At 70.3% G+C, this 50,354-nt stretch carries 44 protein-coding genes and 1 tRNA gene; 14 read left to right on the top strand and 31 right to left on the bottom strand.

Annotation, left to right across the window (positions count from 1 at the left end; genetic code table 11):
- From IEZ08_RS35295 to IEZ08_RS35240, 12 genes are all read right to left on the bottom strand, one after another.
- Window positions 1-198 (bottom strand): hypothetical protein (locus tag IEZ08_RS35295; protein WP_189243900.1); only part of this gene is annotated, 198 nt, incomplete at its 3' end.
- Window positions 199-677: 479 nt separating this feature from the next.
- Complete coding sequence (locus tag IEZ08_RS35290; protein ID WP_068921143.1) at window positions 678-1,193, bottom strand: Rv1363c family protein; 516 nt, start codon at window positions 1,191-1,193, stop codon at window positions 678-680.
- Window positions 1,190-1,672, bottom strand: coding sequence for an Rv1363c family protein (locus IEZ08_RS35285; RefSeq protein WP_229803873.1), 483 nt, complete (start codon window positions 1,670-1,672; stop codon window positions 1,190-1,192). Before IEZ08_RS35285 ends, IEZ08_RS35290 begins: the two co-directional genes overlap by 4 nt.
- A 117-nt stretch (window positions 1,673-1,789) precedes the next feature.
- Complete coding sequence (locus tag IEZ08_RS35280) at window positions 1,790-2,791, bottom strand: ABC transporter ATP-binding protein (protein ID WP_068921142.1); 1,002 nt, start codon at window positions 2,789-2,791, stop codon at window positions 1,790-1,792.
- Window positions 2,792-3,041: 250 nt separating this feature from the next.
- Complete coding sequence (gene rplL / locus IEZ08_RS35275) at window positions 3,042-3,437, bottom strand: 50S ribosomal protein L7/L12 (protein WP_068921141.1); 396 nt, start codon at window positions 3,435-3,437, stop codon at window positions 3,042-3,044.
- An 85-nt stretch (window positions 3,438-3,522) separates the two neighbouring features.
- Window positions 3,523-4,047 (bottom strand): 50S ribosomal protein L10, encoded by a 525-nt coding sequence (gene rplJ / locus IEZ08_RS35270; RefSeq protein WP_068921140.1) that lies wholly within the window; start codon window positions 4,045-4,047, stop codon window positions 3,523-3,525.
- Window positions 4,048-4,485: 438 nt separating this feature from the next.
- A complete protein-coding gene (locus IEZ08_RS35265) occupies window positions 4,486-5,319 on the bottom strand; it encodes an SCO4651 family lipoprotein (RefSeq protein WP_068921139.1) in 834 nt (277 codons plus the stop codon).
- A gap of 145 nt (window positions 5,320-5,464) precedes the next feature.
- Window positions 5,465-6,178 (bottom strand): 50S ribosomal protein L1, encoded by a 714-nt coding sequence (rplA, locus tag IEZ08_RS35260; RefSeq protein WP_068921138.1) that lies wholly within the window; start codon window positions 6,176-6,178, stop codon window positions 5,465-5,467.
- 91 nt (window positions 6,179-6,269) lie between these two features.
- Window positions 6,270-6,701: a 50S ribosomal protein L11 gene (gene rplK / locus IEZ08_RS35255; protein ID WP_068921137.1), complete on the bottom strand. Its 432-nt coding sequence runs from the start codon at window positions 6,699-6,701 to the stop codon at window positions 6,270-6,272.
- Window positions 6,702-6,817: 116 nt separating this feature from the next.
- Window positions 6,818-7,651 carry a transcription termination/antitermination protein NusG gene (gene nusG / locus IEZ08_RS35250; RefSeq protein ID WP_068921136.1) on the bottom strand — a complete coding sequence of 278 codons (834 nt, stop codon included), beginning with the start codon at window positions 7,649-7,651 and terminating at the stop codon, window positions 6,818-6,820.
- A gap of 85 nt (window positions 7,652-7,736) precedes the next feature.
- Window positions 7,737-7,985: a preprotein translocase subunit SecE gene (gene secE / locus IEZ08_RS35245; protein ID WP_068928349.1), complete on the bottom strand. Its 249-nt coding sequence runs from the start codon at window positions 7,983-7,985 to the stop codon at window positions 7,737-7,739.
- 75 nt (window positions 7,986-8,060) lie between these two features.
- Window positions 8,061-8,133: transfer RNA gene (locus tag IEZ08_RS35240), tRNA-Trp, on the bottom strand.
- Between the two features lie 405 nt (window positions 8,134-8,538).
- Here IEZ08_RS35240 and IEZ08_RS35235 point away from each other — a divergent pair.
- Window positions 8,539-9,747 (top strand): pyridoxal phosphate-dependent aminotransferase, encoded by a 1,209-nt coding sequence (locus tag IEZ08_RS35235; RefSeq protein ID WP_068921135.1) that lies wholly within the window; start codon window positions 8,539-8,541, stop codon window positions 9,745-9,747.
- Window positions 9,748-9,790: 43 nt separating this feature from the next.
- Here the strand turns inward: IEZ08_RS35235 and IEZ08_RS35230 are convergent, their stop codons facing one another.
- Window positions 9,791-11,794: an ATP-binding protein gene (locus tag IEZ08_RS35230; protein WP_068921134.1), complete on the bottom strand. Its 2,004-nt coding sequence runs from the start codon at window positions 11,792-11,794 to the stop codon at window positions 9,791-9,793.
- A 273-nt stretch (window positions 11,795-12,067) separates the two neighbouring features.
- Between IEZ08_RS35230 and IEZ08_RS35225 the strand changes: the two genes are divergently transcribed.
- A complete protein-coding gene (locus IEZ08_RS35225) occupies window positions 12,068-13,096 on the top strand; it encodes an adenosine deaminase (RefSeq protein WP_068921133.1) in 1,029 nt (342 codons plus the stop codon).
- 142 nt (window positions 13,097-13,238) lie between these two features.
- Here the strand turns inward: IEZ08_RS35225 and IEZ08_RS35220 are convergent, their stop codons facing one another.
- The 3 genes from IEZ08_RS35220 to IEZ08_RS35210 all read right to left on the bottom strand — a co-directional run bounded on the left by IEZ08_RS35220 (window position 13,239) and on the right by IEZ08_RS35210 (window position 16,985).
- Entirely contained in the window at window positions 13,239-14,168 is a 930-nt protein-coding gene (locus tag IEZ08_RS35220; RefSeq protein WP_189243899.1) for a hypothetical protein, read from the bottom strand.
- A complete protein-coding gene (locus IEZ08_RS35215) occupies window positions 14,155-14,649 on the bottom strand; it encodes an RNA polymerase sigma factor (RefSeq protein WP_268249395.1) in 495 nt (164 codons plus the stop codon). Before IEZ08_RS35215 ends, IEZ08_RS35220 begins: the two co-directional genes overlap by 14 nt.
- Before the next feature lie 242 nt (window positions 14,650-14,891).
- Window positions 14,892-16,985: an ATP-binding protein gene (locus tag IEZ08_RS35210; RefSeq protein WP_068921131.1), complete on the bottom strand. Its 2,094-nt coding sequence runs from the start codon at window positions 16,983-16,985 to the stop codon at window positions 14,892-14,894.
- A 348-nt stretch (window positions 16,986-17,333) separates the two neighbouring features.
- On the opposite strand from IEZ08_RS35210, the gene IEZ08_RS35205 reads away from it, so the two are divergent.
- The 3 genes from IEZ08_RS35205 to IEZ08_RS35195 all read left to right on the top strand — a co-directional run bounded on the left by IEZ08_RS35205 (window position 17,334) and on the right by IEZ08_RS35195 (window position 20,566).
- Complete coding sequence (locus IEZ08_RS35205) at window positions 17,334-18,065, top strand: class I SAM-dependent methyltransferase (RefSeq protein WP_068921130.1); 732 nt, start codon at window positions 17,334-17,336, stop codon at window positions 18,063-18,065.
- Window positions 18,066-18,195: 130 nt separating this feature from the next.
- Window positions 18,196-20,070 (top strand): acyl-CoA dehydrogenase family protein, encoded by a 1,875-nt coding sequence (locus tag IEZ08_RS35200; RefSeq protein WP_068921129.1) that lies wholly within the window; start codon window positions 18,196-18,198, stop codon window positions 20,068-20,070.
- A 325-nt stretch (window positions 20,071-20,395) separates the two neighbouring features.
- Window positions 20,396-20,566 (top strand): hypothetical protein, encoded by a 171-nt coding sequence (locus IEZ08_RS35195; RefSeq protein WP_189243898.1) that lies wholly within the window; start codon window positions 20,396-20,398, stop codon window positions 20,564-20,566.
- A gap of 186 nt (window positions 20,567-20,752) precedes the next feature.
- On the opposite strand, the gene IEZ08_RS35190 is transcribed toward IEZ08_RS35195, so the two are convergent.
- The 5 genes from IEZ08_RS35190 to IEZ08_RS35170 form a co-directional block, all read right to left on the bottom strand.
- Entirely contained in the window at window positions 20,753-21,898 is a 1,146-nt protein-coding gene (locus IEZ08_RS35190; RefSeq protein ID WP_068921128.1) for an acetyl-CoA C-acetyltransferase, read from the bottom strand.
- Window positions 21,899-22,125: 227 nt separating this feature from the next.
- Window positions 22,126-24,534, bottom strand: a complete 2,409-nt coding sequence (locus IEZ08_RS35185) for a rhamnogalacturonan lyase family protein (protein ID WP_189243897.1) — start codon at window positions 24,532-24,534, stop codon at window positions 22,126-22,128.
- 246 nt (window positions 24,535-24,780) lie between these two features.
- Window positions 24,781-26,382 (bottom strand): DUF2079 domain-containing protein, encoded by a 1,602-nt coding sequence (locus tag IEZ08_RS35180; protein ID WP_203863503.1) that lies wholly within the window; start codon window positions 26,380-26,382, stop codon window positions 24,781-24,783.
- Entirely contained in the window at window positions 26,379-27,293 is a 915-nt protein-coding gene (locus tag IEZ08_RS35175) for a class F sortase (protein WP_068921127.1), read from the bottom strand. Before IEZ08_RS35175 ends, IEZ08_RS35180 begins: the two co-directional genes overlap by 4 nt.
- Window positions 27,294-27,305: 12 nt before the next feature.
- Window positions 27,306-28,217 (bottom strand): hypothetical protein, encoded by a 912-nt coding sequence (locus IEZ08_RS35170; protein WP_176728368.1) that lies wholly within the window; start codon window positions 28,215-28,217, stop codon window positions 27,306-27,308.
- Window positions 28,218-28,498: 281 nt separating this feature from the next.
- Here IEZ08_RS35170 and IEZ08_RS35165 point away from each other — a divergent pair, with 281 nt between their 5' ends.
- The 3 genes from IEZ08_RS35165 (at window position 28,499) to IEZ08_RS35155 (ending at window position 31,085) form a co-directional block, all read left to right on the top strand.
- Window positions 28,499-28,918 (top strand): hypothetical protein, encoded by a 420-nt coding sequence (locus IEZ08_RS35165; RefSeq protein ID WP_068921125.1) that lies wholly within the window; start codon window positions 28,499-28,501, stop codon window positions 28,916-28,918.
- Window positions 28,919-29,092: 174 nt separating this feature from the next.
- On the top strand, window positions 29,093-30,619 hold the full coding sequence (locus tag IEZ08_RS35160; RefSeq protein ID WP_084779539.1) for a hypothetical protein: 1,527 nt from the start codon (window positions 29,093-29,095) through the stop codon (window positions 30,617-30,619).
- Between the two features lie 25 nt (window positions 30,620-30,644).
- Window positions 30,645-31,085, top strand: coding sequence for a hypothetical protein (locus IEZ08_RS35155; RefSeq protein ID WP_068921123.1), 441 nt, complete (start codon window positions 30,645-30,647; stop codon window positions 31,083-31,085).
- A 35-nt stretch (window positions 31,086-31,120) separates the two neighbouring features.
- Here the strand turns inward: IEZ08_RS35155 and IEZ08_RS35150 are convergent, their stop codons facing one another.
- From IEZ08_RS35150 to IEZ08_RS35140, 3 genes are all read right to left on the bottom strand, one after another.
- The gene (locus IEZ08_RS35150) at window positions 31,121-32,677 is read right to left on the bottom strand and encodes a phospholipase D-like domain-containing protein (RefSeq protein WP_068921122.1); all 1,557 of its coding nucleotides are present in this window, start codon (window positions 32,675-32,677) and stop codon (window positions 31,121-31,123) included.
- A 150-nt stretch (window positions 32,678-32,827) separates the two neighbouring features.
- On the bottom strand, window positions 32,828-33,754 hold the full coding sequence (locus IEZ08_RS35145) for a class F sortase (protein ID WP_189243896.1): 927 nt from the start codon (window positions 33,752-33,754) through the stop codon (window positions 32,828-32,830).
- 16 nt (window positions 33,755-33,770) lie between these two features.
- On the bottom strand, window positions 33,771-34,979 hold the full coding sequence (locus IEZ08_RS35140) for a hypothetical protein (protein WP_141703548.1): 1,209 nt from the start codon (window positions 34,977-34,979) through the stop codon (window positions 33,771-33,773).
- Between the two features lie 390 nt (window positions 34,980-35,369).
- Here IEZ08_RS35140 and IEZ08_RS35135 point away from each other — a divergent pair, with 390 nt between their 5' ends.
- From IEZ08_RS35135 to IEZ08_RS35125, 3 genes are all read left to right on the top strand, one after another.
- Complete coding sequence (locus tag IEZ08_RS35135; RefSeq protein WP_068921116.1) at window positions 35,370-36,515, top strand: acyl-CoA dehydrogenase family protein; 1,146 nt, start codon at window positions 35,370-35,372, stop codon at window positions 36,513-36,515.
- Window positions 36,516-36,636: 121 nt separating this feature from the next.
- Window positions 36,637-38,685: a methyl-accepting chemotaxis protein gene (locus tag IEZ08_RS35130; RefSeq protein ID WP_176728367.1), complete on the top strand. Its 2,049-nt coding sequence runs from the start codon at window positions 36,637-36,639 to the stop codon at window positions 38,683-38,685.
- Window positions 38,686-38,940: 255 nt separating this feature from the next.
- Window positions 38,941-39,102, top strand: coding sequence for a hypothetical protein (locus tag IEZ08_RS35125; RefSeq protein ID WP_176728366.1), 162 nt, complete (start codon window positions 38,941-38,943; stop codon window positions 39,100-39,102).
- A 77-nt stretch (window positions 39,103-39,179) separates the two neighbouring features.
- Here IEZ08_RS35125 and IEZ08_RS35120 read toward each other — a convergent pair whose 3' ends face one another.
- The 5 genes from IEZ08_RS35120 to pdxH all read right to left on the bottom strand — a co-directional run bounded on the left by IEZ08_RS35120 (window position 39,180) and on the right by pdxH (window position 45,316).
- Window positions 39,180-39,956, bottom strand: coding sequence for an alpha/beta fold hydrolase (locus tag IEZ08_RS35120; protein WP_189243895.1), 777 nt, complete (start codon window positions 39,954-39,956; stop codon window positions 39,180-39,182).
- A gap of 72 nt (window positions 39,957-40,028) precedes the next feature.
- Entirely contained in the window at window positions 40,029-42,263 is a 2,235-nt protein-coding gene (locus IEZ08_RS35115) for an ATP-binding SpoIIE family protein phosphatase (protein WP_068921110.1), read from the bottom strand.
- Window positions 42,264-42,383: 120 nt separating this feature from the next.
- Window positions 42,384-43,088 (bottom strand): iron-dependent transcriptional repressor DtxR, encoded by a 705-nt coding sequence (locus tag IEZ08_RS35110; RefSeq protein WP_068921109.1) that lies wholly within the window; start codon window positions 43,086-43,088, stop codon window positions 42,384-42,386.
- A gap of 234 nt (window positions 43,089-43,322) precedes the next feature.
- Window positions 43,323-44,570 carry an MFS transporter gene (locus tag IEZ08_RS35105; RefSeq protein ID WP_141703547.1) on the bottom strand — a complete coding sequence of 416 codons (1,248 nt, stop codon included), beginning with the start codon at window positions 44,568-44,570 and terminating at the stop codon, window positions 43,323-43,325.
- A gap of 92 nt (window positions 44,571-44,662) precedes the next feature.
- Window positions 44,663-45,316: a pyridoxamine 5'-phosphate oxidase gene (pdxH, locus tag IEZ08_RS35100; RefSeq protein ID WP_084779537.1), complete on the bottom strand. Its 654-nt coding sequence runs from the start codon at window positions 45,314-45,316 to the stop codon at window positions 44,663-44,665.
- Between the two features lie 169 nt (window positions 45,317-45,485).
- Here pdxH and IEZ08_RS35095 point away from each other — a divergent pair, with 169 nt between their 5' ends.
- Window positions 45,486-46,592, top strand: a complete 1,107-nt coding sequence (locus IEZ08_RS35095) for a citrate synthase 2 (RefSeq protein WP_068921106.1) — start codon at window positions 45,486-45,488, stop codon at window positions 46,590-46,592.
- Window positions 46,593-46,845: 253 nt separating this feature from the next.
- Window positions 46,846-47,955, top strand: a complete 1,110-nt coding sequence (serC, locus tag IEZ08_RS35090; protein WP_068921104.1) for a phosphoserine transaminase — start codon at window positions 46,846-46,848, stop codon at window positions 47,953-47,955.
- A 158-nt stretch (window positions 47,956-48,113) separates the two neighbouring features.
- On the opposite strand, the gene IEZ08_RS35085 is transcribed toward serC, so the two are convergent.
- Window positions 48,114-48,773 (bottom strand): anthrone oxygenase family protein, encoded by a 660-nt coding sequence (locus IEZ08_RS35085; RefSeq protein WP_229803869.1) that lies wholly within the window; start codon window positions 48,771-48,773, stop codon window positions 48,114-48,116.
- 102 nt (window positions 48,774-48,875) lie between these two features.
- Here IEZ08_RS35085 and IEZ08_RS35080 point away from each other — a divergent pair, with 102 nt between their 5' ends.
- Entirely contained in the window at window positions 48,876-49,511 is a 636-nt protein-coding gene (locus tag IEZ08_RS35080) for a TetR/AcrR family transcriptional regulator C-terminal domain-containing protein (RefSeq protein WP_068921103.1), read from the top strand.
- Here the strand turns inward: IEZ08_RS35080 and IEZ08_RS35075 are convergent.
- Complete coding sequence (locus IEZ08_RS35075) at window positions 49,505-50,167, bottom strand: rhomboid family intramembrane serine protease (protein ID WP_068921101.1); 663 nt, start codon at window positions 50,165-50,167, stop codon at window positions 49,505-49,507. The two genes, IEZ08_RS35080 and IEZ08_RS35075, sit on opposite strands and share 7 nt — an antisense overlap.
- Window positions 50,168-50,354 lie beyond the last annotated feature (187 nt).

The raw sequence follows: 50,354 nt of genomic DNA, 5'->3' as shown, positions 1-50,354 counted from the left end.
CTGGGCCGGAACGTCCTTGCGCCCGGCCTGGCGAGCCGCCTCGACCCGCCCCTTCCACTTCTCGTTGCCCAGCAGCCAGTCGAACGACTCGGTCTGCAGAGCGAGAAGATCAGGAACTTCGAGCGGCTCCTGAATGCGTGCGAACGACACACGACGGGGACCAGCGGGTACGGCGGAGGCGTTGCGCGAGGCTGCCAACAGATGTCCTTCCGAGGGCTCGCGGCGGACTGACTACACGCACGCCAGACGACCATGCATCGGAGCACCAAAAGAAGCGGGTCGTCAAAGGGCAGCGCAAAGGGGCAGTGTAGCCGAACGGCACACGCCTGTCCACCTCGGTCTCGCTGCATGCTCCACGTTGGTCGCAGCATCGCCCGTCCGCGCCGAAACGTCAAGCCCGGAAGCCGACATTTCCGCTGAAAAACCAGCTTGAAGCTGGGAGTTTTCCCGCCGATTGACCTGCGCACACCGCCGGGTTCAGGACGTTACCCCAACCCGGGGCGGTTGACACCCGTCACCCGACGGTTCGACCGCCGACCGGTAACCGGTCGATGATCGACGCTGCCATGGTCGATCTACCCGCGGTCAAACCTTCTTCAAACACACCCTTTGCTAACAATTATATAACGCGCCGCGCCACGGCCCCTGTCCCGGGGATCACCTTGCGAATCAAGGGGTTACAGAGGAGGGGCGGCACCCAGAAGCGTGGAGAGCTCCGTGACCAGCCAGCGAGAGTCGTCGCGGACCATTACGAAGCGCACCCGCCCCCTGGTGACCTGCCGCCGGGACTGTCCCTCCCCCGCCGGGGTCCTGGTCGTACTCATGTTCACGAACAGCAGCACCTCGGCCCGGTCCGGCCCCGCCGACTCCACCGCCGCCCCGGCGACCGTCGCCGACTGCACCAGCCTCTGCTGCCGGGCCGACGGTCCCACGGTCGTGGCGAGACGCCCGTAGTGCTCGGCGAGGTCTCCGGCGGTGTACGCCCGCGCCCGCGCGAAATCCTGCTCGATCGTGCGGTAGTCGTAGGACAACATGTCGGCGGCGAAGGAGCGGGCGGCCGCGAGCGCCTCCCGCCCCGCGGTCTCCCCCGCGCGCAACCGGCCGAGGTCTGCCAGCATGACCCCGACCGCCGCCCCCAGCACCATCGCCACGATGGCCAGTACCCCGGTGAAGAGCAAGGATGCACGCCTCATGGGACCAGCTCGGCCTTCGACACGAGCCACGTCCCCCCGGCCCTGGTCACTTCCATGCTCCAGCGGTAGAAACGCTCTTGCGGAGAGCCCCCGCGCCCCTCCCACCTGATCACCGCGTCCCCGGCCACCAGCACCCGCGCCGTGTCCTCCCCCATCGAGACCAGCCCGGCGGCGCGCAGCGCACCCGTCTGAACGACCTTCTCCCCGGTCGTGGCCTGTTTCAGGGCGGCGGCGTTCCTGGCGTACTCGGCCCTGGCGGACCCGGTGGAGGAGGCCAGAACGCGCGCGATGTCGGCGTCGACGGTCCGATGGCTCACGGACAGGAGATTGAGCGCGTGCGTGCCCGCCGCCCACAGCACCGCCGCGCGGTCGTCCTCCGCCGCCTGGGCGTCACGCAGGTCTCCGCCCACCCAGAAACCCGCCGCCGTGAGGCAGGCGATCAGCAGGCCCAGCAGCCAGGGCAGGAATCTCCTCAGCACGCTTCGATCTTCCAGCTCGGCTGTCACCGTCACGGTCGATCACCATCAACCATAGCGAACGGGATCGATCAGCACCGATGGAACATCGAACTCATCTCATGGCGGGCGAACCCGCCGTCACGGAACGCCGTTGAGGTGCGCCGCCACCAGACGGGGATACTCCTCCAGCCAGTTGCGGCCCCGGTCGTCCACGAAGGAGTTCACCGGCGGGATGACGCCGTTGGCGGCCAGCCACTCGCCCGGCGGGCGCTGCGTGCGCCGGATCCGGTTCTCACTCGGCATGAGTTGCGGCGGGATGGGCGGCAGGACGCCCGGGTCGTGACCCAGCTGCGCCTCGGCCTCCAGTTCGGAGACGTCCTTCTCCTCCGACATTCCGATCGGACCGTGTCTGCGCGCGTTGAGGAACTGCCGTACCACCGGCTCGTCGCTGGAGAGCAGCATCTCGCGGGGGCCGAACATGATCAGCTCGCGCCGGAACAGCAGCCCGATGTTGTCCGGGACCGTACGGGCGGTGTTGATGTCGTGCGTGACGATGAGGAAGGTCGCCTCGGTCTCCGCGTTGAGATCCACGATGAGCTGGTTCAGATAGGCCGTGCGGACCGGATCCAGGCCGGAGTCCGGCTCGTCGAAAAGGATGATCTCGGGATCGAGGACCAGCGCCCGGGCCAGGCCGGCCCGTTTGCGCATCCCCCCGGAGATCTCCCCGGGCAGTTTGCCCTCCGCGCCGATGAGACCGACGAGCTCCATCTTCTCCATCACGATCTTGCGGATCTCGGTCTCGCCCTTCCTGGTGTGCTCGCGCAACGGGAAGGCGACGTTGTCGAAGAGGTTGAGCGAGCCGAAGAGGGCGCCGTCCTGGAACAGGACGCCGAACAGCCTCCGCAGCTCGTAGAGCTTGTTCTCACCGCAGTTGGCCAGGTCGTGACCGTCGATCCAGATATGGCCCCGTTCCGGCCTCAGCAGGCCGACGAGGGACTTGAGGAAGACCGACTTGCCGGTACCCGAGGGGCCCAGCAGAACCGAGATCTCACCGGCCGGGAGCGTCAGCGTGACGTCCTCCCAGATGACCTGTCTTCCAAACGACTTGGTCAGTCCCTCGACCACGACTTCGACGCCCACGTGCAGCCCTCCAGGAGACCGGTGCACCACCGTAGTGACGATCGCCCGGAACGGACCGGATGCCCAGGCGATCCGGCGATCGTTACAGCACGGTTATGAGACTAGCCGTCCAACAAATGGACGAGGAAGAGCCCGGAACCCGGAGTCACGGGCGCCGGAGCGGAAACCCCCGGACATGCGAGAAGAGCGGGCCACCGGCACCTGGTGGACCCGCTCTTCTCGGCGTAGTGAACTACTGGGGCGTAGCGGACTACTTGACGGTGACGGTGGCGCCGGCACCCTCGAGGGCGGCCTTGGCCTTCTCCGCCTGCTCCTTGTTGACCTTGCCGTCGAAGACCGGCTTCGGAGCACCGTCGACCAGGTCCTTGGCCTCCTTGAGGCCCAGGCTCGTCAGGGCGCGGATCTCCTTGATGACCTGGATCTTCTTGTCGCCGGCGGCCTCGAGGATGACGTCGAACTCGTCCTGCTCGTCAGCCTCGGCAGCGGCCTCGCCACCGCCACCGGCGGCCGGGGCGGCGGCGACGGCGACCGGAGCGGCAGCCTTGACGTCGAAGGTCTCCTCGAAGAGCTTCACGAAGTCGGACAGCTCGAGGAGGGTCATCTCCTTGAACGCGTCGAGCAGCTCGTCGTTGCTGAGCTTCGCCATGATTTCCTCCGTATGGATCTAGCTAGTGAAAGAATCGGGACCGCGGTTACGTATGCGCTAATCCCCTGCGACCGCTTGCGCGGACCTACTCGCCGGCCTCGGCGCGCTTGGCGCGCAGAGCCTCGGCCAGCTGAGCCATGTTGGTGGGCAGCGCGTTGAAGACGGCGGCCGCGTGGCCCTGCTTCGCCTTCATGGCACCGGCCAGCTTCGCGAGGAGAACCTCACGCGACTCGAGGTCGGCAAGCTTGCTGATCTCGGCCGGGGTCATCGCCTTACCGTCGACGACACCGCCCTTGATGACCAGGAGGGGATTGGCCTTGGCGAAGTCACGCAGACTCTTGGCAGCCTCGACCACGTCGCCGTTGACGAACGCGATCGCCGACGGACCCGCGAGCAGGTCGTCGAGCTGGTTGATCCCGGCCTGATTGGCCGCAATCTTGGTCAGCGTGTTCTTCACCACGGCGAAATTCGCATTCCCACCGAGAGCAACGCGCAGCTGCTTGAGCTGAGCGACGGTGAGACCGCGGTACTCGGTCAGAACAGCAGCGCCAGAGCCTTCGAAGCTGCTCTTGAGCTCGGCAATGGACGCCGCCTTGTCCGCCTTCGCCATGGGCCTCCTTCCAGATGTACCCGCCGGGAAAGGCCCATAAATAACGACAGCCCCGGCGCAGGCGCACGGGGCTCACACGAGGACGGAAAAGAACGGTCCCAATGAAAACTCACATCACACCTACGCAGGCCGTCCACTCAGTGGATCCTTAGGCCGTCTGACATCAAGCCAGACGACGACCGGCGGTCTTCGGCGTTGACAGCTTACGACGTACCAGAGAATTAGCCAAATCAGCGTCTACGGGTCCACGGCGACGCTGACGCGTCGCGGCTCGGGGGCTGGTAACCGGCGCCTTCCCTCGTCACGCGCTCGCTTCGCAGCGCGCGTTCCTCAGTCCAGTGCACCGGCGCCCCCTCACAGGTCCACGGCGACGCTGACGCGTCGCGGATACGGCCCGCGCCCCGGCCGGACAGTCCCGGGGCGCGGGCCGTACCGGGCTCAGTTGCCGCCGGGGTTCTTCGGCAGGTCGCCCACCTGGTCGGCGGGCGGGGCCGCGATGGTCACGGCCTCGTTGAAGTCCCTGAAGTTCGCGGCCATCGTGAACGAGGTGCCCTGCTCGGAACCGCTCAGCGTCACCTTGCGCGGCAGGTACTGGGCGTCGGCCCACAGGTCGAACTTCACGTTCTTGGCGTGCGAGAACTGCCCCTGGAGCCGCTCGCGCTCCTGCGGGGCGAACGCCTGGACCGCCTCGGCGAGCGGGAAGGTGCCGCTGTAGTGGGTGGTCTCCACCCCGCCGACCGTCTCGGTGCCGACCGCCTTGACGTCCTTCGACGCGGTCAGCAGCTTGACCGTGCCGGCCAGGTCGAACTGCCGGGCCTGGTCCATGAACTGCCGGACCTCGGCCTGCCCGCCGCTGTCCAGGTCGCCGACGGACACCTTCACCCACGGCTTCGTCGCGCCGGCCAGCTGGGTGAGCAGCTCGGACTTCACGTAGACCGTCTCGCCGACCAGGATCGCCCGCGCCCCGCCGGGCACGTTCCGCCCGCCGAAGGAGATGACGTCCAGCGTGACGTCGGTCGCCAGCTCCGGCTTGCTCTGGTAGACCATGCTGCCCTGGATCTTGCCGGAGTCCTCGGCCTTCCCGCTGGACTCGACCACCAGGTCCGCGGAGTAGGAGGTGACCTCCTCGGCCTTCTGGGCGCTCTCCTGGACCGCCTCGGCCGCCGCCAGCTTCACATTCCCCAGGGTCGCGACGCCACCCTGAGTCCCACATCCCGTGACCACGACCAACGCGGCCGCTCCCAGTGCCAGCGCGGGAGCCAATCGGCGCATCCCTCTCACCCCTTCACGTCCCCCCATCAACTGTCCCTTCGAGACTATGCGCGGGAAGCGAGGAGCGCCTCGTCCACGGGGACGAGAAAGGGCCTCAGCCGAATGGCCATTCGGCTGAGGCCCTTCACTACCGATGACTGGAGGGTCAGCCCTCGATCTCGGCGGTCATCGCCCGCGTCACGTTCGGGTCGACCGGGATGCCGGGGCCCATGGACGTGGAGAAGGTGACCTTCTTCAGGTAACGGCCCTTGGCCGCCGACGGCTTCAGACGCAGCACCTCGTCGAGGGCGGCGGCGTAGTTCTCCACCAGCTGGCGCTCGTCGAACGACACCTTGCCGATGATGAAGTGCAGGTTCGCGTGCCGGTCGACGCGGAACTCGATCTTGCCGCCCTTGATGTCGGTGACGGCCTTGCCGACGGCCGGGGTCACGGTGCCGGTCTTGGGGTTCGGCATCAGACCACGCGGACCGAGCACGCGGCCCAGGCGGCCGACCTTGCCCATGAGGTCCGGGGTGGCGACGACGGCGTCGAAGTCGAGGCGGCCCTTGGCCACCTCCTCGATCAGCTCGTCGGCACCGACGATGTCGGCGCCCGCGGCGCGGGCCTCCTCGGCACGGTCACCGGTCGCGAAGACCAGGACCCGGGCGGTCTTACCGGTGCCGTGCGGGAGGTTGACGGTGCCGCGGACCATCTGGTCCGCCTTGCGCGGGTCGACGCCCAGTCGCAGAGCGACCTCGACGGTGGCGTCGAACTTGGTGACGGTGGTCTCCTTGGCCAGCTTGGCCGCCTGGGCCGGGCTGTACAGGTTCTCGCGGTCCACCTTCGCCGCGGCGTCGTGATGTGCCTTGCTGCGCTTCACTTGCTCACTCCTGATCTGAGTGTCCGTGGTGCGGGCCAGCGCCTGGCCCTCCCACTCGATTCGAGGTCTGTGCTGCCGAACGCCGGATCGGCTAGTCGGCGATGGTGATGCCCATCGACCGGGCGGTGCCGGCGATGATCTTCTCGGCGGCCTCGATGTCGTTGGCGTTGAGGTCCTGCATCTTGGTCTCGGCGATCTGGCGCAGCTGCTCCCGGGTGAGCTTGCCGACCTTGTCCTTCTGCGGGACGGCCGAGCCCTTCGCCACACCGGCGGCCTTCTTGATCAGCTCCGGCGCCGGGGGCGTCTTCGTGACGAAGGTGAAGCTGCGGTCCTCGAAGATGGTGATCTCAACGGGGATGATGTTGCCGCGCTGGGCCTCGGTGGCAGCGTTGTACTGCTTCACGAAGTCCATGATGTTGACGCCGTGCGGACCGAGGGCGGTACCGACCGGCGGGGCGGGCGTGGCCTGGCCAGCGGGAAGCTGGACCTTGACCAGCGCCGCGATCTTCTTCTTAGGAGGCATGAGATTTTCTCCGGGTCCTCATCGGATTGATGCGGTCCCCCGCAGACACGGGGAACATGTCGGAGGCCGTGCTTCGCGAAACACGGCCACCGAACGTCTTAGTTTATGCGACAGCGTCAGATCTTCGAGACCTGGTTGAACGAGAGCTCGACCGGGGTCTCGCGGCCGAAGATCGAAACGAGCACCTTGAGCTTCTGCGACTCGGCGCTGATCTCGCTGACCGTCGCGGGCAGGGTGGCGAACGGGCCGTCCATGACGGTGACGGACTCGCCCACCTCGAAGTCGACGGTCGCGGCGGCGGCCTTGACGGTCGTCTTCTTGGTCTCCTCGGTGGGCTCCGGGGCCAGCAGCTTGGCGACCTCGTCGATGCTCAGCGGGCTGGGCTTGTTCGACAGACCGACGAAACCGGTCACACCGGGCGTGTTCCGCACCGCGGACCACGACTCGTCGGTGAGCTCCATCCGGACCAGCACGTAACCCGGGAGCACCCGCTCCTTGACGAGCTGACGCTTGCCGCTCTTCACCTCGGTCACGTGGTGCGTGGGCACCTCGACCTGGAAGATGTAGTCCTCCATGTTGAGGGACTGCGTGCGGGTCTCGATGTTGGCCTTCACCCGGTTCTCGTAACCGGCGTAGGAGTGGATGACGTACCACTCGCCGTACTGGCCGCGCAGCTGGCGCTTGAACTCCTCGACCGGATCGACGTCGGGAAGGACGTCACCGTCCTCGTCGACGGCGCCGACCGGGACCTCTTCGGCCTCTTCGGCCTCCTCGGTCTCGGCGCCGTCCTCGGCGTCGGTCTCCGCAACGTCGAACTCGTCGACGTCGGTCTCATCGACGTCAGCGTCATCGGACTCGTCGAGCGAGCCCTCCACGGCGTCGATGGCCTCTTCCGGCTCGCCCTCCCACTCGTCGCGGGACTCGCCGGCCGGCTGTGAAGACTCGGACACGGTGGCTCTTTCTCTTTCCGTCGATGGGCTGACTGGACTTGCGGAGGGGCTGGGCTCTCGGCGGGACGGCCCGCCGGGCGCCGGCTCAGGATCCGCCGAAGATCCTCAGCACGCCCTCGGTGAACAGCGCATCGAGCCCGGACACGATCCCGACCATGATCAGAACGAAGACCAGGACGATGATGGTGTAAGAAATGAGTTCCTTGCGCGTAGGCCAGATGACCTTACGCAGCTCAGCGACGATCTGCCGATAGAAAAGGGCGGGAGAAGTGCGCTTCGTCTTCTTCTCGCCGCTCGGCCTGTCTGCGGTCTCGCCGCGCGTGTCGATCGCCACAGTCCTCACCTGATCCGTCGTATCCAACGCCTATCAGCGGCGCGCTAGACGCCCTGATGCGCGGACCGCTCTTCGCAGGGCACGAGGGACTCGAACCCCCAACCGCCGGTTTTGGAGACCGGTGCGCTACCAATTGCGCCAGTGCCCTAAGACATGAACCACCATACCCCGGTTGACCCGAAGTTTGTCCGTGGCTCACCAGCCAGGCCGACGATCACGCGTTCGGCGGCGAGGCCACGCCGGAGTCTACGGGGGAATGGCCTCCACGTCGAACCGGAGGACACTTTCCCAGGTCAGTGGTCTTTTTTCGCCTTGTACGGCATACCGCGCAAACCGTACGGAGAGCTTCCGCGGCTCCCAAAAAATCACGACGTACGTACGGACGCCTCCCGAAAGTTCTCACGGAGACGGAGCCGGAGACGAGCCGGAGACGGGGACGGGGAGAGGGGCGGAGACGGGGACGGGGTCGGAGACGGCGCCCGGACGACACCTCGGGCCGTCCGGATGGCGGATAAGCAGTGGAACACCGCAACCGGTCTGTAACCATGGGGGCATGACCCGTCCTCGCATCTCCGCGCGCATCTCCGCGATCTCCGAGTCCGCCACGCTCGCCGTGGACGCCAAGGCCAAGGCGATGAAGGCGGCGGGCCGTCCGGTCATCGGCTTCGCCGCCGGCGAGCCGGACTTCCCGACGCCGGACTACATCGTCGAAGCCGCCGTCGAGGCGTGCCGGACCCCCAGGTTCCACAAGTACACGCCGGCCGGCGGTCTCCCCGAGCTCAAGCAGGCCATCGCCGACAAGACCCTCCGCGACTCCGGTTACCGGGTGGAGGCGGCCCAGGTCCTGGTCACCAACGGCGGCAAGCAGGCGGTCTACGAGGCGTTCGCCACGCTGCTGGACCCGGGTGACGAAGTCCTGGTCGTCGCCCCCTACTGGACGACCTACCCCGAGGCGATCAAGCTGGCCGGCGGCGTCCAGGTCGACGTGGTGACCGACGAGACCACCGGTTACCTCGCGAGCGTGGAGCAGCTGGAGGCCGCCCGCACCGACCGCACCAAGGTCCTGCTGTTCGTCTCCCCCTCCAACCCGACCGGCGCGGTCTACACGCCGGAGCAGGTGGAGGCGATCGGCCGCTGGGCCGCGGAGCACGACCTGTGGGTCGTCACCGACGAGATCTACGAGCACCTCACGTACGGCGGCGCGCGCTTCACGAGCATCGCCACCGCCGTCCCGGAGCTGGGCGACCGGGTCGTCGTCCTGAACGGCGTCGCCAAGACCTACGCGATGACCGGCTGGCGGGTGGGCTGGCTCATCGGCCCGAAGGACGTCGTCAAGGCCGCGACCAACCTGCAGTCGCACGCCACCTCCAACGTCTCCAACGTGGCCCAGGCCGCCGCCCTGGCGGCCGTCACCGGCGATCTGTCCGCCGTGGCGCGGATGCGCGAGGCCTTCGACCGCCGCCGCCAGACCATGGTCCGCATGCTCAACGAGATCCCGGGCGTGGTCTGCCCCGAGCCGAAGGGCGCGTTCTACGTCTACCCCTCGGTCAAGCAGCTGCTCGGCAGGGACCTGGGCGACGGCAAGCGCGCGCAGACCTCCCTCGAACTCGCCGAGATCATCCTGGAGGAGACCGAGGTCGCCCTCGTCCCCGGCGAGGCGTTCGGCACCCCCGGCTACTTCCGGCTGTCCTACGCCCTCGGCGACGACGACCTCGCCGAGGGCGTCAGCAGGGTCGCCAAGTTCCTGTCCGGAGCGCGCTGATCTCCGGGACACGCTGATCTCCGGGACACGCTGACGTCCGGACTCAGTCGTCTTCGGGCGCCTCGTCGCCGGGCCCGACGACGCCCCGGAGCACGTGTTCCACAGCGGTCCGCAGGCAGGTCGCGCGGCCCAGCTCGATGAGCCGTCCGTACTCCTTCTCGTCGGTACGGCCGCGCAGCCTCGCCTCGGACCGCTCAAGCATGCCCGCGAGCACGGGCGGGCGTCTGATCCCCGCCATGACGGTCCCGTTCGCCACGGTCCCCGCACCGAGGAGGACCGTGGCGAACGTGTCGTCACCGTCGTTCTCGGCGATCACCGCGAACGTCTCGATTCCCTCGACGAGGGCGATCGTGTCGTCGAACAGCCGGGCCCCGCGCAGGGACTCCCGGACGGAGGCGGTGGCGGCCGTGGTGTTGCCGAGGGACAGCTCGGCCTGGGCCAGCAGCAGATCGAGGCGGGCGAGGGTCCAGTAGTCACCGCAGGAACCGCAGAGCTCCCGGCCCTCGTACAGCACGGACACGGCCTCCTCGTTCCGGTCGGCGAGCATCAGGGCGGTGGCCACGACGACGTAGGTGGGCAGGAATCCCGGGAAGAGGTCGCCGGCCGAGCGATGACCCACCCTGGCGTCCTTGATGAGCCGCATGGCCTCGGCCAGGTCTCCCCTGGCGACCGCCAGATGGGCCTGGAAGTGACTGATGTAGGCCGTGGCGTCCCATTCGCCGGTCCCGGTCGTGCACTGGGCCAGGGTGCGTTCGGCGCCCTCCAGGTCACCGTGCTGGATCAGCATCCAGGTGTGCACCCACAGAGCTCTGGTCCGCTCGGGCCCCGGCTCGTGCTCCAGGTCGAGGCCGCGCTGGAGGAGCGCGTATCCGGTGTCGTGGCGGCCGCAGCAGATCCACAGGAACCACAGGGAGGCGATCAGATCGAGACCCTTGCCCGCCTCGCCGGGCCGGCCGTAGCAGTACTCGACGGCCAGGCGGATGTTGGCGAGGTCGGGCTGGATCCTGCGGCACCAGGCGAGCTGGTCCTCACGCCAGCCCAGGGCCGCACGGTGGGCGAGGGAGAGGAAGAAGTCCCGGTGACGGCGGCGGGTCCCGTCGCTCTCGCCCCGCTCGTCCAGTCGGATGGCGCCGTACCGGCGCACGGCGTTGAGCAGGCGGTAGCGGGTGCCGCGGCCGTCCTGTTCGCGGCTGAGGACGGATCTGGCCGCCAGGTCGAGCAGCGCGTCGAGGACCCGCTCGGGGCCGAGGTCGCCGGCGTCGCAGACGTACTGGGCGGCCTCGGCGTCGAAGCTCCCGGAGAAGACCGACAGGCGGGCCCAGACGAGGCGCTCCTCGGGGCCGCACAGCTCGTAGCTGAGGCTGAGCGCGTCGTGCAGGGCGCCGTGCCGGGGGGACGCGGGGTCGGGGGCCGCCGCCGCCATCTCGATGGCCAGCGGGAGGTTGTCGAGCCGCCGGCAGAGATCCTCCGGATCGGCCTCACCCAGCCTGTCCCCGGCGAGGGTGACGAGCAGGTCGACGGCGTCCCGCGTGGGCAGGCCCTCGATCGGATAGACGTTCTCGTGGGGGAAGCCGAGCGGCTGCCTGCTGGTGACCAGGACGCGCACTCCCCTGACCTCCCGCAGGAGCCGGTCCACCAGGATCCCCGCGGTGTAGGCGACGCGGTCGCAGCCGTCCAGGACGATCAGCCCGGGGTTGCCACGGAGCTCGTTGACCACGGTCTCCATCGCGGACCGGCGGGACCGTCCGCGGGCATCGGCCGTGTGCTTCTCCCCGGGCGCGTCCGGCCGCTCCCTGCCGCGGCTCCCGCGGTCGAATGACGCGGCGAGGGCCTCGGCCAGTGAGAGGATGTCGTCCGGCGTCTCGGACAGGTCCACGACGTGGACGTATCCCGGGGACTCCCGTTCCAGTGGCTCGGCCAGGTGCAGCGCCAGGCGGCTCTTGCCCGCCCCGGCGACGCCGGTCAGGGTGACGTGCCCCGCCCTGCCGAGCAGGCCACAGATGTCAGCCAGCTCCGTCTGCCTGCCGACGAAGACATCCGCTCCCATAGCAGCCCCGGCGTCGTACCGACTGTTCGTGTTCTCACCGTCGCACGAATGCCCGTACACCCGAAACCCCGTCGACGAATTTCCCCGTCTTTTCAGGCTTTGCGGGCTCCGCGAGGCTGACGACGTTTTCCGGCCTTCCTGGTTTTCACGGCTTTCCGGCGCTTCCGTCCTCTCGCCCCGACCCGCAGGGCCGAGCCGCCCGAGACGGAAATCACCGGACGGTCTGCGGGGAGTCGGGGACCTGGGACGGGGGAGGTACGGCAGCATATGGAAATGCCACGTCCCCTCAGCGACCTTCCCAAGGCCCACCTGCACCTGCACTTCACCGGCTCCATGCGGCACTCCACCCTGGTGGAGCTGGCTCGGCAGCAGGGCCTGCACCTGCCGGACGCCCTGGAGCAGGACTGGCCGCCCCGGCTCCGGGCGACCGACGAGCGGGGCTGGTTCCGGTTCCAGCGGCTGTACGACATCGCGCGCTCGGTGCTGCGCCGGCCGGAGGACATCTACCGGCTGACGCGGGAGACCGCCGAGGACGAGGCGGCCGAGGGGTCGAGGTGGCTGGAGATCCAGGTGGACCCGTCCGGGTACGCCCAGCGGTTCGGCGGGCTGACGGCCACGCTGGAGCTGGTGCTGGACGCGGTGAACCGGGCCGCCGAGCACGCGGGGATCGGCATCGCGGTCGTGGTGGCGGCCAACCGGACCCGCCATCCGCTGGACGCCAGGACGCTCGCCCGCCTCGCGGTGCAGTACATGGACCGGGGCGTGGTCGGGTTCGGGCTCTCCAACGACGAGCGCCGCGGCCGGGCCCGCGACTTCGACCGGGCGTTCCGGATCGCCCGGGGAGCGGGGCTGCTGGCCGTGCCGCACGGCGGGGAACTGCTGGGCGCGCACAGCGTGGCGGAGTGCGTGGAGGACCTCGGGGCCGACCGGGTGGGACACGGGGTGCGGGCGGCGGAGTCGCCCCGGCTGATGGAGCTGCTCGCGGAGCGGCGGATCACCTGCGAGGTCTGCCCGATGTCGAACGTCGGACTGGGGGTGGCCGAACGCCCCGAGGACGTGCCGCTGCGGCGGCTGTTCGAGGCGGGGGTGCCGATCGCGCTCGGTGCCGACGACCCGCTGCTGTTCGGCTCCCGGCTGCTGGCCCAGTACGAGCTGGCCAGGCGGGTGTACGGCTTCGGCGACGCGGAGGTGGCCGAGCTGGCGCGGCAGTCGGTCCGGGGGTCGGCGGCTCCGGAGACGGTCCGCAAGGACATGCTGAAGGGGATCGACGACTGGCTCGCGGCGGACGGCCCGGCAGCCTGACCGGTTTCCGGGCCCGCGTTCAGGGACCCGCGTTCAGGGACCCGCGTTCAGGGGGCCGGGCTCAAGGAGGCGGGCTCAAGGGGCGGCCTGAGGGAGGGCGGGTCCGGAAAGGGGCGGGTCGAGGAGGGTCGGTCGGGGTGAGTCACTGGACCGACTGGGCGATCTCGCGCGCTCGTTCCCGGTCGGGGACGCCCTCCAGGCGGAGGCCCACCCCGCCGCGCTGCCAGATGAGGGTGGGGCCGGAAAGCCGGGTCGCGACCGGCGGCCCGCCTCCCCGGGGCAGGTAGGACAGCCCGTGCTTGGCCGGGATCCACGACGCCCGCGAGCCGTCCACGGTCGTCTCCTCGGGCCAGGGCGGGCCCAGTTCCTTGCGGAAGACGACCTCGAGCATGCCGTCGAACTGGTCCAGCCTGACGCCGGGCCACACCATCGAGACCACCCTGCCGCGGTCGCTGATCCTGACCTCGTCCGGCTCCCCGAGCTCCGCGGGGACGACGATCGGGAACACGACCTGCCGGCGGGCCTCCTCCAGGGTGGTCACGCCCTCCCTGGGCAGCGGGCTCGGGCTCCCGGACGGCAGCGGCCCGGGATCGCCGGTCCGCAGCTCGATCCCCGCGAACCTGAGGATCTCGACCACGGCGGCCCGTCCGACGGGGGTGGCCCCGAAGAACAGGGCGACGAGGACGGCGACCACCGAGATCACGACACGCCGCAGCCGTACACGGGCGCCGGGCCCCGCCGTACGCTCTGCCCGCCGTACCGGCGCTGGGAGAAGGCGCCACCCGCGGCGAGGGCGCGGCGCGGGACGAGACGGATCCGCGGGCGGCGACGGCTCCGGGGCGGAAGGCGCCGGAAGGGACCGATCCGCAGGTGACGGCTCCGGGGCGGAGGGGGCGGGGGCGTCCTCGGGGAGGGCTTCGAGGCGGGCCCGTACGGCGCGGGCCGTCTCGGCGGGGGGCGGGGCGGGGATGTCGAGGGAGTCGCCCAGCGCGAGGAGCATGACCTCGATGTCATCGATGCCGTCGGTGTCGTCGATGCCGTCGATGTCGTCGGGTTCGTCAGGCGAGGTCACGGTCCACCTCCTCACGCAGCCGGGCCAGGCCGCGGGAGGTCCGCGACTTGACGGTTCCGACGGGCAGGTCGAGCACCTGGGCGGTCTCGGCCTCCGACAGTTGCAGGAAATACCGGCAGACGACGGCATGACGTTCCCGCTCGGGAAGCGTACGCACCGCCGCGAGCAGCCGGGCACGACGGTCGGTGGCGACCACGGCGCCCTCGGGGTTCACCGGGTCCGCGGGGTCCTCGGCTCCCGGGCGGCCGAACCCGGTGAGCTTGACGGTGAGCTCGGCGCGGCGGCCCCGGGAGCGGGTCAGGTTGTGGGTCTCGTTGGCGACGATCCGCAGCAGCCACGGGCGGAAGGGCGCGTCACGGCGGAAGGTGGCCAGGTGGCGGTAGGCCTTGACGAACGCCTCCTGGACCACGTCCTCGGCCTCGTCCCCGGCGCCGAGCATCGCAGCGGTGCGGTGCGCGAGCGCGCTGTAGCGGGTGACCAGTACCTCGTAGGCGGACAGGTCACCGGCCAGGGACCGGGCGATCGCCTCGTCGTCGTCCGTCTCGGGGCTCCTTCAGCCGTCCCGAACAGGGTGCACCACCGGATGTTCTGACAGATTCCATCGCATGAGGCCCCCTCAGCGGAAGTCCCGGATCATGGTCGGGGCCGCGGCGCCGTCCGGGTGACCGCGGGAGACGGGAAAAGCCCCGCGGAGACGGGAAAGGCCCCGCGGCACCCGGAGGGTCAGGACTCGGAGTCCGGGAAATAGCCGAGGGCGTAGGCCACCGCGGCGTCGGGATCGTCGTCGTGGCCCTCGGCGAAGGCGGCGTCGTAGCTCTCGTCGCCGATCAGCTGGCGTGCGGTGCGCTCGGCCACGGTCCTCGGCTCCGACATGCTCTCCGAGCCGAACCCCTTGAGCCCGAACGTCGTCCACAGCCGCATGCCCGAACCCTGGAGCCGTGCCGTACGGTGCCCGTCGCCCCGGACCGCGGCGATGATCGCGAGCTGGTCGAGGGCGAGCGCCACTCCGGTGGTGTCCCGGAGCCGCCACTTGGCGTCGAGCGACTGCCGGGCGGCGCGTTCGGCCTCCTCCACCCGCCCGAGGCCGAGCTGGGCGATGGAGAGCACGTAGTCGCCGTAGGCCCGGGCCCAGCGTTCGCCACGGCCGTCGCACAGGCGCTGGGTCTCCTCCAGCACGGTGATGGCCTTGTCGAAATTCCCCTGCCAGGTGGCCGCCATGGCCACGGTCACCAGGGCGAGCGGCTCGCCGACGGTCATGATCTTCGCCTTCCGGAAATGCTCGCGCACCCGCTGGATGCTGGGTTCGACCTCGTCCAGGGCGCCGACGCACAGGGAACGGGTGGCCAGCCGGAGCTGGGCGTGCCCCGCGGCCGCGTAGTCACCCCAGTCGAGTGCGGCGGCGAGCGCCGCCTCGGCCCGGTGGCGGCCGGACTCCAGGTCCCCCTGGGCCATGGCCACGCAGCCGTCGGCCCACAGGAGCTTGGGCAGGCTGGGGTCGGTGATGGGCGCCGCCTCGATCGCCCGCTTCATGTAGTAGCGGCCCTCCTGCATGCGGCCGAGGCAGAACCAGAGGATCCAGAGCGTCCCGGCGAGCTCGATGGACATGGAGCTGGACGGTGACCCCGAGTCGAGGGCCAGCCGGAGGTTGGTGATGGAGAAGTTGAGTCTCTTGGCCCATTCCTCCTGGTCGGGGCCGTACCAGTTCTCGTCGGCCCGGCGGGCCAGGTTGAGGTAGTAGTGGCGGTGCCGCAGGGCGAGCCGCTCCTCCTCGCCGAGCCGGGCCAGCCCCTCCCTGCCGTACTCCCTGACGGTGTCGAGTTGCCGGTATCCGCCGGGGACCCGGATGAGCAACGAGCTCTCCACGAGATCGGCCAGTACGGCCGGCACGTCCGGCAGGTGCTCGTCGCCGCAGACCCAGACGGCGGCCTCGGCGTCGAAGGGGCCGGCGAAGACCGACAGGCGCGACCAGAGCAGGCGCTCCTCGCGGCTGCACAGGTCGTGGGTCCAGCCGACGGCCGTGCGCAGCGTCTGGTGGTGGGAGACGAGGGCGCGGTTGGCGGAGAGCGCGGCGAACCGGCCGTCCAGGCGCTCGGCGAGCAGGTCCGGGGGCATGGTCTTCAGCCGTCCGGCCGCCAGCTCGATGGCGAGGGGGATGCCGCCGAGCCGGCGGCAGATCCGGACGGCGGCCCGCAGGCCGGTCTCGTCCCCGGCCAGACCGGGCGCCGTGGCCGCGGCACGGTCGAGGAAGAGGCGGAGCGCGTCGTTCTCCTCCGGCCCGGCGGGCTCAGCGGGCTCAGCGGGTCCGGCCGGCTCGGCGGGGTTCGGGACCGGGAAGGGTTCGAGGGGCAGGATCGCCTCGCCGGGCAGGTTGAGGGGCTGCCGGGAGGTCGTGACGATCCGCACGCCGGGCGCCCGGGCGAGGACCGCGGCCACCAGCTCTCGGCAGGCGGGCAGGAGGTGCTCGCAGGTGTCGAGCAGCAGGAGGATCTTCTTGCCCGCGAGGAAGTCCAGGAGCACCTCCCGCTGGGGCCTGGTCGACTCCTCGCGGAGTCCCAGGACGGCTGCGACCGTGTGCGGCAGCAGGTCGCCGTTGCGCTCGCCGGACAGCTCGACCAGCCAGGCGCCGTCCAGATAGGAGTCACGGCATTCCTCCGCGACTTTCACGGCGATCCGCGACTTTCCGACGCCTTCGGCGCCGACGATCGTGACCAGAGATGTCTCGGCCAGCAGTTTTGACAGCTTTCCGACCTCGGCCTCGCGGCCGATGAAGCTGCACGTCTCCGTAGGGAGGTTCCCCCGCCACCATGGATTCGGCATCCGTTCGCGCTCCTTCCACGTGAGAGCCATGAAACCTGGCCAGAGTCACGCCTGGGGGCGCCGGGGGACACCGGGTAGGGATTTCTTCTTCTCGGTGGTAAATCTCATCCCGCAATAGGGCTGGAGTTCTTCTCAGCCTTCTTTAAAAATATGAGTCACCCGCATTTATAAACCGATTCACCCTAAACGATGACAAAATATGATAAGTTGGATCTTGTGGACCCCTCGCCGGACCTTCATGATCAGAGCCGAGTTCGATGAACCGCGCCGAAGGAAGGCGCACTAGACTCTGCCTGTCCCTGACCGTGGCCGCCGCGCCACGGTTTTCTGCGAGCTGGACGGAAACGCATGTCTGGGTATGACCGCGTAGTACAACCCGCGGCCGGCGACGGGGCCCTGGAGAACCACCTCGGTGGCGACGAGGCCAAGAACTACCGGCAGTACGAGTTCGACATGGTCGCCCCGCACGTGGGTCGCTCCCTGCTGGAGATCGGCTCCGGCCTGGGCCACTTCGCCGAGCAGTTCCTGCCCCGCCTGGACCGGCTGGTGGTCAGCGACTTCGACCCCTACTGCGTGGAGCAGCTCACCAAGCGCTTCGCCGACCACGACGACGTCGACGTGCTGCAGTTCGGCCTGCCGACCGAGATCCCCATCGGGGAGAAGGTCGACACCGTCGTCATGATGAACGTCCTGGAGCACATCGAGGAGGACGTCGAGGCCCTGCGCTCGCTCGCCGCGGTCACCCTCCCCGGCGGCCGGATCGTCATCTGGGTCCCCGGCTACATGCAGCTCTACGGCGACTTCGACCGCAAGGTCGGCCACGTGACCCGCTACACCCCCGCCACGCTGCGCAGCACGGTCTCCAAGGCCGGGCTCGACATCGACGTGCTCAAGCCGATCAACTTCCTGGGCGGCATCGCCTGGTGGGCGGCGGTCCGCCGGGGCGGCGTCGGCTACCCCGACCCCCGTCTCGTGAAGATCTACGACCGCACGGTCGTGCCGGCCACCCGCTTCATCGAGCGCTTCGTCCGCCCGCCCTTCGGCCAGACGGTCTTCTGCGTGGCCCGCGTCCCGCGCTGACGCGCCCCCGGTCCTCCAACGGTTCCCGGCGCGGGCACACGCGCGCGAGTGGCGCTCCGGGCCACCCGCCCCTTCTCGGGATGCCTACCCGGGCGTAACGTCGGTTGCATCCGCGCCCGAGGAGGTCACGATGACCGAGTACGCCAAGGCACGCGAGGTGGCCGAGCAGGCCCGTGAGAAGGCATGGGTCCGACCCAGCTTCGGCAAGCAGCTCTTTCTCGGTGATTTCCGCCTCGACCTGGTCTACCCCCCTCCGGCCCTGGCGGACGAGGAGACCAAGCGGGGAGAGGAGTTCCTGCGCACCCTGCGCCGGTTCCTGGACACCCGGGTGGACCCGGCGCTGATCGAGCGGACCGCGCGGATCCCGGACGAGGTGATCAAGGGGCTCGCGGCGCTGGGCGCGTTCGGGATCACCATCGAGGAGGAGTACGGCGGGCTGGGCCTCAGCCACCTCTACTACGGCCGGGCCCTGATGCTCGCCGGATCGTACTGCGGGGCCGTCGGCACCCTGCTGTCGGCGCACCAGTCGATCGGGGTGCCGCAGCCGCTGAAGCTGTTCGGCACCCCGGAGCAGAAGCGCGCCTTCCTGCCGCGGTGCGCGAAGGGGGAGATCTCGGCCTTCCTGCTGACCGAGCCGGACGTCGGCTCCGACCCCGCCCGGCTGGGGACCACGGCCACGCGCGACGGCGACGACTACGTGCTCGACGGCGTGAAGCTCTGGACGACCAACGGGGTCGTGGCGGGCCTGCTGGTGGTGATGGCCCGGACCGGCACGGGCATCTCCGCGTTCGTGGTCGAGGCGGACAGCCCCGGGATCACCGTCGAGCGGCGCAACGCGTTCATGGGCCTGCGCGGCATCGAGAACGGGGTGACGCGGTTCCACCGGGTCCGGGTCCCGGCCGCCAACCTGATCGGCCGCGAGGGGCAGGGTCTGAAGATCGCGCTGACCACGCTGAACACCGGGCGCCTGTCGCTGCCCGCCTCCTGCGCCGGGAACGCCAAGTGGGCGGCGAAGATCGCTCGCGAGTGGGCGGTGGAGCGGGTGCAGTGGGGGCGCCGGATCGGCGAGCACGAGGCGGTGGCCCGAAAGGTCGCCTTCATCGCCGCCACGGCCTACGCCCTGGAGTCGGTGATGGACCTGACCTGCCGGATGGCCGACGACGAGAGCAACGACATCAGGATCGAGGCCGCCCTGGCCAAGCTGTACGCCTCGGAGATGGCCTGGCGGGTCGCCGACGAGCTGGTCCAGGTCCGGGGCGGGCGCGGCTACGAGACGGCCGGGTCGCTGGCCGCCCGGGGCGAGCGCGGGGTCCCCGCCGAGCAGCTCCTCCGCGACGTCCGGATCAACCGGATCTTCGAGGGCTCCACCGAGATCATGCATCTGCTCATCGCCCGCGAGGCGGTGGACGCGCACCTGTCGGCGGCCGGGGACGTCATCGACCCGTCGGTGACGGGCCGCGACAAGGCCCGCGCCGCCGCCCGCGCCGGCGGTTTCTACGCCCGCTGGCTGCCCACGCTGGTCGCGGGCACGGGCAACCGGCCCGGGGCCTACGCGGAGTTCGGGCCGCTGGCCCGGCACCTGCGCTACGTGGAGCGCACCAGCCGCAGGCTCGCCCGCTCCACCTTCTACGGGATGTCGCGCTGGCAGGGACGCCTCGAGTACCGGCAGGGCTTCCTCGGCAGGATCGTGGACATCGGCGCCGAGCTGTTCGCGATCACCGCGACGTGCGTGCGCGCCCAGGAGGAGGCGGCCGACCTGGGGTGCAAGCCCACCGAACTGGCGGACGTCTTCTGCCGGCAGGCGCGGCTGCGCGCCGACGCGCTGTTCCGCCGGCTCTGGTCCAACACCGACGCCCGTGACGTACGGCTGACGCGGTACCTTCTGGACGGACGCTACGACTTCCTGGAGGAGGGCATCCTCGATCCCTCGATCGAGGGACCGTGGATCGCCGCCGCCGAGCACGGGCCGTCGGCCGAGGAGAACACGCACCGGCCGATCCGCTGAGCTCCCCGGATGTGTGGGTACGGTCCGCGCCCCGCCGTACCCACACCCATCCCGGCACCCGTCCCCGCACCCGTCCCCGTGCCCGCCGTGCTCCGCCGGGCCGGCCCCGCAGCGGACACGTCGGGAATCAAATGGCTTGCACGCCCCGGGAGCCCCGGCATACCGTCGACGGCATGTGGATTAACTCCTAGGAAGCAGGCGTCGATCAGCCCGTGCTGATCCGCCCGCGCTCAGCTCTCCGGCCCCGTTCGCCTGACGCGGCAGCTGAGTCTCCGGCACGGCCCTCACGCGGCGCCGCGTCGTCACAGATCCTGAAGGAGTCCATATGCGAATCCACTCCGGCACGAAGCCGTCCGGGAAGAAGAAGCCCGGCACCACCGATCTCCCGCTCCCGCAGCGGGCCATGCCACCAGCGCCCCGGCAGATGCCCAAGCCGCATGTGCCGATGAGGCCGACCCAGCAGCCGCGCCGGATTCCCGGCAAGGGCGGCCGCTGAAGAGGAGACGCCGCGGTCCCGCCCACTACGGGACCGCGGCGTCTTCCTTTCCTCGACTCTTCAACGGGTGGCGCCGGGAGCCCGCCAGCCCCGGCGCCACCCGTCGTGTCGTGGCCGCGCCGGGGACGCGGCCGGTTGGTCCGGCCCTCGCGTCCCCGGCGCCGCTCGCGGCTCCCGATCAGATGGTCAGAGCCGCTCGATGACGGTGACGTTGGCCTGGCCGCCGCCCTCGCACATGGTCTGCAGGCCGTACCGGCCGCCGGTGCGCTCCAGCTCGTGCAGGAGCTTGGTCATCAGGATCGCGCCGGTGCCGCCGAGCGGGTGGCCCAGGGCGATCGCGCCGCCGTTCGGGTTGACCTTCGCCGGGTCGGCGCCGATCTCCTTGATCCACGCCATCGGGACGGGGGCGAACGCCTCGTTGATCTCGGTGACGTCGATGTCGTCGATCGACAGGCCGGAGCGCTGCAGCGCCTTCTGGGTCGCCGGGATCGGCGCGGTCAGCATGTAGACCGGGTCGTCGCCGGTGAGCGCCAGGGTGACGATGCGGGCGCGCGGGGTCAGGCCGTGGTCGCGGACCGCCTGCTCGGAGGCGATCAGGACCGCGCCGGAGCCGTCGGAGATCTGCGAGGAGGTGGCCGCGGTGATCCGGCCGCCGTCGCGCAGGGTCTTCAGCTCCGCCATCTTCTCCAGCGTGGTGTCCGGACGCGGGCCCTCGTCGTCCTCGACGCCGTTGATCGGGGCGATCTGGTCCTTGAAGTAGCCGTTGGCGATGGCCTTGGCCGCCCGCTGGTGGCTCTCGTAGGCGAAGCGCTCCAGCTCGTCCCGCTTGAGGTCCCACTTCTCGCACATGAGCTCGGCGCCGCGGAACTGGGAGATCTCCTGCTTGCCGTACCGCTCGACCCATCCCTCGCCGAACGGGAAGGGCATGCCCTTCTCCAGCGCGGCCGTGATGCTCGATCCCATGGGCACGATGCTCATGGACTCCACGCCCGCGGCCACCACGAGGTCCTGGGTGCCGGACATGACGCCCTGGGCGGCGAAGTGGATCGACTGCTGGGAGGAGCCGCACTGGCGGTCGATGGTCACGCCGGCGACGTTCTCCGGCAGACCCGCCGAGAGCCAGGCGTTGCGCGCGATGTCCATGCTCTGCGGACCGAACTGCATGACGCAGCCCATGATCACGTCTTCCACCGCGGAGGGGTCGACGCCCGTACGGTCGATCAGGGCCTTGAGCGTGTGCGCGGCCAGATCCGTGGGGTGGACGGTGGACAGGCCGCCCTTCTTCTTTCCGACCGGGGTACGGACCGCCCCGACGATGTACGCCTCTGCCACAGTGCCTCCTGGGTTCCGTCCCTACTCAGACCGGACGATGCAAACCGAGCATTATTCGGTCAGTAGGAGGTTACAACAGAACATCCGTCTACGCCCTCCCCGGGGAGGATGATTGTGATTGCCATAACACTCACATCCGCGCGGGAGACGAGAGGTCCCCGCCCGGTGGCACCGGACGGGGACCGCGGCATCCGCCGGCGCTGTGGCGGAGCAGGATCGGCGCGGGGTCAGCGCAGGTAGACCCTGGGCTGCGGCGGGGCGGACATGCCGGATCCGATGAAGAAGCCCGGGTGCGGCGGCTGGTTGTAGGCCGTGTTCTGCCAGGCGATGGCCACGCGGTACTGGGTGTCGTGCATCAGCGTGTGGATGCGCCGGTCGGTCTGGTGGGGCGTGCTGTAGATCCGCAGGGCGGTGTTGTCGCCCGTCGGCCAGACGACCTCCTCGCGCCAGTCGCCGAACAGGTCGCCGGAGAGCGACGGGGTGGACTTGGTGCCGTTGTTGGAGTGCACGCCGGAGGCGGTCAGCAGCCGGGTCTCCCCGCCCGTGCCGTACTTGTCGACGCGGGTGGCGTCCACCAGCTCGCGCACCGGGTCGCCGTCCCACCAGGCCAGGAAGTTGATCGAGGAGGGCTCCCGGCCCAGGGACGCGCCGGTGGTGCTGCGCAGCGTGGTGTCCCGCGCCGACCACGACTCCGCTCCCGGGCTCCCGGCCCAGATGTCGGCCGAGACGCCGCGGCCGTTGTCGCCGCCGGAGGCGGTGGACCACAGCACCTGACCGGTGCGGGCGCTGGCGAACCACGAGCCGGGCTTGGAGGAGTCCTCGCTGACCTTGAAGTACTCCAGGCCGGCCCGGGACGGGTCCAGGTCGCCCAGGTGCGCCGCGTCGCCGTGGCCGTTGCGGGTGTTCCACAGCGGCGAGCCGTTGTCGTCGACGGCGGCGGAGCCGAAGACGATCTCGTCCCGGCCGTCGGCGTCCACGTCGCCGATCGTGAGGCTGTGGTTGCCCTGCCCGGCGTAGGTCGTGCTGGAGTTGGAGTCGAAGGTCCAGCGCTTGGTCAGGGTGCCGTTGCGGAAGTCCCAGGCGGCGATCACGGCGCGGGTGTAGTAGCCGCGCGACATGATCAGCGAGGGGCGCTGCCCGTCCAGGTAGGCGGTGCCGGCCAGGAACCGGTCCACCCGGTTGCCGTAGGAGTCGCCCCAGGAGGAGACGGTCCCGCGCGGCGGGTCGTAGTTCACCGTGGACACCGCGGCGCCGGTCCGGCCGTTGAACATGGTCAGGTACTCCGGACCGGCCAGGACGTAGCCGGAGGAGTTGCGGTGGTCGGCCGAGGACGAGCCGATCACCTTGCCGGTGCCGTCCCTGGTGCCGTCGGCGGTCTTCATGGCCACCTCGGCCCGGCCGTCGCCGTCGTAGTCGTAGACCTGGAACTGGGTGTAGTGCGCCCCGGCGCGGATGTTGCGGCCCAGGTCGACGCGCCACATCCGGGTGCCGTCGAGCTTGTAGGCGTCCACGTAGACGTTGCCGGTGTAGCCGGACTGGGAGTTGTCCTTGGCGTTGGACGGGTCCCACTTCAGCACGAACTCGTACTGGCCGTCACCGTCGAGGTCGCCGACGCCGGCGTCGTTGGCGGCGTAGGTGTAGGCGACCCCGTCCGGCGTGGTGCCGCCGGCGGGCGCCTGGATGGGGACGTCCAGGTAGCCGTTGCCGAAGCGCAGCGACGGCTCGGAGGCGGCCTGCTCGGCGCCGCCGACCACGGCCCGCACGGTGTAGACCGCGTCGGCGGCGGCGCCGGTATCCAGGTAGTTGGTGGAGCCGGTGATCGGCGAGGAGTTGACCTTCGTGCCGCCGCGGTAGAGGTTGAAGCCCGTCGAGGCGGCCTCGGTGCCCAGCAGCCGCCAGGACACCAGGTTGCCGGTGCCGGAGCGCACGCTGATCAGGCCCCGGTCCAGGTCCTCCGCCTGCCTGGCGCCCGCCGGGATCGTCGTCGGGGCCACGGTGGGCGTCTTCGTCGGAGTCACCGTCGGAGTCGCGGTGGGCGTCTTCGTCGGTGTCGCCGTGGGGGACGCGGTGGGGGACGCCGTGGGAGTGGCTGTCGGGGTGGGGGCGGTTCCGGCGGCCTTCAGGGTCCAGCGCTTACTGGTGGCGCTGTCGCAGGAGTTCTGCTGGACGACGGCACCGGTGGCGGTGGAACCGTCCTTGACGTTGAGGCATTTGGCGCTGCCGGTGTTGACGACCCGGTAGACCGAGCCGCTCACCGCTTCGAGTCTCCAGCCTTGGAATGCGCTTTCCCCACAGGCCTGCTGAACGACGGCTTTACCCGCGGAGGTGCTGTCGTCCTTGATCCCGGCGCACTTGCCGCTGTGCGCGGCGGTCAGACTCTGGCCGCCGGAGACGTCCGACAGCTCCCAGGCCTGGTTCCTCCCGCCGTTGCAGGGGTACTGCACGAGCTGCGTGTCGTCAGCGGTGCTCTTGGCGTTCACGTCCAGGCACAGGCCGCTGTTAGCGTTCACAAGAACGTACGGGCCGGCGGCGGGGGCGGACGCCGCCGCCGCGGTTCCCGTCGCCAGGGTGCCGCCGACGGCCACCAGGGCCAATGCGGCGAGGCGTGTTCGGTGCGCAGAGCCGGGTAACGCCATCTTCCCTCCTTTTTGAGAAAGATTGTTGTCTATTCCCGGTATGTCCGAAATACGCGCCACACTCTAGGGCAAAGCTCTCGGCATTTCGATCCCCTGGCGGACGTGCGCACGAGGATACGCACAGGTCGGCCCGCCGCGGCGGGCTGCGTTCAGGCCGACGCTCACCGACGCTCAGAAGACGAGGTCAGGACTCCGTCCGGGATGCCGGGCGGATGAAACGTACACGCCGGAACCGCGCGAGAGCGGTCAGGGCCGGTGCAGCACGACGTAACCGTCGCGCTCGTAGACCTTGCGGTAGCCCTCCCGCAGGGCCTGCTCGACCCGCTGGCGCTGGACGTCGTGCGAGGGGAACGGGAAGGTCCAGCGGTCGACGTCGGCCACGATCCACGGCGAGCCGTACGCGGTCGCCCCCCACAGCAGTACCGTCGTCCGCGAGGTGAGCGCCGGGCCGACGTGGTTGACGGCCTCCACCACCACCCCGTCCGGGACCTCGGCCACCGCCTCCCGGGCCGCCGCGACGTGCGGGTCGCCCTCGTAGAAGGACCACTCGACGAGGTTGCCCAGCGCGAACCGGGGGATCAGGGTGATCCCGATCAGGCACACGCCGACCGCCCAGTGGCTGCCGAGTTCCCGGCGCGCCTCCCGGCCGCGGAACCACCCGCGGTCCCTCACCCCGAGCCACCTGCCGAGCCGGTCCACCCCGTCCACCGCGGCGCAGAACAGGATCGCCACGACGAAGGCGTTGTAGTGGTGCTCGGGCCCCCACCACTGCGGCCGGTCGGCCAGGAACCGCTCGGCCACCAGCGGCAGCGCCGCCAGCGTCAGCGGCGACAGCAGCGCGGTCAGCAGCACCGGCCAGAGCAGGAGGGCCAGCGTGTCGACCTTGACCTCCGGGCTGACGAACTGCCACAGCGCGCCCAGCGGGTCACGCGCGAGGCCGAGAGCCACCTCTCCCAGAGTCTGCCCCCACCTGCCGTAGGCCCAGTGGAAACCCGTCTCGCCCGATCCCGCCAGCGGCATCAGCACGCTGCGGATCATCACCATGGCCCCGAGCGAGAACAGGACGAACGCGGCCCCGTACAGCCGCCTGCGGGTGAGCAGGAGGTAGACGCCGAAGCCCGCCACGAGCAGGCCCATGTCCTCCTTGACCAGCAGCAGGCCGAACGCGGCCAGCGCCGCCGCCGGCATCCGGCCGACGTCGGAGCGCTCAATCATGATCGCGCTCAGCAGCGGGGCGAAGGCCGCCTCGTGGACGTCGAACCCGGCGGCCTGCGCCACCGGCCACGACACCGCGTACGCCACCGCGACGAGGTACGCGCTCCTGGCGCCGAGGCGGCGCTCGGCGTAGTGCCAGATCGGGATCACGGCCAGCGCGAGCAGCACCGCCTGGGCGATGATCAGGGTCTCCGGTCCGTCGTGGATCCAGTACAGCGGGGCCAGGAGGGCGACGATCGGCGAGAAGTGGTCGGCGAGCTGGATGAAGTCCATCCCCTGGCCGTAGTACATGCCGACCGAGGGCTCCAGCGGCGGGCCGAAGCCCGCGTAGCCGCGCACGGCCTGATCGAAGATGACCAGGTCGAAGGTGCTGGCCCGGAAGGTGGCCAGCTTGACCAGGCCGAGTACGGAGTAGGCGGCCGCGGCGACGACGGCGATCGCCAGGAGCGGCGGCAGGTGCGGCCGGTTCCACCACCTCCGCGACGTCTCCCCCGCGCCCGCCTCCCCGGCGGTGCCGGACTCCCCTGACTCCCCTGACTCCCCGGGCCCGGAGGGCTCCGCGGAATCCCCGGGCTCCCGGGGCCCCTCCGGCTTCCCGGTCTCGTCGGTCCCGGAAACGATGCCCGCGCTCATGACCGGCGGGTGCTCGTCATCGTGGCGTAGGCGATCACGTTGTCCGTGTAGTGACCGGTCGAGCGGTTGTAGGTCCCGCCGCACGTGATCAGGTGGAGCTGCGGGCTGGGATAGGTCCCGTACACCCGCTGCGTCGGGAACACCGACTTCTCCGCCTGTTCCAGGCCGCCCACCGTGAACACCGCGATCACCCCGTCCTGCCGGTGCACCTCGATGATGTCACCGTTGCGGATCTCGTGGAGGCGGCTGAACACCGCGCTTCCCGTCCGCGTGTCCTTGTGCCCCAGCATGACCGCCGGCCCGGCCTCCCCCGCCGTCGGCCCCTCCCGGTACCAGCCGACGAGGTTGGCGTTGTTCACCGGCGGCACCTCGATCGCACCTCGCCTGTCCAGTCCGACGGACTTGATCGGCGCGTTGACGCCGAGACGCGGGATGACCAGCCGCACCGGGGTCGAGGGCTGCATCGCCGGGGCCGCCGGAACGGTCGGCTGCGGCGGGGGCGCGGTCGCGGGCGCCTGGAAATAGGGGTTCGCGGGCGCGGCGGTGTTCTGCTGCGCCCGGGGCGGCAACGCGGTCCGCTGGTCCGCCAGGCCGTACTCCTCGGGCGAGGAGAGCATGAAGATCAGCCCGACCAGCACCGTGACCGCCCCGGCGACCGCCGCCAGCACCAGCACGGAGCGGAGCGCCCGGCCGCCGCCGACCGGGTCCTCGTACGGCTCGCCGTACCCGGGCCCGTACCCGGAGGGGGGGTAACCCGGCGGGACGTAGCCGGGCCCCTGGGGAGCGGCCTGACGGTAGGCGGGCTGCCGGCCAGGCGGGTGACCGGGCCGCTGCTGCGGGTACGGCTGCCCCGGCCCCCCGCGGCCCGCGGGCGGTCCCGGCCACCGGCCGTCCGGCGTCGGCGTGGTCATCCCCGGCTCCGATCAGCCTCGGGCGGCCGTACGGCGCCGCAGCGCCAGCCCGCCGATCGCGGCCCCGCCCACCATCAGCGCACCGGCAAGCATGATCACCCGGGCGTCGGGGCCCGCGTCCCCGCCCCCGCCCGTGGCGGCCCCGCCACCGGGGGTCCTGCCGATCTGGCCCGTCCTGCTCCTCGTGGGGCTCGCCGTCACGGTCTCGAAAACGGTGATCGTCGGCTTCACCGACGGGGTGGCGGTCGTGGGCGTCGAGGTCGGACTGGTCGGAGTGGTCGTGGGCGTCGTGGTCCCCGTGGCCGCCGTGGACGGCTTCACCGTGATCCGCAGCGCCGCCGCCGCGGCCTCAGCCGTCGCGGCCGGGTCCACCGTGCAGTCGTACAGCGTGGCCTCAGGATCAGCCGTATTCGTTGGCGCCATATAGAGCGAGAACCCGTCCGGCTGCACGGCGATGACGCCGGGTGCCGTCGGGGTCATCGTGATCAGTAGGTTCGGCGGCTGGAGCATGGCACCTTGGCTCATCGTGGCAGGAGCTCCGGACGCCGCGACTGAGCGGAGCTCCGAGGGGACGATCATGGGACTGGCACTGATTGCCACATCTGCTTCGACAAGGAGTCTTCCCGGAGTCGGGAACGCCGAGGGCGCGGTGAGGCTGGGCGAGGCCGCGGGCTGGCCGATCTTCCAGGTCGCGACGATCGTGGAGCTCGGCGTCGGATCGATCGGGCCGGTCAGATCCATCTGGAACTTCATGGTGGCGGTCGGACCCCCGGCCGCTCCGATCTGGCACTCGTAGGTCACCGGCTTGGGCGCCGCCACCATGGAGGCGAGCGCAGGAACAGCCCCGAAGAAAAGTCCCGCACCCACCGCTCCGATGGCTGCCGTCTTGGCCATGACGCGCCGCCGCGTCTTGGACTTCAGCACGGTCTGTCTCCATTTCAGTGCGGTTGACCGGCGGGGACACTACCCGCAATTCCAGCCAATGGTCACGGTCCGTCTAGATCTTACGGAGCCTCGCCCCGAAGCGGGAACCCGTTGGTAAAAGGGGCATAGATTCTCTTGTGTCCCAATAGATCATGAGTGGGAGGGGTGACCGCCCAGCAAAACCCCTCCCCGGGTTCAAGGAACGATCAGCGCCGGAGTGGCGGCGGGGACGACCGGGAAGAAGCCCGGCCACCGGTTCCCGCCGATCACTGTGAGGAAGCATGAGGTTCCTGGCCCGCCTGCACCAGTTCCCGCCGCGTCTGGCCGCCGGCGCGCTCATCCTGAACTCGGGCCTGACCAAGGCCTCCGTCGACAAGGAGACCGCGGCACAGCTCCACGGGATGGCCGCGGGCACCTATCCCTTCCTCAAGGACATGGAACCGGAGGAGTTCGTCCGGCTGCTGTCCAGGGCGGAGATCGCCCTCGGTGTGGCGCTGGTGGTCCCCCTGGTGCCCTCGGCGGTGGCGGGCGCCGCGCTCACGGCTTTCGCGGGCGGCCTGCTCGGTCTCTACCTCAAGACGCCGGGCATGCGCGAGGAGGGCGGCCTGCGCCCCACCCACCAGGGCATGGCCCTGGCCAAGGACGTCTGGCTGCTCGGGATCGGCGCCGGACTGGTGGCCGAGGCGCTCTGCCGCGACTGATCCGGCTCCCGTACGGCTCGCTTTCCCGACCCTCCGGGAAATATTGGACCGTTCCCATCCTTGGTGGGCGATTCGCGCTTTATGCCCCTCATCTGGGATAAGGTGACCCGCGATTCGCTCAGAACCGTACAGCTCGCCCAGAGCCGTACAGCCGTACCATCCGGGGGACGTCACGTGCCAGATGCCCGACGCCACGAGGATCTCACTCCCCAGTTACTCGGATCGCCGTTCTGGCACGACCGGATGCTCCAGGACGCGGGCATCCCGGTGTACGACGTCCCGCTGGTGTCGGTGGGCGGAGGATTCGGTTCCTTCACCCTGCTCGACGTGCTGCGGATCTGCGGCGTGCCGGCCTCGGCCATGCGGGTGCTGTCGAACAGCGACACCCCCTGGCAGACCTGGGAGTACCTCACCCGCGTCTCCCAGCTGCCACCGGCGGAGCGCATCCGCTCCGACGCCGGGGCCCGGCCCGACAACATCTGGGGTTTCCCCTCCTACGCCGTGCACGAGGCCTGGCAGGACAAATCCCCCAAACTGCTCTGGCAGGTCCTGGTCGAGCCGGTCTTCACCGACTTCTTCAGCCCCCGGGCCGCGACGGTCTTCGCCACGGTCAAGCGGGAGGCCGACCGCATCTCCTACTGGGACATGCTGCTCAAGGGGCAGGTGCGCATGGTCCGCCGGCGCGACGGCGGCGGCTACTTCACCCTGCTGACCCCGCCCCCGGGCTCCTCGCCGACCAAGCGGGTGGCCTTCCGCTCCCAGTACGTGCACCTGGCGGTCGGCTATCCCGGCCTGAAGTTCCTGGAGGACCTGCAGCAGTTCCGGGAGACGTACAACGACTACCACCGCGTCGTCAACGCCTACGAGCCGCACGAGCACGTGTACGAGTTCCTCAAGACGCGGCCGGGCACGGTGGTGGTGCGCGGCGCCGGCATCGTCGCCTCCCGGGTGCTGCAGCGCCTGATGGACGACCGGGAGCGGCACGGCCTGCAGACCCGGATCATCCATCTGTTCCGCGCGTTCGTGACCGGTCCGCACGGTCGCGGCCCGTGGATGCGGCGCGACGGCGGCGACGGCTGGGCCTACCAGGCGTTCACCTTCCCCAAGTCCGCCTTCGGCGGCCAGCTGAAGGCGCGCTTCCGCCGCCTGGAGGGGGCCGAGCGCGCGGCGCTGTACAAGACCGTCGGCGGCACCACCACGCCGAAGCTGCGCCGCTGGCAGGAGCAGATGCGCACGGGCCGGCAGGGCGACTGGTACCACCCGATGCAGGCCACCGTGCACAAGGTCGAGCCGACCCCGGACGGGCGGCTGGTCAGCTTCGTCAGCCACGGCGACGGGACTCCCGGCCACCACGTCTCGGACTTCATCATCGACTGCACCGGGCTGGAGGCCGACATGCCCGAGCACCGGGTCCTGGCCGACCTGCTGGAGCACGGCGGCGCCCGGCGCAACGGCGCGGGCCGCCTGACGGTCGAGGAGAGCTTCGAGGTGAGCGGTACGGCCAGCGGAAACGGCGCGCTGTACGCCTCCGGGGCGGCCGTGGCCGGCAACCACTTCCCGGCGGTGGACAGCTTCCTGGGCATGCAGACCGCCGCCCTCGACATCGCCGCCGACCTCGCCCGGCGCGGGTTCTGCGCCCCGCTCGGCTCCGGCCGGTCCATCAGCCAGTGGCTCAAGTGGGCCACCGGCCGCCGCATCTGAGCCGTCCCCCTGAGGAGCCCACGCCGTGATCCCCACCCTCGCCGGCCGCCTGCAGACCCGGATCTTCCTGCTCGCCACCGTCGGCGTGGTCCTGACGGCGCTGATCGTGCCGGTGCTGCCGGGCACCACCGGTTCCCTGGCCCGCACGTACGGCACCGCCTACCTGATCCTGCTCGCGGTCGCCGTCGTGGGCCTGTTCTGGGAGCTCCTCTACCACCTGCTGATGCAGTTCCGCTGGGACAAGGACTGGCCGACGCTCTTCGGCCTGGTCACGATCGTCCCCGAGGGCCTGCTCATGTGGGTGCTGCTGGAGCAGGGGCTGATCCCCGGCGTCGACGGCCCGGTCGCCTTCTCCACGTTCGCGACCATGTTCGTGTTCGTCTGGGTCGGCCAGTGGCTGTTCGCCAACGGCCCGATGCGGGTGGTCTCCGTCCAGTGGCGGCTGCGCGGCGGCCGGATCGTCTGACCTCCTCCCGTACCGGCGTACCGGCCCGGGAGGAGTCAGAAGTTCTTCGACCTCCGCAGGGCGGGTGGCCGTCCGTCGGGGTCCACCGCGAGCCGGTACAGCGGCATCGCCAGCATCCTGCGTACCCGGCCCAGCTCGGGCGCCGGGTGCGGGCGCAGCCGTCCCGGCGGTCTCGCGCCCCGGCACCCGCTCCGGTGCCAGGCTTCGAGCGCGTCCGCCGATCGGGCGAACGCGTCGAAGGCGGCCACGGGATCGCATAGATCGTCCACATCGGCGGGGTCGCGGTCCAGGTGCTCGGCGGCCAGGGCGAGGCGCAGCTCCCGGGCGTACCTGCGGGCCCCTTCGGGCGGGCGCGGGTCGGGTTCCTCGTCGATCACCGCGCAGCTCAGCTCGGAGTCGTAGGTCCACGACCGCAGGTTGACGTTGTCCGATCCGACCGCCGCCCACACGTCGTCCACCACGCACATCTTGGCGTGCACGTACACCGGCGTACCCGCGTGGTTCTCCAGGTCGTAGACCGCGATCCGGTCTCCGCCCGCCTGCTTGAGCCTGGCCAGCGCGTCGGCCCTGCCGATCAGGCTGGCCGGCCCGGCGAGCCAGCCGTCCTGGTCGGGGTGGCGCGGGACCACGATGATCATGCGGAGCTCCGGCTCCCGCTCCAGCGCCTCGGCGAAGGGCTCGATCACCTCGGTGGACCACAGGTACTGGTCCTCCAGGTAGACGATCGAGCGCGCCGCCCGCAGCACCTTGTGGTAGGCCCTGGCCACGCTCCGCTCCCCCTGCGGCGCGAACGGGTAGGCGCTGCGCCGGTAGGGATAGGTCCGCAGGAGCTGTACGGCATGCGTCCCCACGGGCTCGGGAGGCGGTCCCGGTTTGGGTAGCGGCGGCACGTCGTCCATCCGCTCGAAGTGGTCGCGCAGCCGCTTGATCGGATGGCGGGTCTCCGGGGCGGGGTCCTCCCAGCGTTCACAGAAGACCGTCTCCACCTCGGCCACGGCCGGTCCCTGGATCATGACCTGGATGTCGTGCCAGGGCGGCCGGTCGCCGTACGCCTTCGGCATGGAGACGGTCTGCGGGTCCCCCCGGTGCTCGGCGTCGTCGCGGCGGCTGTGGCACAGGTCGATGCCCCCGACGAAGGCGACGTCCTCGGCGGAGTTCTCGTCGTGGCGGATGATGACGAATTTCTGGTGGTGCGATCCGCCACGCCGTACCCGGGTGTCCAGCAGACACTGGCCGCCGGTGGCCTCGATGTCCTCACCGAGGTGCCGGTTCTCCTCGGAGCTGAAGCGCAGCGCGTCCAGGTGCGAGCGCCAGATGAGCCCCCTGACCAGCGCTCCCCGGTCCGCCGCCTGCGCCATCACCTGCGCCACGCCGGGGCCGTCGTCGGTGAGCCGCTCGTCGGGATCACCGCGCCAGTCGGCGAACAGCACCAGATCGTTCTTCGTGAGCCGGTCCACGCGGGCCTTGAGTTCGGCGAAGTAAGCGGAACCGTGGATGAGAGGACGGACGAGATTGCCCGTCGTCCAGGCTCCGAGCCGGGTGAACGGGTTGTCCCGCTCCTCCTCCGTGAGGAACCAGTCATCGAGTCTCACGTTCTACGGTTACCCGGCTGCCGCACCGCCATTCCCCACCGATCCCGCTATTCCCCACCGATCCCGGCATACCGCCCCCGAGGACCCGGCCGGCTGCGACCGCTCCCTCATCGCCCTGCTCCTCGCCTGGGAGTTCTGAGGCTGCGGATATCAGGCGCGGCGGGTGGCGGAGAGGGTGGCGTAGACGATGATGTTGTCGGTGTAGTGGCGGGTCTTGGGGTTGTAGACACCGCCACAGGTGATCAGGCGCAGGGTGGCCTCGCCCGTGTTGCCGTAGACCCGCTTGGACGGGAAGGCCTTCTTGCTGACCTGCTCGACCCCGTCCACGGTGAACTCCGCGATCTTCCCGTCCGACCGCGACACCTTGATCTTGTCTCCGCGCCTGAGCTCGCGGAGGCGGCTGAAGACGGCGGCCCTGCCGTTGGCGTTGACGTGCCCCAGGATGACCGAGGGCCCCTGCTGCCCGGGGACGGGACCGTACCGGTACCAGCCCGCCAGGCCCGGCTTGCTCAGCGGAGGAGTCTGGATCGCCTGCTTGGCGTCCACCCCGAGGGGCATCAGCGTGGTCAACACGCCGATCTTCGAGATGGCTATCTTCCGGGGGCTGACGCCGGTGCTCTTGAGCGGCTCCGGCGGCATCACGACGGGCAGCGGCGGCGGCGCGGTGGGCGCGGCGGCCGTCAGCGGCACGTCCAGCCCACCCGGCCCGACCTGCTCGGGCAGCGCCGCCGGGTTCTGCTCCTGCTCCTGGACCTGCGCCGGCTGCTGGTCGGGGCTCACCGGCTGGGGCTGCCCGGGCTGTCCCTGCTCCTGTCCCGGCACCGGCTGCGGCTGGACCTGTGCGACGGCCTCGGGGGCCGGAGGCCCGTAGACCTCCTCCTCGGCGGCCGGGGCGAAATAGGTCAGCAGGCCCGCCATGACCAGCCCGACCCCGCCCAGCGACCCGATCACCAGCAGCGCCGGGAGCAGTATGCCCCTGCCCCGTCCCTTGCCTCCCGGCGCGGGGACGTGCCCCTGCGGGGTGGGGTGGCCCTGGTAGGGGTCCGGCGTGCCGCCGTAGGGAGAGCCTGGATACATCCCCGAACGCTCCTGCCTATCCCCGGCCGCGCGCGTGCGCCGCGCGACTCCGCCTGAGCGCCACCCCGCCCAGCACGCCACCGGCGATCATCATCGCCCCGGCCCCGACGAGCGGGAGCCCCGACGGCTCCTCCGGCCCCGTCCCGGTGTCGGCACCGCCCTTGGGAACCCTGGTGACCTGGGGCTTGGTGGGCGTGGCACGGGTGGGGGTGACGGTCGCGGTCACGGTGACGGTCGGCTTGGGCGTGGAGGTGCTCCCGGAGCCGGTGCCGTTGGTGGGGGTGGCGGTCACCGTGACAGTCGGCTTGGGCGTGGCCGTCGTGTTGGTGGGAGTCGCCGCAGGCTCCTTCTCCACCTTCACCGAGACCGTCTTGGTCTCGCTGGGCTTGCATATCGCGTTGAAGTCGCGCACGTGCGTGTAGAGCTCCGGCTTGGGCTCGCGCAGCACCCTGAACGCATCAACGATCATGTACTTCTTGGGCGACTTGTTCTTCAGAACAACCGTGTAATTTCCATACTTCAGCCCCTTTACCGACCAGAGCGTCTGCTGAGTGCGCTTCACATCGGCCGGGACCGGAGTCACCCCGTCTTCCTCCTTAGATGCGTCCACCTTGTCCTTCTGCAAGACAGGAGTGGGCTTACCCGTCTCATGGAGGACTATCTCCACTTCTCCCATGTCGTCATCACGCTCAGTGATATATTCGACGCCCGTTCCGGTAAATGAGAACTCCACCCATGCGTCGAGGACATCAGTAGCGCGAACATCCTTCGCGACGTCATCACTTTTACGATCGGCATCGTAGATCCACCCATCGCCCCCATAGTTCATCTCAGGGTGCGGCTGACCGTTAACAGTGTCGTTGTACAGGGGAACCGTTTCAGGCGGAAGGAACTGAACCGTCAGGCTTCTGGGCGTTACCTTGACTTCACCTTCCTTGCCGACGACGTAGGAGCCGGGAGTCAGAGCCGGCAGCGCCAGGGGCGCGCCATCTTGCAATGCCTTGTCCACGACAAGCTCGCCCATCGAGTCGAGCGTCCCCACGCCGCTCCAGTAGTCGGAGATCCCGGCACTGCCCCTGGCGATCACGCGCGCCTTCGGATCGAAACTTCCAGGAGCCGTGAAAGGGGAGTTCCCCAGGGTCCACTTGAGCTCAAGCGGTTTACCGACGTAGACCGTCGTCGGAATCGCAACCGTGACCGAGACCTTGGCCCCGGTGGGAGTCATCCCGGTGCCATCCGGTTCGCAGTAGAAATCCGAAATATAGTTGTCGGTCTCCGCAAGGCTCTGGGAGCTGGACAGGACGACCAGGGAACCAACCGTAAGACCGAGGACCGAGGCCGCGACTGTCCCACGGAGGCCAGCTCTCCACCGAAACACCGCAACACTCCCGCATGCCAGGACCTGGTCACAAACTGGTCATCTGATCACAACTAGGCCCGGATCGTACTGCCCCAACATGTCCTCCGGCATACGGACGGCAAGACCCACAGGCGACCGTCACAGATTTGTGATCTCGGCACGGTCCAAAGCCCCACGCGACCCCGCCCACCTCCTGTACCTCCTGGTAACAGAATCGTATTCTGGTAAGCGAGAACTGACACCTGGAGGCAGTCAATGCAGCGAGACCTCTTCGACGAGGAGCACGATCTCTTCCGCGAGACCGTGCGTGAGTTCCTGGCCCGGGAGGTCGTGCCGTACCACGACCGGTGGGAGAAGGACGGCATCGTCCCCCGCGAGGTGTGGAAGAAGGCCGGCGAGATCGGCATGTTCGGTTTCGGGGTGCCGGAGGAGTTCGGCGGGGCGGGGATCACCGACTTCCGGTACAACGCCGTGATCGTCGAGGAGATCATCCGGATCGGGGCCTCGGGGCTCGGTTTCTCGCTGCACAACGACGTCATGGCGCCGTACTTCGTCGAGATGACGGACGACGAGCAGAAGGCCCGCTGGCTGCCCGGGTTCGCGAGCGGGGAGCTGATCACGGCGGTCGCGATGACCGAGCCGGGGGCGGGAAGTGACCTCCAGGGGGTACGGACCACCGCCCGGCGGGAGGGCGACCACTACATCCTCAACGGCCAGAAGACCTTCATCACGAACGGCATCAACTCCGACCTCGTCGTGGTCGTGGCCAAGACCGACCCGGACGAGGGCGCGCGGGGCATCTCGCTGCTGGTCGTGGAGCGCGGCATGGACGGCTTCACCCGGGGCCGCAACCTCGAAAAGATCGGCATGAAGGCCCAGGACACCGCCGAACTGTTCTTCGAGGACGTACGGGTCCCGGCCGCCAACCTGCTCGGCGGGCAGGAGGGCCAGGGCTTCTTCCAGCTCATGACCAACCTGCCGCAGGAGCGCCTGTCGATCGCGGTGGCGGCCGTGGCCGCCGCCGAGACCGTGCTGGCGATGACCGTCGAGTACTGCAAGAGCCGCAAGGCCTTCGGGCGGAACATCGGCAGCTTCCAGAACACCCGGTTCGTCCTGGCCGAGTTGGACACCGAGGTCGAGATCGCCCGGCACTACCTGGACAAGTGCATCCGCGCCCTCAACGCCAAGCAGCTCACCGTCGTGGACGCCGCCAAGGCCAAGTGGTGGACCACCGAGCTGCAGACCAAGGTCATCGACCGCTGCCTCCAGCTCCACGGCGGTTACGGCTACATGATGGAGTACCCCGTGGCCAAGGCCTGGATCGACAGCCGGGTGCAGACCATCTACGGCGGCACCACCGAGATCATGAAGGAGATCATCGGCCGTTCCTTCGGCTTCTGAGGGCTCCGCCCCTTCCTCTCCTTCCGAGACTCCGGAGCCCCCGCCCCGCCCCCGGCGGAGCGGGGGGCGGGGGCGGGGGCTTTGACTAATGACCGGCCTCCCCCGCCCGATAAGTCCTGATGTGAAACTCACACGTCTACGAAAGGGCTTTCCCCTGGTGGGGGTCGTCGTCCTGCCGGTCGTCGCGCTCGGTCTCCTGGTCCAGCACCAGTTCACCGCCACCGCGTTCGACCGGATCGAGGCCGACCGGGTGCTCCAGGACGCGCAGCGGATACGTGTCGCACTGGACTACGAGACCCGGTCGCTCAGCGACTACGGCGCGGCCAAGTCCATCTGGGACAGCTCGTTCACCGACGTGCGCACGGCCGACCCGGCCACCTTCGAGGAGGACTTCCCCCCGCGCGACATCCGGGACGTCTTCGGCGTCGACGGCGTCGTCAGCACCGGGCCGGACGGCACGGTGCGGGTCGGCGGGCTGGTCGGAGCCGGGACGGGCTTCGAGGCGCTCCCCGCCGAGCTGGCCCGGCCCGCGCTGCTGAAGCAGCTCTTCGACGTCGGCGGCGAGGCCGGATCGGCTCGCTGCGGTGTCGTCCGAACCTCCACCATCCCCTTCCTGTACTGCGGTTTCGCCAGCTATCCGGGCAACGGCGCCGGTGAGCCCGCAGGGGGCCTGATCTACTTCAAGGCCCTGGACCAGGCCCGCGTCACCGCGCTCGGCGACCAGGTCGGCCTGCCGGTGACGCTGGCCCGCCAGACGCACGCGTCCGGCGACCGGTCGCTCACGCTGCCCAGCCGGCTGGGCGACCTGAAGGTCACCACGGACACGCTCGACGAGGACCGCGTCAGCGTCAACGTCTCCCTGCCCGCCGCGGCGGGGTCGCCGGTCGTTCTGGAGACCGTACGGGACCGCCCGGTTCACGGGACTGCGGCGGAGACGTCGCGCGCCATGCTCGTGCTGGCCGCCGTCACGGCGGCGGTCCTGCTCGGAGCGGTGACGATGCTGGTGCGCCGGGGAATCAGGCGGCAGGTGGGGGCGCTGCGCCGTACCGCCGAGACCGTCGTCGCCTCCGGTGACCTCACCCTGCGCGTGCGGTCCGGCGACCACGGCGAGATCGGTGCGCTGGGCGGGGTCATCGACACCATGCTCGGCAGGATCGCCAGGCTGGACGCGGATCTGGAGCGCGCCAACGCCGCCCGGGAGGAGCAGGTGCGCCTCGCGTACGCCCAGCGGCAGCTCAACGAGCAGGAGGCCCGCCGGCGCGCCCAGGAAGTGATCAACGCCAACGTCTCGACCATCATGAGCGAGCTCCGCGTGGTGGCGGACGCCACCGCCGAGCTGCTCGGCGCGGCGGGGAGCATCGACCAGCGGGTCTCCGTGACCGACGCCATCAGCCACCGCGTCATCGAGCAGGCGCGCAGGGCCAGCAACACCACCGCCCAGCTCGGAACGAGCCTGCGCAAGGTGGAGGGAGTCGCCCACGTCATCTCCAGCGTGGCCGCGCAGACCCATCTGCTCGCCCTCAACGCCACCACCGAGGCCGTCCGCTCGGGTGAGGCGGGCAAGGGGTTCAGCCTCGTGGCCCGGGAAGTGAAGGAACTGGCCACGGCGACGACCCAGTCGACCGACGAGATCACCGCCATCATCCGGTCGCTGGAGCACAACGCCGCCGCCATGGCGGGCGCGCTCACCGACATGACCGGCGGTGTGGGCGACCTCGGCGCGGCCGCCGCCCAGGTCACCACCATCATCCAGCAGCAGCACTCCAACGTCGGCCTGCTCAAGGAGTACCTGGAGCGGGCGATCCACCGGATCTCAACCATGGAGGACCTGACCAAGCAGCTTGAGCGCCGCGGCGCCCCGCGCGTGGCGGTCAGCGGCACCACCCAGATCCGTACGGGCGGCCAGAGCCACTCCGCCCAGCTGCTCGACCTGAGCGTGTCCGGGACGCTCTGCTCGACCGTCCACGACATCCCGCTCCAGCCGGGCGACCTCCTTGAGATCGACATCCCGCTGCGGGGCGAGCGCCCCCTGACGCTGCGCGCCGGCGTGGTCCACTGCCGCAGGAGCGACGGCATCACCGAGCTCGGCCTGTGCTTCACCGATGTCTCGTCCGCCGCGATGGACCGCATCAACCAGTACGTCATGGCGGCGCTCATGGAGGAGGACTGACCGGAGACAGGGAGACAGGGAGACAGGGAGACGGCGGAACCGGCCGGAGGCGGCGGGACGGCCCGGGACCGCGAACCGGCCGGAGGCGGTGTCCCTGGCGCCTGGCGTGCCTGGTTCCTGACGATCTCCTCGACCTCCGTGGCCACGTCGTCCTTGATCGTCACCTTGGCGTAGAGGGAAACCCCCGCCTCGCGGCGCACGCGGCGGCCGTACCACGCATACTGGTCAGCGGAGGCTCCCCCCGAGGCGGTGACGATGGACAGCGGACTGATCCTGCTCGTCTTCCTGGCGTTCCTGTTCGCCTGGGGACTGAACCGGGTGCGCCGGGCACTGCGGTTCGGCCCGGTCGCCTACGCGGGCGTGATGATCGTGTTCATCATCGTGATGCTCGCCGTCTGGGGCCAGACCATGCGGTGAACGCCGGTCCGGCCCCGTGGAACGCCGCTCCGGTCCCTGAACGCCGGTCCGGCCCCCGGAGGGCGAGAAGCCTCCCGTCAAAGGGCGGAGGCCTCCAGCAGCACCCGGGCGATCAGATCGGGATCGTCGCTCATCGGCACGTGCCCGCACCCCCTGAGCAGTTTCACCCGCTGCCCCGACCACTTCGCGGCCCGTACGGCCTGCCGCCGGAGCAGCAGCCGGTCGTGCTCGCCCCAGGCGATCGTGATCGGCGCCTTCGGCGGGGCCGGGGGCATCAGCCAGGCGAACGAGTCGAGGGTCTCGTCGAACCCCACGGCGCCGCGCAGAGCGTCTCCTCCGGCGAGGACGGCCTCGTCGGTCATCCGGTTCGGATGGGCCACCATTATCCCGGTGGACAGCGCCTTGGCGATCGGGTTGCCCGCCGTCAGCTCGGCCCGCTCCGGCGGGACGGCCAGGGCCAGCGCCCTGGTCGCCCGGAGCACGGCCTGCGCGTAGGCGAGCTCCCCCCGGCTCCAGAAGCCCGCCGGGGAGAGCGCGCACGCCGTACGGACGACGCCGCGGGAGGCGAGCTCCAGCGCGACGTACCCGCCCAGCGAGTTGCCCGCCACGTGCGGATCACGCAGTCCGAGCATCGAGCAGAAGGACTCGATCGCGTCGGCGAGCGTCTCCGCCGTGTACGGCGTGCCGGGAGGCAGCGGCGGTGAGACGCCGAAACCCGGGAAGTCCACGGCGATCACGTCACGCTCGGCGGCGAGACGGTCGAGCACCGGCAGCCAGCCCTGCCAGTGGTGCCCGATGCCGTGCAGCAGGATGAGGGGCGGTCCGGCTCCGCGCCGTTCGAAGGCCAGCTCCATCCCTCCACTCAAGCACCGATCGGGACATCGGCCTAGAGGCTTGAGGACTCCGCGGGACACTCAGCGGGACGCTCAGCGGGACTTGGTGGGGATCTCGAACCAGACGGCCTTGCCCTCCGTGGTGGGGCGGGAGCCCCAGCGCCTGGCGAGCTGGTCGACCAGGTAGAGGCCGCGGCCTCCCTCGTCGTTCTCGCCCGCGCTGCGGATGCGGGGCAGACGCAGGTCCTGGTCGAAGACCTCGACCCAGACGGACTCCCCGCCCCGGCGGAGCCGGAGCCTGAACTCCTTCTCGGCGGTGATCTCCTCGTCGAAACCGGGGACGTCCCAGGAGTCCTCGAACCCGCCCATCATCATCCCGCCGTCCATCATCAGCTCCCGGCGCGGGACGCTGGCGCTGGCGGCGTGCAGCACGACGTTCGTGACCACCTCGGAGACGAGCAGGCAGGCCAGCTCGGCGCGCTCCTCCGGGACGTTCCACCCGGCGAACGTCTCGGCCGCCATCCGCCGGGCCTCGCTCACCATGATCGGCTGAGCCGGGAAGGTGCGCTCCTCGACGTCGAGGTTGGTGGCCGACGACCGGACCACCAGGATGGCCATGTCGTCGTCGATCTCCCCGGGCACCGCGACCGTCGCGGCCTCGGCGATGCTCTCCACCGAGGCGTCGGATGCCTCGACGAGGCGGTCGCACAGGAGCGTGAGCGTCTCCTCGTCGCTGAGCGGCACCTCACCGGAGTCGCGGGCGGGACGGCGGTCCACCAGGCCGTCGGTGTAGAGCAGCAGGGAGGCCCCGGGCGGGAGCGTCCGGGTCTCCTCCTTGTAGACCAGGTCGGCGTGCACGCCCTTGGCCCGCACGCCGAGCGGCTGGCCGACCTCCTTGATGTCGAGCTCCACGCAGGTGCCGTCGGCGAGGAGCAGCGGCGGGGCGTGCCCGGCGTTGGCGAAGGACAGCTGGCGGGACCAGGCGTCGTAGACGAGGTACTGGCAGGTGACGATGGGCGGGACGCTGACGTCCTCACCGTTGTCGTCCCGCTCCGGGGTGGCGATGATGCGGGTCCACTCGTCGAGGCGGGCGAGGATCTCCGCGGGGGGCTTGTCGTCCTGGGCGAAGGCGCGCAACGCGGCGCGGAGCTGTCCCATGATGGCGGCGGCCTTGGCGCCGCGGCCCTCGACGTCGCCGATGACGATGCCGACCCGGCCCGCCGAGAGCGGGATCACGTCGTACCAGTCGCCGCCGACCTGGGTCTGGATGCCCTGGCCGTGCGAGGCCAGCGGGGCGGCGGGGAAGTAGCGGACGGCGATCTCCAGCCCGTCGAGCTGGGGGAGCTCGCGGGGGAGCAGGTGCTTCTGGAAGGACTCGGCGGTGTGCCGCTCCTCCTCGAACAGCAGCGCGTTGTCCACGGCGAGCGCGACCCGGGTGGCGATGGCGCCGACGAAGTCGCGGTCGAAGGTGTCGTAGTGCGGGCTGCGCCGGTCGGTCAGGTTGGACAGCCCGAGGTACATCAGCCCGAGGGTCTCCCCGCGCACGCACAGCGGCGCGACGATGGCGGAGGTCAGGCCGACCTCGGCGGCCAGGCGGGTGCTGCCCTCGCTGGGGCTGGGGTAGTTGGTCTGGGCGAAGTCCTCGACCAGGATGGTCTCCTGGCGGCGCAGCGCGGTGTCGGCGTAGTGGCCGGCCGGGTAGCGGATCTCGGCGCCGAGCGGGGCCCAGGTGTCGGGCGGCGGGTTCCAGCCCTGCACGTGGGTGGAGACCCTCCGGGTGAGCCGGTCGCCCTCCACCAGCTCGATGAAGCAGTGGTCGGCGAACTGCGGGACGAGCATCTCGGCGACGCGTTTGAGCGTCTCCTCGACGTAGAGCGAGCCGGCCAGCCGCTCACCGATCCGCTCCAGCAGGCCGAAGCGGTCCTTCTCCCGCTCGTTGCTGCGCATGGCCTCGCGGGCGGTGATGACGATGCCCGTCACCGCTCCCGAGGAGTGCCGCAGCGGCACGGCCTGGGCGCGCACGTAGAGCATCGTCCCGTCCGCGCGCTTGACGTCGAAGGTGCCCTCCCAGACACCGCCCTTGAGAACGTGCTTGGCCAGCTCGACGGAGAGCGGGTTGTCCTTTTCGAGAATCCCCAGGGTGAAGCCTGCCGTGTCACCCGGCCCCTGCGGGCCGGGACGGCCGAACAGTCTCTCGGCGAACGGGTTCCAATAGAGAAGGTTGCTGAATCGGTCGGTGACGACCACCGCCATTTCAGCCTGATCCAGGACAGAACCAGCCGAAAGGTGGTCGGCGGTGTCCTCTGACACGTCCCCCCACCGCTTCATCCGGCGACCACCCCTCGGGGACGGCTGTGCGCAAAGCGAACCACGGTTGCTCCTGCTGCAGTCTCGGCATGGGAGTGGAGGGTCTCCCGTGTGGGATCCAACCAAGCAGGAGCACGCCGGTCAGCGCTGAGAGACGAAGACGTGGGCAGCCGTCTCCCGCGACAGGACCGCAAAAGAGTTGCCCGTCTCATCGTCACCCGTCACCCGCACACCGTCGTCGCTCGCCGCGAGCGTCACCTCGCGTCCGGGTTGTATCCCAACTTGCTTGAGTTTAAGCATCACAGCGGGATCGCTTTGCACTTGTTCGCTAATTCGGCGGACGACGACGGGTATATCCCTGGGTCCGGCCACGTCGGTCATGGAGGGCAGGGACTCCCCCTCGATTCCGGGGCCGCCCGGGACGCCGAGTTCCTCCAGGCCGGGGATGGGATTGCCGTGCGGGTCCCGGGTCGGGTTGTTCAGCAACGTGACCAGGCGGGCCTCGACGGACTCCGACATCACGTGCTCCCAGCGGCACGCCTCGATGTGCACCTCCTCCCAGGGCAGGCCGATGACCTGGGTCAGCAGGCACTCGGCGAGGCGGTGCTTGCGCATCACGCGGGTGGCGAGCGTGCGTCCCAACTCGGTCATGGTCAGGTGCCGGTCACCCTCGACCCGGACCAGGCCGTCCCGCTCCATCCGGGCGACCGTCTGGCTGACGGTCGGGCCGCTCTGCTGGAGCCGCTCGGCGATTCGCGCACGCAGAGGGACGATTCCCTCCTCCTCCAGCTCGAAAATCGTGCGGAGGTACATCTCCGTGGTGTCGATCAGGCCGTGTGCGGTCAAGGCTCCTCCCGTCCTCTCGATGTTACGTCCATGTCCTGCGCCGGTCCGCCGTCCGTACGGCCGTGCCGGACCGGGACGTCCTGTACGGCCGTACCGGACCGGAATGTCTCAGACTCCGGACCGGGAAATCTCAAACGAAGCTCAAACCCCGACCCTATTGGGAGAATCACTCACCGCGGCCCACGACGGCAAAGGAGAGCAACACCGCGACGGCACGGATCCTTCCCCGGCCGGCTAAACCGTACGGGACGCAGATGAGTACTTCCTGAACGCCGGTACGGCCAGTCCCGCCGCGAGCACCGCGACCGCGCACGCCAGCCCCCCGCCGACCCAGGACGCGGTCGCCCCGAACCAGGTGGCCACCGCCCCGGCCCGCAGGTCGCCCAGGCGGGGGCCGCCGGCGACCACCACCGTGAACACGCCCTGCATCCGGCCGCGCATCTCGTCGGGCGCGTAGGTCTGCAGAATCGTCTGCCGCCACACCGCCGAGACCATGTCCGCGGCCCCGCCGACCGCGAGCAGTGCGACCATCAGCCACAGCTCCCGGGCGAGCCCGGCGGCGGCGACGCTGAGCCCCCAGACGGCGATCGTGAACGTGAGCGCCAGCCCCTGGCGCCGCACCCGGCCGACCCAGCCCGACAACAGGCCGCCGACGACCGAGCCGATGGCGATGCTCGCCGTCAGCCAGCCGAACGCGATCGACGAGCCGCCGAACCGCTCGGCCGTGATCTCCGGGAAGAGCGCCCGCGGCAGCGCGAACGCCATGGCGATGACGTCCACGACGAACGACATCAGCACCACCCGGTTGCCGGCGATGTAGCTCAGGCCCTCGGTCACCGAGCGCAGGCCGGGCCGGGTCACCTTGCCCAGGGGCGCGAGCCGCGGCAGCCGTACCGCGGCGTAGAAGCCCGCGCCGAACAGCACCGCGTCGACGAGGTAGACCGCGGCGAAATCACCCCCGGCCAGCACGACGCCCGCGATCAGCGGGCCGACCACCGATCCCAGGCTCCAGACCAGGAAGTTGAGCGTGTTGGCCGCCGGGACCAGCTCCGCGGGGAGCAGCCGGGGGATGATCGCGACCCGGGTCGGGCTGGTGATGGCGAAACCGGTGGCGTGCACGGCCACGGTCGCCAGCAGCAGGCCGACGCTCGCCACGCCGAGGACCGTCTGCAGCAGCAGGGCGAGCGTGCCCGCCCAGGCGATCAGGGCGGCGCGGATCAGCAGCTTGCGCCGGTCGACCGCGTCGGCGACCGCACCGCCCCAGAGCCCGAAGACGACCAGCGGGATGAGGTTGGCCGGGCCCAGCATGCCGACCCAGAAGGACGAGTCGGTTATCTCGTAGATCTGCGCGGCGACCGCCGTCGAGGTGAGCTGGAAGCCGACGAACGACACGCCCTGGCCCATCCAGAGACGGCGGTAGGCGGGGGTGCCGAGCGGCCGGATGTCCACCAGGTGCCTGCGTACGGCATCCGCCAGTCCCACGAGCGCTCCCGCCTTCCCCCGCCTGATCGGACATCTCCGGCAGCTCCCCCGGGCCGGGTGGAATCCTCCGGGTCCCGAGGACCGGGCGGGCCTCAGGGCGCCAGACGCTCGATGACCCAGCCACCCCCCGAGCGGCGGTAGCGCAGGCGGTCGTGCATGCGGTCGAGCTGCCCCTGCCAGAATTCCATCTCGGCCGGCACGACCCGGTACCCGCCCCAGAAGTCCGGCACCGGCGGCTCCTCCGGCCAGCGGGCCGCCAGCCTGGCGTACCGCTCGTCCAGCTCCTCCCGGGAGCCCACGACCGCCGACTGACGCGACGCCCAGGCGCCGATCTGCGAGCCGTACGGCCGCGACCGGAAGTAGGCGGCCGACTCGTCGCGCGAGATCCGTACCACCGAGCCCTCCACCCGCACCTGGCGGCGGATGGAGTGCCAGGGGAACAGCAGGCTCGCCCGGGGGTTCTCGGCCAGGTCACGGCCCTTGCGCGACTCGTAGTTGGTGTAGAAGACGAACCCGTTCTCGTCATAGCCCTTCAGCAGCACGGTCCTGGCCGTCGGCCGGCCGCCCGCCGAGCAGGTCGCGACGATCATCGCGTTCGGTTCGGGCAGGCCGGCGTCGACCGCCTCCCCGAACCAGGCGGCGAACTGCGAGATGGGATCGGATGCGAGATCGGTCTCCATCAGGGGAAGACCCTCATAGGTACGGCGAAGCCCCGCCAGCGACGGCGGGCGCGAGGTGGCGTCCACGAAACGGTATTGTCGCGTGTTCGGCGGCGAGTCTGCGCACCGCCCCTCACCTGGGGCTATCGCGTTCAGGCGGGTCCGGTGACACACCACCGCGACCCAACGGGTTGAATATGACCCGCCGGTATCTCGACATCAAGGCTTTGACTTCAAGAAAGGGAGGCGGCCGAGAATGTCCGACTTCAAACCCGGGCTCGAAGGCGTCGTAGCTTTCGAGACGGAGATCGCGGAACCGGACAAAGAAGGGGGCGCCCTCCGCTACCGGGGCGTCGACATCGAAGAGCTGGTCGGCCGTGTCTCGTTCGGCAACGTGTGGGGCCTGCTCGTCGACAACAAGTTCCAGCCGGGCCTGCCCCCGGCCGAGCGCTACCCCATTCCTGTCCATTCCGGTGACATCCGCGTCGACGTGCAGAGTGCGCTGGCCATGCTGGCCCCCCACTACGGCTTCAAGCCGCTGCTCGACATCGACGAGGAGGAGGCGCGTGACAATCTCGCGCGCGCCAGTGTGACCGCCCTCAGCTTCGTCGCCCAGTCGGCGCGCGGCCAGGGCCAGCCCGTGGTTCCGGAGAAGCGGGTCGACGAGGCCGAGAGCATCGTCGAGCGCTTCATGGTCCGCTGGCGGGGCGAGCCCGACCCCAAGCACGTCAAGGCCATCGACGCCTACTGGGTCTCCGCGGCCGAGCACGGCATGAACGCCTCCACCTTCACCGCCCGCGTCATCGCCTCCACCGGCGCCGACGTCTCCGCGGCGCTGAGCGGTGCGGTCGGCGCCATGTCGGGCCCGCTGCACGGCGGCGCCCCGGCCCGCGTGCTGCACATGATCGAGGGTGTCGAGCAGGTGGGCGACGCCAAGAAGTACGTCCAGAGCGAGCTCGACAAGGGCCAGCGCCTGATGGGCTTCGGCCACCGCGTCTACCGCGCCGAGGACCCGCGCGCCCGGGTGCTGCGCCGTACCGCCAAGGAGCTCGACGCGCCGCGCTACGAGGTCGCCGCCGCCCTGGAGAAGGCCGCCCTGGAGGAGCTGCACGCCCGCAAGCCCGACCGGGTGCTCGCCACCAACGTCGAGTACTGGGCCGCCGTCATCCTGGACTTCGCCCAGGTCCCCTCGCACATGTTCACCTCGATGTTCACCTGCGCCCGCACCGCGGGCTGGGCCGCCCACATCCTGGAGCAGAAGCGCACGGGCAGGCTCGTCCGCCCCAGCGCCAACTACGTCGGCCCGGCCCAGCGTTCGGTCCACGACGTCCCCGGCGCCGCCGAGATCCTCGGCCAGGCCTGACGGTCCCGGCACGCCCGGTCGAGGGACGGCCGGGGTTCCGACCGGGGCCGGGCCGGGATCCCGGTACGGATCCCGGCCCAGCCCGGCACGCACGCACGGCACGGCTGCCGCGCGGGTTCTCCCGCCCGGCGGCCGTTTCGCGTTTATGCGCGTTTCCGCACCTCCCCGCGCGTCCTGGTCACATTCCGGGCGTCCGCGTCCCAAATCCCGGACCCCGGTCTAGTCCAATGAACGGGCTTAGTAGGCTGGTCAGGTGGCTGACATCGTTATTCCCTCTGACCTCAAGCCCGCCGACGGCCGCTTCGGCTGCGGGCCCTCGAAGGTGCGCCCCGAACAGCTCTCGGCGCTCGCCGCATCCGGCCCCTCCGTCATGGGCACCTCCCACCGCCAGAAGCCGGTGAAGTCGCTCGTCGGACGCGTCCGCGCGGGCCTGTCGGAGCTGTTCTCCCTGCCCGAGGGGTACGAGGTCGTCCTCGGCAACGGCGGCACCACCGCGTTCTGGGACATCGCCGCCTTCGGGCTCATCCGCGAGAAGTCGCAGCACCTGCACTTCGGCGAGTTCTCCTCCAAGTTCGCCTCCGTCGTGGCGAAGGCCCCGTGGCTGGGCGACCCGTCCGTCATCAAGTCCGAGGTCGGCAGCCACCCCGAGGCCGTCACCGAGGCGGGCGTGGACGTGTACGCGCTCACCCACAACGAGACCTCGACCGGCGTCGCCATGCCTGTCAAGCGGGTCGGCGAGGAGGGCTCGCTGGTCCTCGTGGACGCCACCTCCGGCGCCGGCGGCCTGCCCGTCGACATCAGCGAGACCGACGTCTACTACTTCGCCCCGCAGAAGAGCTTCGCCTCCGACGGCGGCCTGTGGATCGCCCTGATGTCCCCGGCCGCGCTGGCCCGGGTCGAGGAGATCGCGGGCAGCGGGCGCTACATCCCCGAGTTCTTCAGCCTGCCGATCGCGATCGACAACTCCTCCAAGGACCAGACCTACAACACCCCGGCGGTCGCCACCCTGTTCCTGCTCGCCGAGCAGATCGAGTGGATGAACGGCAACGGCGGCCTGGCCTGGACCACCGCCCGCACCGCCGACTCGGCCAACCGGCTCTACACGTGGGCGGAGAAGACCTCCTACACCACGCCGTTCGCCGGTCCGGAGTTCCGCTCCAGCGTGGTGGGCACCATCGACTTCGCCGACGGGGTGGACGCCGCCGCGGTCGCCAAGACCCTGCGCGCCAACGGCATCGTCGACACCGAGCCCTACCGCAAGCTCGGCCGCAACCAGCTGCGCATCGCGATGTTCCCGTCCGTCGACCCGGCCGACGTCGAGGCGCTGACCCACTGCATCGACTACGTGGTCGAGCGGCTCTGACGGCTCCCGCGGGGCCGCACGCGGCCGGGCGGCCCTGACGGCTCCTGCCGGGCCCCGGGAACGGTTCGCCCTCCCCGGGGCCCGGCTATCCGGGGTTCCGCCCTCCGCAGGCCCTACAGCGCCGCGCGGACCCCTTTCTCAGTACGCCTGCGGGTTTCTCAGTACGCCTGCGGGCGCGCCGGCCGCGCGGTGTACCGGCCGTGCAGCACCAGCGCCCTGATCAGGCAGGCGAGCGCCACGGTCGAGGCGACCGTGCGCGTGGTGTTCCAGGCCGTCCACACCCCCTCGTAGGCGGCGCGCACCGCCCCGGGATCGGCGAGGGCCGCCGGGTCTCCGGCCGCGGCCAGCCGGTCGTTGAGGGGCACGTTGACGCCCATGGTGATGCCGAAGGCGGCGCCGTACAGCACGAGCGCGGCGGCGATCCAGACGAGCACCGGCCGGTGCGCCCGCCCCAGGTGCAGCGCGGCGGCGACGGCGGTCACCAGCAGCGCGCCGAAGAAACCGGGGGCGAACCAGACGTTGCGCACGGTCGCGTTGATCCACTGCATGGATTCGATGAAGGTGCGGTCGCCGGTCTCCGCCAATCCGATCATGACGGAGCAGGCGTAGGCGTAGAAGAACCCCGCGATGAGCCCCATGAGCGTCGTCGCGGACGCCAGCGTCCAGCCGCGCACGCGCTCGGCGCTCCGGCGCGGAGAGGTGGGATCCGGGGAGGTCGAACCGGGGGTGACCGCGACCGGAGGGGTGACCGCGACCGGAGGGGTGACCGCGGCCGGAGGGGTGACAGTCGTCTCGGCGGACGACGGAGAGAGCGACATGGACGGCCTTTCAGGGAGAACGGTTAAAATCGAACCATGGAGTACGCATTTAACCGTACTCCATGGTTCGAATAAGAGCGAGCGCACATGGCAGGAGAGACCGTGACCGGACAGAGCCGCCGGGGCCGCCCCCGCTCGGGCGAGCAGGCCGCCAGGCGCCAGGCGGCGCTCGACGCCGCGCTCGCCGAACTCGTCGAGCACGGCCTGGAGGGCATGACGATGCAGGCGGTGGCGGTCCGCGCCGGGTCGTCGAAGGAGAGCCTGTACACCTGGTTCGGCAACCGCCACGGGCTGCTCGCGGCGCTGATCCAGCGGCAGTCCGAGCAGGTCAACGCCGCGGTGACGGCGGCGCTCGAACACCCGGCCGAGCCGCGCGCCACACTCGCCGCCATCGCGGAGAACCTGCTCGGCCTGCTCGCCGGCGACGCCTCGGTGGCGCTGAACCGGGCGGCCATGGCCTCGGGAGAGTTGTCGGAGCTGCTGCTCCGGCACGGCCGGCACACCACCGGCCCGCTGGTCGAGGCCTACCTCGGCCGGCTGGCCACGGAGGGATCACTGCGGATCGACGATCCGGCGGAGGCGTTCCGGCTCCTGTACGGCCTCACCGTACGCGACGTGCAGATCCGGGTGCTGCTGGGCGAGCGTCCTCCCTCGGCGGAGGACGTCCGCGCCGACGCCCGCACGGCGGTCGACCGTTTCCTCGCCCTCACCGGCGCCGGGGCCGGCGGAGGTCAGTAAAGGGCGGGCCGGGGGCGCCTGCGGCGCAGGATCCAGGCGGCGAGGACGCCGCCGATCAGGCCGAACAGGTGGCCCTGCCAGGAGATTCCCGCCTGGGTGGGCAGCACGCCCCAGATGATGGAGTAGTAGGCGACGGCGACGCCGATGCCGATCACGATGTCGAGGGCGCGGCGGTCGAACAGGCCCCGCGCGACGACCAGGCCGAAGTAGCCGAAGACCAGGCCGCTGGCGCCGACGGTGACGTAGCCGGGCTCGCTGGTGAGCCAGACGCCCAGGCCGCTGACCAGAATGATGATCAGACTGGCGGCCAGGAACCGGCCCACGCCGCGCAGGGCGGCGAGGAAGCCGAGGACCAGCAGGGGCACGGAGTTGGCCATCAGGTGGGCGAAGTCGGCGTGCAGGAACGGGGCGACGGGGATGCCGCCGAGACCGCTGACGTCCCACGGGCGCGAGGCGTCCCACGCCTCGATGCCGTAGGCGTCGAACTCGCCGGGGAGCACGTAGTCGGCCACCTCGATCGCCCACATGCCGGCCACGAGCAGGACCACGAGGAGCGCCGCGCCGAGCGCGCCCGCCGCCAGACTGCCTGCGGTCCGGCGCAGATGGGCGCCGGAGAACCGGCGGGACGGGTTCATCCCGGTTGGGTAGTCGCTCATGCACACTCCTGGCCTCATGGAGCCGCCACGTGAAGGTCACGTGCCCCTGTCGCACGTGCCCACACCTTCACCGTACGTACACCGGCCGGAAAACGCGCCGGGCGCGATCCCAGCGGATCGCGCCCGGCGCGCCGGGAAGCCTGGGGACCTCCGGAAAACTCCGGAGACCCCGGGGCCTCCGGGAACC

The organism is Planobispora rosea (assembly GCF_014648175.1).
GTDB lineage: Bacteria > Actinomycetota > Actinomycetes > Streptosporangiales > Streptosporangiaceae > Planobispora > Planobispora rosea.
Note: the sequence above shows the minus strand (reverse complement) of the source record. Positions and strands in the feature narration are given on the sequence as shown.

Excerpts from the sequence above, each read along its gene's own strand:
- IEZ08_RS35165 (WP_068921125.1), top strand. The coding sequence starts at position 28,499 with ATGAGGTTCCTGGCCCGCCTGCACCAGTTCCCGCCGCGTCTGGCCGCC.
- IEZ08_RS35235 (WP_068921135.1), top strand. The coding sequence starts at position 8,539 with ATGACCCGTCCTCGCATCTCCGCGCGCATCTCCGCGATCTCCGAGTCC.
- IEZ08_RS35200 (WP_068921129.1), top strand. The coding sequence starts at position 18,196 with ATGACCGAGTACGCCAAGGCACGCGAGGTGGCCGAGCAGGCCCGTGAG.
- IEZ08_RS35115 (WP_068921110.1), bottom strand. The coding sequence starts at position 42,263 with ATGAAGCGGTGGGGGGACGTGTCAGAGGACACCGCCGACCACCTTTCG.
- IEZ08_RS35145 (WP_189243896.1), bottom strand. The coding sequence starts at position 33,754 with ATGTATCCAGGCTCTCCCTACGGCGGCACGCCGGACCCCTACCAGGGC.
- IEZ08_RS35185 (WP_189243897.1), bottom strand. The coding sequence starts at position 24,534 with ATGGCGTTACCCGGCTCTGCGCACCGAACACGCCTCGCCGCATTGGCC.
- IEZ08_RS35180 (WP_203863503.1), bottom strand. The coding sequence starts at position 26,382 with ATGAGCGCGGGCATCGTTTCCGGGACCGACGAGACCGGGAAGCCGGAG.
- IEZ08_RS35140 (WP_141703548.1), bottom strand. The coding sequence starts at position 34,979 with ATGACTCCCACCGGGGCCAAGGTCTCGGTCACGGTTGCGATTCCGACG.
- IEZ08_RS35265 (WP_068921139.1), bottom strand. The coding sequence starts at position 5,319 with ATGCGCCGATTGGCTCCCGCGCTGGCACTGGGAGCGGCCGCGTTGGTC.
- IEZ08_RS35225 (WP_068921133.1), top strand. The coding sequence starts at position 12,068 with ATGCCACGTCCCCTCAGCGACCTTCCCAAGGCCCACCTGCACCTGCAC.
- IEZ08_RS35075 (WP_068921101.1), bottom strand. The coding sequence starts at position 50,167 with ATGAGCGACTACCCAACCGGGATGAACCCGTCCCGCCGGTTCTCCGGC.
- rplL (WP_068921141.1), bottom strand. The coding sequence starts at position 3,437 with ATGGCGAAGCTCAGCAACGACGAGCTGCTCGACGCGTTCAAGGAGATG.
- IEZ08_RS35195 (WP_189243898.1), top strand. The coding sequence starts at position 20,396 with ATGCGAATCCACTCCGGCACGAAGCCGTCCGGGAAGAAGAAGCCCGGC.
- rplJ (WP_068921140.1), bottom strand. The coding sequence starts at position 4,047 with ATGGCGAAGGCGGACAAGGCGGCGTCCATTGCCGAGCTCAAGAGCAGC.
- IEZ08_RS35230 (WP_068921134.1), bottom strand. The coding sequence starts at position 11,794 with ATGGGAGCGGATGTCTTCGTCGGCAGGCAGACGGAGCTGGCTGACATC.
- IEZ08_RS35135 (WP_068921116.1), top strand. The coding sequence starts at position 35,370 with ATGCAGCGAGACCTCTTCGACGAGGAGCACGATCTCTTCCGCGAGACC.
- IEZ08_RS35205 (WP_068921130.1), top strand. The coding sequence starts at position 17,334 with ATGTCTGGGTATGACCGCGTAGTACAACCCGCGGCCGGCGACGGGGCC.
- IEZ08_RS35175 (WP_068921127.1), bottom strand. The coding sequence starts at position 27,293 with ATGACCACGCCGACGCCGGACGGCCGGTGGCCGGGACCGCCCGCGGGC.
- rplK (WP_068921137.1), bottom strand. The coding sequence starts at position 6,701 with ATGCCTCCTAAGAAGAAGATCGCGGCGCTGGTCAAGGTCCAGCTTCCC.
- IEZ08_RS35290 (WP_068921143.1), bottom strand. The coding sequence starts at position 1,193 with ATGAGGCGTGCATCCTTGCTCTTCACCGGGGTACTGGCCATCGTGGCG.
- IEZ08_RS35120 (WP_189243895.1), bottom strand. The coding sequence starts at position 39,956 with ATGGAGCTGGCCTTCGAACGGCGCGGAGCCGGACCGCCCCTCATCCTG.
- IEZ08_RS35095 (WP_068921106.1), top strand. The coding sequence starts at position 45,486 with ATGTCCGACTTCAAACCCGGGCTCGAAGGCGTCGTAGCTTTCGAGACG.
- IEZ08_RS35085 (WP_229803869.1), bottom strand. The coding sequence starts at position 48,773 with ATGTCGCTCTCTCCGTCGTCCGCCGAGACGACTGTCACCCCTCCGGCC.
- IEZ08_RS35125 (WP_176728366.1), top strand. The coding sequence starts at position 38,941 with ATGGACAGCGGACTGATCCTGCTCGTCTTCCTGGCGTTCCTGTTCGCC.
- IEZ08_RS35210 (WP_068921131.1), bottom strand. The coding sequence starts at position 16,985 with ATGCCGAATCCATGGTGGCGGGGGAACCTCCCTACGGAGACGTGCAGC.